The sequence below is a fragment of the Pseudalkalibacillus sp. Hm43 genome (genome assembly GCF_051842935.1).
In the GTDB taxonomy this organism is placed as follows: domain Bacteria; phylum Bacillota; class Bacilli; order Bacillales; family Fictibacillaceae; genus Pseudalkalibacillus.
The window spans coordinates 572923-628699 of record NZ_JBPXRR010000001.1 but is presented as its reverse complement, the minus strand read 5'-3'; the positions used below and the strand labels follow the sequence as shown (position 1 = coordinate 628699).

Annotated in this window: 65 protein-coding genes, 1 tRNA gene and 2 riboswitches (2 of these 68 running past the window's edge); of the genes, 16 read left to right on the top strand and 50 right to left on the bottom strand. The window is 43.6% G+C overall.

Going from position 1 to position 55777, the window contains the following annotated elements; translation table 11 throughout:
- From ACSVDE_RS03435 to ACSVDE_RS03425, 3 genes are all read left to right on the top strand, one after another.
- A protein-coding gene (locus ACSVDE_RS03435) for an SRPBCC family protein (RefSeq protein WP_439299565.1) crosses the window boundary here: on the top strand, positions 1-234 show its 3' portion. 225 nt of this gene lie to the left of the window's left edge; 234 of the gene's 459 nt are visible here — the last part of the coding sequence; its start codon lies beyond the left edge, outside the window; the stop codon is at positions 232-234.
- Positions 235-355: 121 nt separating this feature from the next.
- On the top strand, positions 356-1186 hold the full coding sequence (locus ACSVDE_RS03430) for an arylamine N-acetyltransferase (RefSeq protein WP_439299564.1): 831 nt from the start codon (positions 356-358) through the stop codon (positions 1184-1186).
- A gap of 163 nt (positions 1187-1349) precedes the next feature.
- On the top strand, positions 1350-1925 hold the full coding sequence (locus ACSVDE_RS03425; protein WP_439299563.1) for a hypothetical protein: 576 nt from the start codon (positions 1350-1352) through the stop codon (positions 1923-1925).
- A gap of 36 nt (positions 1926-1961) precedes the next feature.
- On the opposite strand, the gene ACSVDE_RS03420 is transcribed toward ACSVDE_RS03425, so the two are convergent.
- Complete coding sequence (locus ACSVDE_RS03420) at positions 1962-3419, bottom strand: amidase (protein ID WP_439299562.1); 1458 nt, start codon at positions 3417-3419, stop codon at positions 1962-1964.
- Positions 3420-3583: 164 nt separating this feature from the next.
- Positions 3584-5278, bottom strand: a complete 1695-nt coding sequence (locus tag ACSVDE_RS03415; RefSeq protein ID WP_439299561.1) for a DUF2339 domain-containing protein — start codon at positions 5276-5278, stop codon at positions 3584-3586.
- A gap of 214 nt (positions 5279-5492) precedes the next feature.
- Between ACSVDE_RS03415 and ACSVDE_RS03410 the strand changes: the two genes are divergently transcribed.
- Positions 5493-7157: an alpha-glucosidase gene (locus ACSVDE_RS03410; protein ID WP_439299560.1), complete on the top strand. Its 1665-nt coding sequence runs from the start codon at positions 5493-5495 to the stop codon at positions 7155-7157.
- Between the two features lie 47 nt (positions 7158-7204).
- Here ACSVDE_RS03410 and ACSVDE_RS03405 read toward each other — a convergent pair whose 3' ends face one another.
- From ACSVDE_RS03405 to ACSVDE_RS03340, 14 genes are all read right to left on the bottom strand, one after another.
- Positions 7205-7843 (bottom strand): class F sortase, encoded by a 639-nt coding sequence (locus tag ACSVDE_RS03405; RefSeq protein ID WP_439299559.1) that lies wholly within the window; start codon positions 7841-7843, stop codon positions 7205-7207.
- Positions 7844-7853: 10 nt separating this feature from the next.
- Positions 7854-8651, bottom strand: coding sequence for a DUF4397 domain-containing protein (locus ACSVDE_RS03400; protein ID WP_439299558.1), 798 nt, complete (start codon positions 8649-8651; stop codon positions 7854-7856).
- 580 nt (positions 8652-9231) lie between these two features.
- On the bottom strand, positions 9232-10137 hold the full coding sequence (locus ACSVDE_RS03395; RefSeq protein ID WP_439299557.1) for a DUF899 family protein: 906 nt from the start codon (positions 10135-10137) through the stop codon (positions 9232-9234).
- Positions 10138-10205: 68 nt separating this feature from the next.
- Positions 10206-10715 (bottom strand): nucleoside deaminase, encoded by a 510-nt coding sequence (locus ACSVDE_RS03390; protein WP_439299556.1) that lies wholly within the window; start codon positions 10713-10715, stop codon positions 10206-10208.
- Between the two features lie 14 nt (positions 10716-10729).
- Positions 10730-11788: an ABC transporter permease gene (locus tag ACSVDE_RS03385; RefSeq protein ID WP_439299555.1), complete on the bottom strand. Its 1059-nt coding sequence runs from the start codon at positions 11786-11788 to the stop codon at positions 10730-10732.
- A complete protein-coding gene (locus tag ACSVDE_RS03380) occupies positions 11785-12735 on the bottom strand; it encodes an ABC transporter permease subunit (RefSeq protein WP_439299554.1) in 951 nt (316 codons plus the stop codon). Before ACSVDE_RS03380 ends, ACSVDE_RS03385 begins: the two co-directional genes overlap by 4 nt.
- A 123-nt stretch (positions 12736-12858) precedes the next feature.
- Complete coding sequence (locus ACSVDE_RS03375) at positions 12859-13902, bottom strand: hypothetical protein (RefSeq protein ID WP_439299553.1); 1044 nt, start codon at positions 13900-13902, stop codon at positions 12859-12861.
- Entirely contained in the window at positions 13899-14849 is a 951-nt protein-coding gene (locus ACSVDE_RS03370; protein ID WP_439299552.1) for an ABC transporter permease subunit, read from the bottom strand. Before ACSVDE_RS03370 ends, ACSVDE_RS03375 begins: the two co-directional genes overlap by 4 nt.
- A gap of 142 nt (positions 14850-14991) precedes the next feature.
- Entirely contained in the window at positions 14992-15297 is a 306-nt protein-coding gene (locus tag ACSVDE_RS03365) for an iron-sulfur cluster biosynthesis family protein (RefSeq protein ID WP_439299551.1), read from the bottom strand.
- On the bottom strand, positions 15233-16207 hold the full coding sequence (gene sdaAA / locus ACSVDE_RS03360) for an L-serine ammonia-lyase, iron-sulfur-dependent, subunit alpha (RefSeq protein ID WP_439299550.1): 975 nt from the start codon (positions 16205-16207) through the stop codon (positions 15233-15235). The genes ACSVDE_RS03365 and sdaAA overlap by 65 nt, the downstream gene beginning before the upstream one ends.
- Before the next feature lie 17 nt (positions 16208-16224).
- Complete coding sequence (locus ACSVDE_RS03355) at positions 16225-16722, bottom strand: serine dehydratase beta chain (RefSeq protein ID WP_439299549.1); 498 nt, start codon at positions 16720-16722, stop codon at positions 16225-16227.
- A 144-nt stretch (positions 16723-16866) separates the two neighbouring features.
- Positions 16867-16969: riboswitch (glycine riboswitch) on the bottom strand.
- Between the two features lie 80 nt (positions 16970-17049).
- Positions 17050-17646, bottom strand: coding sequence for a hypothetical protein (locus ACSVDE_RS03350; RefSeq protein WP_439299548.1), 597 nt, complete (start codon positions 17644-17646; stop codon positions 17050-17052).
- Positions 17647-17813: 167 nt separating this feature from the next.
- Positions 17814-18923, bottom strand: a complete 1110-nt coding sequence (locus ACSVDE_RS03345; protein WP_439299547.1) for an NADH:flavin oxidoreductase — start codon at positions 18921-18923, stop codon at positions 17814-17816.
- Positions 18924-19086: 163 nt separating this feature from the next.
- Positions 19087-19161 (bottom strand) — tRNA-Gln (locus ACSVDE_RS03340).
- A gap of 128 nt (positions 19162-19289) precedes the next feature.
- Between ACSVDE_RS03340 and ACSVDE_RS03335 the strand changes: the two genes are divergently transcribed.
- The gene (locus ACSVDE_RS03335) at positions 19290-19550 is read left to right on the top strand and encodes a DUF6154 family protein (RefSeq protein ID WP_439299546.1); all 261 of its coding nucleotides are present in this window, start codon (positions 19290-19292) and stop codon (positions 19548-19550) included.
- Here ACSVDE_RS03335 and ACSVDE_RS03330 read toward each other — a convergent pair whose 3' ends face one another.
- Together ACSVDE_RS03330 and ACSVDE_RS03325 are read right to left on the bottom strand one after the other, a co-directional pair.
- Positions 19551-19907 (bottom strand): hypothetical protein, encoded by a 357-nt coding sequence (locus ACSVDE_RS03330; RefSeq protein ID WP_439299545.1) that lies wholly within the window; start codon positions 19905-19907, stop codon positions 19551-19553.
- Positions 19904-20770 carry an STAS domain-containing protein gene (locus ACSVDE_RS03325; RefSeq protein ID WP_439299544.1) on the bottom strand — a complete coding sequence of 289 codons (867 nt, stop codon included), beginning with the start codon at positions 20768-20770 and terminating at the stop codon, positions 19904-19906. The genes ACSVDE_RS03330 and ACSVDE_RS03325 overlap by 4 nt, the downstream gene beginning before the upstream one ends.
- Positions 20771-20928: 158 nt before the next feature.
- Between ACSVDE_RS03325 and ACSVDE_RS03320 the strand changes: the two genes are divergently transcribed.
- Positions 20929-21441, top strand: coding sequence for a DUF1572 family protein (locus ACSVDE_RS03320; RefSeq protein WP_439299543.1), 513 nt, complete (start codon positions 20929-20931; stop codon positions 21439-21441).
- A 14-nt stretch (positions 21442-21455) separates the two neighbouring features.
- Here ACSVDE_RS03320 and ACSVDE_RS03315 read toward each other — a convergent pair whose 3' ends face one another.
- From ACSVDE_RS03315 to ACSVDE_RS03300, 4 genes are all read right to left on the bottom strand, one after another.
- Entirely contained in the window at positions 21456-21770 is a 315-nt protein-coding gene (locus tag ACSVDE_RS03315; RefSeq protein ID WP_439299542.1) for a hypothetical protein, read from the bottom strand.
- 16 nt (positions 21771-21786) lie between these two features.
- A complete protein-coding gene (locus tag ACSVDE_RS03310; protein ID WP_439299541.1) occupies positions 21787-22512 on the bottom strand; it encodes a class I SAM-dependent DNA methyltransferase in 726 nt (241 codons plus the stop codon).
- 96 nt (positions 22513-22608) lie between these two features.
- Positions 22609-23034 (bottom strand): hypothetical protein, encoded by a 426-nt coding sequence (locus ACSVDE_RS03305; RefSeq protein ID WP_439299540.1) that lies wholly within the window; start codon positions 23032-23034, stop codon positions 22609-22611.
- A 9-nt stretch (positions 23035-23043) separates the two neighbouring features.
- Positions 23044-23562: a hypothetical protein gene (locus ACSVDE_RS03300; protein ID WP_439299539.1), complete on the bottom strand. Its 519-nt coding sequence runs from the start codon at positions 23560-23562 to the stop codon at positions 23044-23046.
- A gap of 190 nt (positions 23563-23752) precedes the next feature.
- Between ACSVDE_RS03300 and ACSVDE_RS03295 the strand changes: the two genes are divergently transcribed.
- On the top strand, positions 23753-24988 hold the full coding sequence (locus ACSVDE_RS03295) for an aminopeptidase (RefSeq protein WP_439299538.1): 1236 nt from the start codon (positions 23753-23755) through the stop codon (positions 24986-24988).
- Positions 24989-25028: 40 nt separating this feature from the next.
- On the opposite strand, the gene ACSVDE_RS03290 is transcribed toward ACSVDE_RS03295, so the two are convergent.
- The 8 genes from ACSVDE_RS03290 to ACSVDE_RS03255 form a co-directional block, all read right to left on the bottom strand.
- The gene (locus tag ACSVDE_RS03290) at positions 25029-25289 is read right to left on the bottom strand and encodes a VVA0879 family protein (protein WP_439299537.1); all 261 of its coding nucleotides are present in this window, start codon (positions 25287-25289) and stop codon (positions 25029-25031) included.
- A 312-nt stretch (positions 25290-25601) separates the two neighbouring features.
- Entirely contained in the window at positions 25602-26174 is a 573-nt protein-coding gene (locus ACSVDE_RS03285) for a competence protein ComK (protein ID WP_439299536.1), read from the bottom strand.
- A 190-nt stretch (positions 26175-26364) separates the two neighbouring features.
- Entirely contained in the window at positions 26365-26907 is a 543-nt protein-coding gene (locus ACSVDE_RS03280) for a GNAT family N-acetyltransferase (RefSeq protein WP_439299535.1), read from the bottom strand.
- A gap of 16 nt (positions 26908-26923) precedes the next feature.
- Positions 26924-27349, bottom strand: a complete 426-nt coding sequence (locus ACSVDE_RS03275) for a hypothetical protein (protein WP_439299534.1) — start codon at positions 27347-27349, stop codon at positions 26924-26926.
- Between the two features lie 139 nt (positions 27350-27488).
- The gene (locus ACSVDE_RS03270; RefSeq protein WP_439299533.1) at positions 27489-28346 is read right to left on the bottom strand and encodes a lysostaphin resistance A-like protein; all 858 of its coding nucleotides are present in this window, start codon (positions 28344-28346) and stop codon (positions 27489-27491) included.
- Positions 28346-28792, bottom strand: coding sequence for an NUDIX hydrolase (locus ACSVDE_RS03265; RefSeq protein WP_439299532.1), 447 nt, complete (start codon positions 28790-28792; stop codon positions 28346-28348). Before ACSVDE_RS03265 ends, ACSVDE_RS03270 begins: the two co-directional genes overlap by 1 nt.
- Positions 28793-28808: 16 nt before the next feature.
- Positions 28809-29009, bottom strand: coding sequence for a hypothetical protein (locus ACSVDE_RS03260; RefSeq protein WP_439299531.1), 201 nt, complete (start codon positions 29007-29009; stop codon positions 28809-28811).
- A 14-nt stretch (positions 29010-29023) separates the two neighbouring features.
- Positions 29024-29530: a hypothetical protein gene (locus ACSVDE_RS03255; protein WP_439299530.1), complete on the bottom strand. Its 507-nt coding sequence runs from the start codon at positions 29528-29530 to the stop codon at positions 29024-29026.
- Positions 29531-29658: 128 nt separating this feature from the next.
- Here ACSVDE_RS03255 and ACSVDE_RS03250 point away from each other — a divergent pair, with 128 nt between their 5' ends.
- Complete coding sequence (locus tag ACSVDE_RS03250) at positions 29659-30420, top strand: MerR family transcriptional regulator (RefSeq protein WP_439299529.1); 762 nt, start codon at positions 29659-29661, stop codon at positions 30418-30420.
- A 49-nt stretch (positions 30421-30469) separates the two neighbouring features.
- Here the strand turns inward: ACSVDE_RS03250 and ACSVDE_RS03245 are convergent, their stop codons facing one another.
- From ACSVDE_RS03245 to ACSVDE_RS03235, 3 genes are all read right to left on the bottom strand, one after another.
- Positions 30470-30958, bottom strand: coding sequence for a GNAT family N-acetyltransferase (locus ACSVDE_RS03245; protein WP_439299528.1), 489 nt, complete (start codon positions 30956-30958; stop codon positions 30470-30472).
- Between the two features lie 18 nt (positions 30959-30976).
- Positions 30977-31252, bottom strand: coding sequence for a hypothetical protein (locus tag ACSVDE_RS03240; protein ID WP_439299527.1), 276 nt, complete (start codon positions 31250-31252; stop codon positions 30977-30979).
- 154 nt (positions 31253-31406) lie between these two features.
- Positions 31407-31505 carry a putative holin-like toxin gene (locus ACSVDE_RS03235; protein WP_439299526.1) on the bottom strand — a complete coding sequence of 33 codons (99 nt, stop codon included), beginning with the start codon at positions 31503-31505 and terminating at the stop codon, positions 31407-31409.
- Between the two features lie 238 nt (positions 31506-31743).
- On the opposite strand from ACSVDE_RS03235, the gene ACSVDE_RS03230 reads away from it, so the two are divergent.
- The 3 genes from ACSVDE_RS03230 to ACSVDE_RS03220 all read left to right on the top strand — a co-directional run bounded on the left by ACSVDE_RS03230 (position 31744) and on the right by ACSVDE_RS03220 (position 34010).
- Positions 31744-32211, top strand: coding sequence for a flavodoxin (locus ACSVDE_RS03230; RefSeq protein WP_439299525.1), 468 nt, complete (start codon positions 31744-31746; stop codon positions 32209-32211).
- Between the two features lie 66 nt (positions 32212-32277).
- Positions 32278-33765: a flavin monoamine oxidase family protein gene (locus tag ACSVDE_RS03225; RefSeq protein WP_439299524.1), complete on the top strand. Its 1488-nt coding sequence runs from the start codon at positions 32278-32280 to the stop codon at positions 33763-33765.
- 56 nt (positions 33766-33821) lie between these two features.
- Entirely contained in the window at positions 33822-34010 is a 189-nt protein-coding gene (locus ACSVDE_RS03220) for a hypothetical protein (protein WP_439299523.1), read from the top strand.
- Between the two features lie 178 nt (positions 34011-34188).
- On the opposite strand, the gene ACSVDE_RS03215 is transcribed toward ACSVDE_RS03220, so the two are convergent.
- The 3 genes from ACSVDE_RS03215 to ACSVDE_RS03205 all read right to left on the bottom strand — a co-directional run bounded on the left by ACSVDE_RS03215 (position 34189) and on the right by ACSVDE_RS03205 (position 37162).
- Positions 34189-35031: an STAS domain-containing protein gene (locus ACSVDE_RS03215; RefSeq protein ID WP_439299522.1), complete on the bottom strand. Its 843-nt coding sequence runs from the start codon at positions 35029-35031 to the stop codon at positions 34189-34191.
- Between the two features lie 136 nt (positions 35032-35167).
- Entirely contained in the window at positions 35168-36493 is a 1326-nt protein-coding gene (locus ACSVDE_RS03210) for a TrkH family potassium uptake protein (protein WP_439299521.1), read from the bottom strand.
- Positions 36494-36496: 3 nt separating this feature from the next.
- Positions 36497-37162: a potassium channel family protein gene (locus tag ACSVDE_RS03205; protein WP_439299520.1), complete on the bottom strand. Its 666-nt coding sequence runs from the start codon at positions 37160-37162 to the stop codon at positions 36497-36499.
- 131 nt (positions 37163-37293) lie between these two features.
- Positions 37294-37450, bottom strand: a riboswitch (cyclic di-AMP (ydaO/yuaA leader).
- 244 nt (positions 37451-37694) lie between these two features.
- Between ACSVDE_RS03205 and ACSVDE_RS03200 the strand changes: the two genes are divergently transcribed.
- A complete protein-coding gene (locus ACSVDE_RS03200; RefSeq protein WP_439299519.1) occupies positions 37695-38516 on the top strand; it encodes an MBL fold metallo-hydrolase in 822 nt (273 codons plus the stop codon).
- Positions 38517-38614: 98 nt separating this feature from the next.
- On the opposite strand, the gene ACSVDE_RS03195 is transcribed toward ACSVDE_RS03200, so the two are convergent.
- Complete coding sequence (locus ACSVDE_RS03195) at positions 38615-39181, bottom strand: beta-class carbonic anhydrase (RefSeq protein WP_439299518.1); 567 nt, start codon at positions 39179-39181, stop codon at positions 38615-38617.
- Between the two features lie 198 nt (positions 39182-39379).
- Between ACSVDE_RS03195 and ACSVDE_RS03190 the strand changes: the two genes are divergently transcribed.
- Entirely contained in the window at positions 39380-39952 is a 573-nt protein-coding gene (locus ACSVDE_RS03190) for a TIGR00730 family Rossman fold protein (protein WP_439299517.1), read from the top strand.
- 115 nt (positions 39953-40067) lie between these two features.
- A complete protein-coding gene (locus ACSVDE_RS03185) occupies positions 40068-40775 on the top strand; it encodes a DUF4396 domain-containing protein (RefSeq protein ID WP_439299516.1) in 708 nt (235 codons plus the stop codon).
- A gap of 31 nt (positions 40776-40806) precedes the next feature.
- Here the strand turns inward: ACSVDE_RS03185 and ACSVDE_RS03180 are convergent, their stop codons facing one another.
- From ACSVDE_RS03180 to ACSVDE_RS03145, 8 genes are all read right to left on the bottom strand, one after another.
- A complete protein-coding gene (locus ACSVDE_RS03180; protein ID WP_439299515.1) occupies positions 40807-42333 on the bottom strand; it encodes a diguanylate cyclase in 1527 nt (508 codons plus the stop codon).
- A 342-nt stretch (positions 42334-42675) separates the two neighbouring features.
- A complete protein-coding gene (locus tag ACSVDE_RS03175) occupies positions 42676-43944 on the bottom strand; it encodes a glycosyl hydrolase family 18 protein (RefSeq protein WP_439299514.1) in 1269 nt (422 codons plus the stop codon).
- Positions 43945-44047: 103 nt separating this feature from the next.
- Positions 44048-44836, bottom strand: a complete 789-nt coding sequence (locus ACSVDE_RS03170; protein WP_439299513.1) for a LysM peptidoglycan-binding domain-containing protein — start codon at positions 44834-44836, stop codon at positions 44048-44050.
- Positions 44837-45093: 257 nt separating this feature from the next.
- The gene (locus tag ACSVDE_RS03165; protein ID WP_439299512.1) at positions 45094-45726 is read right to left on the bottom strand and encodes a hypothetical protein; all 633 of its coding nucleotides are present in this window, start codon (positions 45724-45726) and stop codon (positions 45094-45096) included.
- 103 nt (positions 45727-45829) lie between these two features.
- Complete coding sequence (locus ACSVDE_RS03160) at positions 45830-47083, bottom strand: MDR family MFS transporter (protein ID WP_439299511.1); 1254 nt, start codon at positions 47081-47083, stop codon at positions 45830-45832.
- 368 nt (positions 47084-47451) lie between these two features.
- Positions 47452-48267 (bottom strand): aminoglycoside 6-adenylyltransferase, encoded by an 816-nt coding sequence (locus tag ACSVDE_RS03155; RefSeq protein ID WP_439299510.1) that lies wholly within the window; start codon positions 48265-48267, stop codon positions 47452-47454.
- A 17-nt stretch (positions 48268-48284) separates the two neighbouring features.
- A complete protein-coding gene (locus ACSVDE_RS03150; RefSeq protein ID WP_439299509.1) occupies positions 48285-48848 on the bottom strand; it encodes a pyridoxamine 5'-phosphate oxidase family protein in 564 nt (187 codons plus the stop codon).
- Between the two features lie 12 nt (positions 48849-48860).
- Positions 48861-50159: an MFS transporter gene (locus ACSVDE_RS03145; protein ID WP_439299508.1), complete on the bottom strand. Its 1299-nt coding sequence runs from the start codon at positions 50157-50159 to the stop codon at positions 48861-48863.
- 149 nt (positions 50160-50308) lie between these two features.
- Here ACSVDE_RS03145 and ACSVDE_RS03140 point away from each other — a divergent pair, with 149 nt between their 5' ends.
- A complete protein-coding gene (locus ACSVDE_RS03140; protein WP_439299507.1) occupies positions 50309-50998 on the top strand; it encodes an aspartate/glutamate racemase family protein in 690 nt (229 codons plus the stop codon).
- A gap of 41 nt (positions 50999-51039) precedes the next feature.
- On the opposite strand, the gene ACSVDE_RS03135 is transcribed toward ACSVDE_RS03140, so the two are convergent.
- The 4 genes from ACSVDE_RS03135 to ACSVDE_RS03120 all read right to left on the bottom strand — a co-directional run bounded on the left by ACSVDE_RS03135 (position 51040) and on the right by ACSVDE_RS03120 (position 54981).
- Positions 51040-52395, bottom strand: a complete 1356-nt coding sequence (locus ACSVDE_RS03135; RefSeq protein ID WP_439299506.1) for a GntP family permease — start codon at positions 52393-52395, stop codon at positions 51040-51042.
- Between the two features lie 12 nt (positions 52396-52407).
- Complete coding sequence (locus ACSVDE_RS03130; RefSeq protein WP_439299505.1) at positions 52408-53538, bottom strand: glycerate kinase; 1131 nt, start codon at positions 53536-53538, stop codon at positions 52408-52410.
- A gap of 116 nt (positions 53539-53654) precedes the next feature.
- Complete coding sequence (locus ACSVDE_RS03125) at positions 53655-54710, bottom strand: CdaR family transcriptional regulator (protein ID WP_439299504.1); 1056 nt, start codon at positions 54708-54710, stop codon at positions 53655-53657.
- A 13-nt stretch (positions 54711-54723) separates the two neighbouring features.
- Entirely contained in the window at positions 54724-54981 is a 258-nt protein-coding gene (locus tag ACSVDE_RS03120) for a hypothetical protein (protein ID WP_439299503.1), read from the bottom strand.
- Positions 54982-55088: 107 nt separating this feature from the next.
- On the opposite strand from ACSVDE_RS03120, the gene ACSVDE_RS03115 reads away from it, so the two are divergent.
- Positions 55089-55715, top strand: coding sequence for a metal-dependent hydrolase (locus tag ACSVDE_RS03115; protein ID WP_439299502.1), 627 nt, complete (start codon positions 55089-55091; stop codon positions 55713-55715).
- Positions 55716-55756: 41 nt separating this feature from the next.
- On the opposite strand, the gene ACSVDE_RS03110 is transcribed toward ACSVDE_RS03115, so the two are convergent.
- Positions 55757-55777: the 3' portion of a GNAT family N-acetyltransferase gene (locus ACSVDE_RS03110; protein WP_439301921.1), read on the bottom strand. Its footprint extends 381 nt past the window's final position; 21 of the gene's 402 nt are visible here — the last part of the coding sequence; its start codon lies beyond the right edge, outside the window; its stop codon occupies positions 55757-55759.

Genomic DNA, 55777 nt, shown 5'->3' with positions numbered 1-55777 from the left:
CCCAACTTGTGTGCGGTTCAAATTGGGAACAACAGTTTTTCCGTCAAAGCATTCTATGAGTTGACTAAAACGGAAGATGGAACCAGACTGGATTACCGGGCAGAAATGGGTACAGCTAATCTATTGACTAAAGTAATGGGCTTCCTATTCAGTGGAATGACGAAACGAATCCTTCACAAGCAAATGACGAGTCTGAAACGATTGTCGGAGCAAGAAGCGAGCGTGACCGTATGACAAACTGTTGAGCAATTCAACAGTTTTTTTTACACTTAGAGAAGTATCCTTTCTTCAGTATAAGGACAACTTCTTTATGATTTGAAAAATGCATCATGTTGAACGACAAAAGGAGGTCATCGTGAAGACATTTCAGCAGCCACTCAGCACCACGACCACTGAGCGATATTTGAAAATACTGAGGGTACATGAACAGAGCCTGAGTTTGCCTCACTTGAAATCTCTGATCCGTGCTCACCTCCATACGATACCTTATGAAAACTTCAGCAAATTCTATTATGCCCAGACTCTCCAGGAACGAGGTTCATTCATACCTAGTACGGATGAATTCCTATTGCGTCATATGGAGCATGGCTGGGGCGGAACCTGTTATCCATTGAATATTCATTTTTCAAAATTACTGCGGTCGATCGGCTATGATTGCTCTCTTGTAAGAGTCAATGCGGGTCACATTGCCATTCAAGTCCATTTTAATCAGATCAATTACTATGTGGATGTCGGTTACGGATGCCCTCTGTTCAATCCGATTCGTTTACCATCAGAAGGTCTATACAGGTTTCGGAAATTGGGAGAAGAAGTGATTTTCCGTAAACTAGAGAATCAACTTTACTCGATTGACAGACATGCAGACGGGAAATCTTTTGTTAAAAAAGATATCGACTGGCAGCCTCTCACCCTTGTGGATTTCAACCAAGATATCGAAGACTCCCACTGGGATGTAGAAGACAATAAGGTTATGCGCAGATTAAGTGCTACCATCTTTAAACCAAGATATTGCTATTACTTAAACAACGAGACGATCACGCGCAAAAATGAATATACGAAGGAAGTCTCTCACTTCAAGAATCGTTACGACTGGTCGAAGAAAGTGAATCAAGTCTTTGGAATAGAAGCGGACATCGCTTTAGATGCAGCAAACTTTCTAGAGCAGCGTGGGGTTCAGCTATTTTAGAGCATCCAATGACCTATAACCGATTTGAATGCATGATAATAGACTTATTTTTACAAAAGACGAAGGAAAAGTCGTCACCCTCATCGTATATAAGACAAGATTAATCATATTGTGGCATTCATTCGGTTCATATCATTAGGCTTTTTACGAAGGAGAGATTCATATGGATGCAATACCATTCAACATGAATTTCCATATTGACCGGAACTTACGTGAACAGCCAGAAGATCTCGAGGATATGAAGCGCGGAATTCGTTTTTGGCGTGACCAACTCGAGACGACAGAACCGTTATCCTTAAAAGCCCTACTGAACGGTCGTATTGGGGTTTTCTCTAGAATTGTAAAGGACTTGGATGAGAGTGAAAGGCGACTTCATTCTGCGATTGACCAACATGACATCCTGCAAGACCATAAGCAGATTTTCGTGAACCAATTACGTCTTGCTCATACATACCAATGGAAAAAAGAGTTTACGAAAGCGAATCAAATGTTCAATGAACTGATGATGAAATTGCATAAGAACCCTCTGTATCAAGATTACAAGGATTTCCTTTACCAGCACTATGCAAAATGTAAGTTCGATGAAGGAAAGTATGACGCTGCTTATTCCCTTTTCCAAGTTGCGTTGCGAGTTAGGATCGATAAAGGGAATTATCATTTGATTCGCTCCACGGAAGCTTGCATTAAACGATGCAGGGAACTTCGACAAGTTCCCGATGAAGGGAAAATAAAACGCTGACCTGACGGATCATCCATCAGGTCAGCGTTTTTATTTTCAGGCTAAATGTGCTGCCACTTCCTCTTTCTTTCCCGTTTCATCATACTTTCGGCACCGTTCATAGCCTCTATACCGTTTCTCGAGTAATTCTCCGAATTGGAAAAGTGCCTCTTCATTTCCGACACGGCTCATAATCTGCACAGAAATAGGCAAACCTTTTGCACTTTCTCCAACTGGAATCGTCAAAGAAGGCAGTCCCCAAACATTCGCATATGCAATGTACGGCAGAAAACGAAGGAAAGTTTTCTGGATTGAGAACAATTCCTTGTACAAAACACCATGCTCAGGGGCCGGTGAATGATAGACCGGCATGACGATGAGTCTTCGATCCAAATACTTATGAAGACGTTCATCCCCCGATTTCAAAAATTCGCGGATGTAATTCAATCGACGTTTGGAAGGCTGGAATAAACGCATGCCGATCATTGCCCAGGTCAGATAATCATGCACATCTGACTTTGAGATTTTGGAACGAATGAATTCAATATAAGGGCTCAATTGTTTCTCATTGACGAGAAGATGTTTCTTCAGTGCCTTTCCACCATCCAAAGACATGAGCTGCTGCCAAATCAATGTGGATTCGGTGAAAAGTGGCGGTTCATCCACTTGCAAGGAGAAATCATCCTCGAAATCCTCCTTCACAGTCCGAATTAATCGGCCTGTTTCCACACCGAGTGGACAGGAGTAGAATTGCGGAATGACCAGTTCGAAAGAGCTCAGATCTGGTGAGCTGTTGTCACTGGCTTTTCCTAGGATGTTATTCACGAGCCGGGCATCACGGACACTCTTTCCCATTGCTCCGATACCGAGCATCCTCTGTTGTTCTTCATATTCGATATAAGGGTAATTGCCATTTTGGGAGACCTGATCGTTCCCTGATTTGAAACCGATGATCCCATTGAAATGACTTGGGAATCGGATCGATCCACCTATATCTGCACCAAGACCGACTGCAGCTCCTCCTACACTCATCAAGGCCCCTTCACCACCACTCGATCCACCTGAGCTACAGGATGGGTCCCATGGATTATTCGTTGTACCATAGAGCGGATTCACGGTTTCTTGATAGAAACATAGGGATGGTGTGTTGGATTTTCCAAGTATGATGGCACCTTCTGCTTTTAAGCGCTTGACGACTTCCGCATCCTCATGGACGATATGATTCTTCCGGTGTTTCAAGCCTCCTGTCGTCTTCATCCCCTCAACATGAAAACATTCCTTGACGCTGATCGGGACTCCGAACAAACGACCTGTCGCATGGCCTTCTTTCAATTTCCTGTCCGCTTCCTTCGCCTCTTGCCTTGCGATATTGAAACGATCCTCAACTAAACAATTGATGGATGGATTGACGTGTTCAAGGTGTCTGATATATATGTCTGTCGCTTTTTGAGAAGAGATCTTCCCTTCCCTGATCTTTTCTGATAGTTCCGAAGCATCCATATCCAAAATTGACATAGAAACCCCACCTCTTTTCGCCTTATGCGGCGTTTTCTTTTGCAACCCTTTATGGTTATATACGAGAAATTGAGCGAACATTCCTCTAATATCCAAAAAAATCACACATGAAATTTTGAACTTAAAAACGCTGACCTACGATCTGCAGGTCAGCGTATATGCATTCATTCCTTCAATTTTTGTTTATCTTTCGTATAAAAGAAACGGGAGATGACGATTCCGGTTGCTCCGACAATCATAAAGAGTACTGCCCGCACAACGATTGAAACGTTCGGCACATCAATAAAAATCAGCTTACCAAGAGAGAGGAAAATCAACCCGATTCCGATTAAGCGGAGTGCTTGCCGATCCTTCAACACGCCATACGTAATCCCACCAATCGCGTACACGATCCAAGAAAGGGTCATCGCTACATGTTGCGTATTGATAGATTGTTCTTTCGTAAATACATAGCTTAATTGACTGATATACACGAGTATCGCCAACGCTGTTGCTCCAAAAAGCACCTTTCTAACTTCAGTCGGGATAGCCTCTGGTAACCGTTTTCCTTGATAAGTGAGGAACCAAAGCGTCGCAATCAGTAGAACCCAACTCCACATCGGGACGGAATTGAATACTTCGATTTGCAGACCTGCCGTCCGCATCACGCCGATGAGATAGACGAAGGCCCCGCTCCAAACCTGGACTTTGAGCTTACTTTGTAGCCCGAGGTAAATGCCAACGGTACCCTGTATAAGGAAAATGAGTCCGAGCTCGCGGTCGCCGAATACTTCAATGAAATAAAACATGAGTGCAAGCCATGCAATCGGGAATAAGATGATCTTCTTCTCAAGGGTTTTCTCAAAATGAAAATAGACATTCAATACCAAATAAACGATGGCCGCTGATAACAATGTCCAGGCAATCGCATTGTCTTCAAAGCCTTGATACGTAAAGAAGATCACAGCTAAAAAACTGATGAATAGAATGGACTGCTGAACCTTCTCATAAACTGGTCGGGTTACGTACATGCCTAATAACACAAGATGCTGAACGACCATGCCATAAGTCAGTACCGCTAACGAATTCAAATCAGCCGGGAATTTTTCCAGACCCGTAAATAAGCTGTACAACAACAGAACAACCGGAAGTAAAGCCATTGCGACAATATGGAGTTTCCAGTAGTTCTTTTTCAAAGCAAATAAAAGCATGATGATGGAAAAAACCGTCTCATACGAAACGAAAAACAACGTATTACCAGAATCACTGTCCAATAGGAATGGGATGAGGAATCCACCGACCGTTCCGAGGACACCGAGCACTTCGGATTTATGCCTGATTGCAAAATAAATGCCGGCGGCAACCCAGATGAGATTCAACGTGAAAGCAAATGTCGGCCCGATGAATCCATACATCACATGGGCGGCAAATGTCGCGATAACAAGCACGGTCACTGAGCCTCCGAGTAGAACCTGACCAAGAGCCACTCGTTTTTTCCGGATTTGCCATTCCCCTAAAGCAATCAATCCGAACCCTGCGAGATAACCGATGACGGTTTTGACAGATGGATTGAGGACGCCATAATCCGATGCCGCTTTAAATCCCCATATGACTCCTAACAGTAAAACGAAAATAAAAATTCGGGGCAGCCAAACCTGACCGATCAAACGCTCCCAATCCACTGGTTCTTTCGGTTCAGAAGGTTGAACAGGTTGCTTGTGCTCGGGTGTTTCACTAGGTCGGCTGACCACCTCGGGCTTCTTGTCGATTTGAGGTTTGAGGGCGGTCGATGGTTGGGCTGTAAGCTCATCTATCCGCTTTTCTAATTTTTGTACTCGCTCCTCAAGCTCTTCTATTCTCTGATTATCATGATTCTTCATTTCTTACCCCCTTTTCTCCACCATTCTATTTCCACAAATTGTATCTAACCTCCTTTTTCTCATTTTATTTCAATATGGATAGAACTTTCGTTTCGTCATTGCATTCTAAAAAAGAAAACGGTATCATAAGGATTACAAAGTAATGCAAACGCTTGCACTAATTATCGATATAGTACCTATTTTAAAAAGATAGAGAGAATTAAGGAGAGAGACAATGAATAAGCAATGGTGGAAAGAAAGCGTGGTTTATCAAATCTATCCCCGAAGCTTTAAAGATAGTAATGGTGACGGGATTGGAGATATTCAAGGAATCATTTCAGAATTGGATTACTTAAAAGACTTAGGAATTGATGTGATTTGGGTATGCCCGATCTATCAATCTCCAAATGCGGATAATGGTTATGACATCAGTGATTACAAGGATATCATGACCGAGTTCGGATCAATGGAGGATTTCGACCAACTCCTGAAAGAAGTCCATCATCGTGGTATGAAATTGATTATGGACCTAGTCGTGAACCATACGTCGGATGAGCATGCGTGGTTCGTCGAGTCTCGTAAATCAAAGGATAACCCATACCGTGACTACTACATCTGGCGCGAAGGAAAAGATGGTCAGGAGCCGAACAACTGGGAATCGATTTTCGGTGGCTCTGCGTGGGAGTATGACGCAAAAACCGATGAATATTACATGCATCTTTTCGATACGAAGCAACCCGATCTGAACTGGGAAAATGAACAAGTCCGAAATGATGTCTATCATATGATTAATTGGTGGCTTGATAAAGGAATTGATGGGTTCCGTGTCGATGCAATCAGCCACATCAAGAAAGTACCTGGGTTCCCGGACATGCCGAATCCTGAAAATAAAAGGTATGTTCCTTCCTTTGATGGTCACATGAACCGTGAAGGAATCGATGATTTTTTACAAGAATTGAAGCGTGAGACCTTCGACAGATACGATATAATGACCGTAGGTGAAGCGAACGGAGTGAAAATCGAAGACGCAGAACGATGGGTCGGAGAAGAGAACGGCTACTTCGATATGATCTTCCAATTCGAACATATGGGACTGTGGGATAAGGACAACAAGCGGAAATTCGACTTGATCAAGTTCAAGGACATCCTGACCGGATGGCAAAAAGGTCTCGAAAATCGAGGCTGGAATGCGCTTTACCTTGAAAACCACGATCAACCAAGATCGGTTTCCCGCTTCGGGGATGATGATGCGTATCACGCAGTATCTGCAAAAGCCCTGGCAACGTGCTACTTCCTCATGCAAGGAACGCCTTACATTTATCAAGGTCAAGAAATCGGGATGACGAATGTTCAATTCCCTTCTATTGAAGATTATGATGATGTCGGCATGCACAACCTTTACCATGAAGGAATTGCAAACGGGAGCAGTCATGAGGAGATGATGGAGATCCTTTGGGCGACTGGTCGTGATAATTCAAGAACACCGATGCAATGGAATGATTCTCCATATGCTGGTTTTTCCAGTCATGAGCCATGGATTGGTGTGAACCCGAATCACAAGACGTTGAATGTTCAAGCACAATTGAACGATCCAGAATCCATCCTCTCTTATTACAAAGAGCTGATCCGAATCCGTAAGGAAAACGATGTCTTGGTGTATGGAAACTATGATTTGTTGTTCCCTGAACATCCTCAATTATATGTCTATACACGTACTTTCGGTTCGAAAAAAGCATTGGTCATTACGAACTTGACGAATGAACTTGTAGATTTCGACTTTAACGAGATGGAAGGTGCGAATCAACTGAAGCCGCTTCTCTCAAACTATGAATCAAGTGATACTGCTGAAGGTAAAGTGACATTCGAACCCTATGAAGCTAACGTCTATCTCTATCAATAAATGCAAAAGGATGGTCACGCACTTAGATTGCGGACCATCCTTTATTGTTATACTTTGAGTTTTGTATAGACGACTAAACGTTCTTCATGATCTTTGATCGAGCGATCGTAGACTCCCGTACATGTTAATAGGTTGAGATTATTCTCGTTAGACGGACCAAATATTTGTCGCAACGGTGCTTCATTCTTCGGGTAAGCAACGACTTCCTGGACAATGAAAGTCAAGGTTTCTCCCATCTCACCCGTTACAATCACTTCATCACCCGGCTTCAATTCTTTAAGTCGGAAGAAGACAGCTGGGCCAGTGTAGTCATCAACGTGACCTGCCAGTATTGCATTACCTGGATTCCCGGGCATGGATCCTGGCTCGAACCATCCAACCTCTTCCCCGTTATCCGGAACCGTCATCTCTCCACTCTCGTTCAATCCTTGAGCAGCAATCGGTGCATCCACCTCAATCGCAGGAATTTCTATCTTAGTAGGGACAAGCCCTTTTTGGATGAGAGCATCCTGCTTCATTTGAGAGGAAGTCTGCTTTTTGTCTTCCGTAATGGAATGAACTTTTGGCTCAAGAATCGTTTCTTGTTTTGCCGATTGAACGGTTACCGGTTGATCTTCTTGACCGAATGCGAAGTTCGCGACTGCTAGGATGAATACGATGATGCTTGCGACAAACCATTTGTTCATCATCATGACCTTACTGATTCAAAGCTCTGCGACGGAAGAATACGATTCCACCAATTCCAGCTAGAGCAGCAGCAGCGACAAATGGTAGCATGATGTTCATTGCGTCATTAGAAGCTCCACCCATACCTGTTTGAGGCATGCTATCTGGCATCATTGTAGAATCTTTCAGTAGAAGAACATCCAGGTTGTCAGCAGTACCTACAGCGAAGGCACTGTATACTGTATTCTTATCTAATGTTGTACCGGAAAGATCCAATACTTGAGTTCCATCTTTCGTACGGACTTCAAGGTCATATGTGCCAGCGTCTAATTCCATGTAATCTGTTACCATCGGGAATTCAGCACCGCTGAAGATTGCGTCTCCACCGATCATACCAACATCAACTGTCGGTGCATCCGGTGACAGGTGACCAACACGTACCTTTGTCTTACCTTCTGTTACATCCATTGAGTCTTGAACAACTTTGAGTTCAAGGTTTTCCAACATGTTGACTGCAGCGACTGTGTATGCCATTCCCTCTTCAACTGTCAGTGTTTGGGAGATGACTGGGTCTTGATCACCTTTCGTACCAGATGCGTAAATTTCCACTTCGTGATCTCCAGCAGGCAGGTTCATGTAATCTGTAGAAGCTTTGAATTCCGCACCTTCAACGACAGCATTTCCATCGACATAAACATCTACAGCAGGTGCATCAGGTGATGCATGTAATACTCGGACCATCGCATCATGGTTGTCTGCAAAAACGGTGCCCCCCATTACGCCGAAAACAAGTACTGCTGTTAACATCATGCTCCAAAATTTCTTCACTACTAACCACTCCTAATCCTTTTGTATTATTTTTTAAGACATTGGTTATATACCTGAAAAATTTAGAATTCAAACATTTAGAATTCTAATTTCTCGAATTCAAAATATTTTTTTGTAGAATTGAACGTTATGTAGAAGGGATTTGGGATAAGAATTTTTGTAGAAAAAATTTTTTCCTTGTTAGTTTATTGGGTATTTTAGCGAAGGGAGAAGTTTGTGTGGCATTGTGTAGTGTGAAAGCAGTGTTCGCGGTCTCTTGGGGGCTTATTCATTACCTTCAATCCGAATTTCAGCTTTGATAAGGATGATTAGCCTCTATTCATCACCATCATTCCAGATTTCAGCTCTAATAGGGATGATTAGCCTCTATTCATTACCAACTTTCCAGATTTCAGCTCTAATAGGGATGATTAGCCTCTATTCATTACCAACTTTCCAGAATTGAGCTTTGATAGGGATGATTAGCCTCTATTCATCACCATCATTCCAGATTTCAGCTCTGATAGGGATGATTAGCCTCTCCAACAAAAAAAGCAGTCCTGTTTGTTCCCAAACAGAACTGCTCACTAGCTTCAATCCGTCACTGATTACTGCTTTCGAAAAGATGGAACTTCATGCCGTATGGATCGGCCATCATCACGCTCTTCTCACTGTATTCCTTCGTGATTTCACAACCTTTTTCCAGCAACTGTGCCTTCATCTCATCAAATTCATCCGTTGCGAATTCGAAAAAGACCTGGTTGCCATCTGAGCGCTCCATGAAAAAGTTCATCCCATTGAAAGAGAGCCTTGTCTCGTCACCGAGATCTTTCTCAACCTTCATACCGATTGTCTCTTCATAGAACTGCACAGCTTTTTCATAATCATTCACTTGAATGGCAATGTTGTTCGTCAACTGCAATGAGGTCTCACGGTTGATTTTCCGTCTCGGCTTAAAATCAGCAGGGCCCCCTGGCAAAAGATCGAACAAATGCCATACGGAACAAAAATCGTCTCCAGGACCTAGTGGGGTGTGCGCATAGTGATAGATTTTACCGGCAGCGTCTTTCCGGAATGTCGATACCCCGGGATGATTATAGCCGTCCTTCGCATAGCCCATATCTTCCTTGAATGTGGTCCCTTTCGTAGAGACCATCGGGAACTTCCATCCCCTTTCGGCCGCGACATCCTCTTGCACACCAGGCTCGTCCGGTGTGCTCACCACAAAGGCAGCTCTCTCAATGAGATGATGATAAACCCCATTGAAACCATCCGCCCACAACGTACAGTAGTTGCAGCCGACTCCCATATTATGAATGACAATCAATTCATTCTTATCATCAAACAACTCGGACAGCGTCACTTCCTCTTCATCACGGTTGCGAAAACGATAATTTTCAACTTCCTGTTCAGGGACTTCCTTCCGTAATTCTGCGAGTTGTTTTTTCTTTTTCAGAATTTCTTCACCTAATTGGTTGATTTCATCAATAATCGATTGGACATGCATTCGATACAGACCTCCTCAGATTTTTTAAAGATCTGTATTATGCATTCTTGATTGCTCGGAAGAATCCTTTAGGTTTCTTTGTCGATTTCGGGCCAACTGTTGTTTTTCCCGTTCTCCACTCCCCAGCGAATCATCCGTTCTCTTTGCACTTTGGCCAAATCAATGAACGGCATTGACACCGAAACGATGTTGACGAACCTCTCCTTGTATTGAGGACTTTCACTCAGCATGCGGTAACCACCTAAATTCCCATCATCTAAAGCCCATACTACTCTCTTGATATTGGATAAATAGATTGCGCCTGTGCACATGACACATGGTTCCACCGTCGTATAAAGTGTATATTGGCGGTCCTGTCCGTTCTTAATCAATGCATCACCTGCGTTGCGGATTGCATCCACTTCGGCGTGAGCGGTTGAATCGTGCTTCGTATGCACACGATTCCGTCCAGTCACATATGAATTTCCATCTGGACCAACCAGAACTGCCCCGATCGGAATGCTTCCTTCACTTTCGGCTCGTTCTGCTTCGTCCATAGCCATCTCGAGAAAATATCGGTCCTGTTCTTGTATCGTCATACGATCCCTCTTTACTACGAAATTTTTTCATCTCTAATTTGTCTGAAGTCTTCCTCTTTTATCCTATCAGGTGATTCCGTAGAATTCTCTGTCTGACGAGTACGTTCCACTTGGATATTAGCCGCTCTTTTCATCCCTTCCAACATGAGGGTGAAAGCGAGAATCGTCAAAGCGAAAGCGAGGGCTGGGAAATAGATCTGCCAAGGATACATGAGAAATTCCTTACGGGCAATCGCTATCAGTCCACCCCACTCGTTGGACATGGAGGTGATCGTCTGGATGACTTCAGGCTCCTTCCCCTCCATCACCTCATTCATATAGGTCGGCTCTTTAATCGTCGATTTGAATTCAGGACCCCCGATATACAATCCCAACACACCTAGATGGGCAAACAACAACAAGACTTGAATCATCTGCTGATTGAAAATGATGAATAACTTCGGACCCAGATATGGTCCAACGTGCCTATTCATAACATGCAGATGACTTCCGCCAAGAATCTTTGCATTACGGATGAACTCGTATTGGAGAATCTGGTCGGTCTCATTCATGATCAATAGTGATAAGGTCGGAACTGCGAGCAAGGTCAGTACTGCTATTGAAAAAATGATTTCTGTTTCGGCACTGAAGCTCCAACTGAAAATCAACGCCACAGGAGCAACCACGAAGTAGGCAATCAAGGACAACGGAGCAAAATGAAAGGAATTGATCAGTCCTTTTATGATCCGTTCCACCTTCAACAAGACCCTCCGGAAGACGATGCCGAAGAAGGTAGAGAACACCATGCGCAATACGGTAATGAAGAAGGCGATCAAGATGGTATACTTCGCACCTTCCAGAATTTTGTACAGGACCTGGTAGCCGTTTTTGTCCGTCCCTAAGGGATATTCCTTCATCGGCGGAAACGGTGCGGTATACCTCGGCAGACCTTCCTCATCGTATAGGATGGTCGTTCTGTCAGGTAAGTTGTCTTTCATCACCAAATCAAAATAAAAGCTTCCTCCCAGTAATCCGACAATGAACAAGAATCCAATCAGAAACAATGGATTCATGAAGATACGTTTGATCATCATACAAACACCTCATTCTGATTGAGAGAATATTTGGAGACGATCAGGCCGCCAATTACAAATATAAAGAAAAACGGAAAAAAGAGCATGAACATACCGATGATGAAAACTTCAGGCGTGATGATTCCGTGCTCCCATATGAAAGTTGTGAACCCATTCATATTGAAAAGGATCTCGAGCATCAATAAAGCCGACAATGAGAACCAAAAGAGCGTTTTTGCGTTGTAAAACAAATTCGCAACCGTATTCCTGAAGATGTGGAAGATCAGGATCCTGCTCCACTTCACGCCTTTCGACTTCGCAGTTTCGACATATCTTGCTTCCGCCTCTTCCTCAAAGATATGTAATAGGATCTTCGTCAAAAACACTGTCGGAAGTATGGATAGACAGATAATCGGCAATAAGTACGCATTATCTCCATTAAAGGATAGGATGTCGAACAGCAATACATCCGTTTTCCGATAGATGTAGATGATTAGAAATTGAAAGAACAAGATGAGGAAAACATCCGGAATGATCTGGACACCGTTTATAATCGTGCCAAATACCTTCCTCACCTTGACATTCATGAACCACATGATGCTGTAGGTCAACAACGTCGATACAATCAGAGATAGGCCGAAAGAAGCCCCTAGGATTTTCATCGAATCTTTGTACAGGTCCCACATCATCGGGAAAACGGGTAACTCATAACCATTGTCGTAATACGTCAATTGTTTCAATTGTGATAGTTGCTTTCCAGTTTCCAATAAAGCCTGTTTGTACTGCTCCCAATACAGGCCGATATCATAGGACAAATACAATGCATTTCTAATTTTCCCGGTATCGATCGCTTTTTGGATGACAACAAGTGATTCCATGTCGAACAGTAGATACGGTAATTTCCCAAGCAAAAGGATGCCAATTACGGTAAGAAAAAATTCTAGTACAAGTATTCCGAACGTACGCACAATACACCCCCCCCTAATAAACAATAACCTCCTATTAGAAGGACGACATAAAATGGAAATGGTTGTAAGAGAGCTCCTCATTAAAAAGATCAGAGCACAGATGGGCTCTGATTCTTTCACTCTTTATTGGTTGGAAACTTTTTTGAAATCATGCTCCTCAGATAATGTGCTGCTCTGGACAATAGATGGTTTGGGATACTTCTTCCGCTTTCTCTTCGGAAGTAACGACCGTTTAACCCCTTCCAACATGAGCATGTATGCGAGAATCGTCAATCCAAAAGCGATACCTGGATAAAGGAGCTGCCACGTATTCAGAAGCATTCCAGACTTTGTGGCACCTGCAACTAATCCACCCCATTCACTGGATAAAGAAGTAATTTGAGTGACAATCGACTTTTCTGCCATCTCATTACCTGCCATCGGTTCCGTTTCGACATTTTCGAAATCAGTCCCCCCTATGAACATCCCGAGCACACCTAAGTGAGCGAAAATAAGCAAGACCTGTATCATCTGTTGATTGAACATGATGAAGAGCCTAGGGACCAAATATGGTCTAACATGTTTGCTTAACACATGAAAATAGCTACCGCCTAAAATCCTTGAATTATCAATAAATTCTTCCTTCATAATTTGGTCTGTTTCACTGGAAATCAATAATGTGAGCGTCGGAACAGCAAGCAACGTCAATACCGATATTGAGAAGATCAATTGGACCTTTGATTCAAAACTCCAGCTGAACACGACCAAAACAGGTGACAACAAGAAATAAGCAATCAATGATAGAGGAACAAAACTGAACGAATTCGTTAGACCCTTGATGACAATTTGAATTTTCAGGAGAAACCTCCGTAAAGTCAATCCGAAAAATAAAGATAAGATCATTCTCAAACTTGTGATAACAAAAGCTAAACCGATCGTGTATTTCGCTCCTTCTAGTATCTTGTAGTGTAAGGGAAATCCGGTTTTATCCGTCCCCATCGGAAATCGCTCTGAAGGAGGGTATGGAGCAGCTTGTAATCTTCCATCCCCATTTGCATCCATGTAAGCCTGTGGTTCTGGTACCGTCTCTTTAATATGTAAATCGTAATAGACACTCAAACTAAAAAGCGCAACCAACAAGATGAATGGGAAAATGAAAAAAGGACTCTTCCATAACCGGACAATCATCCGAACACCCCCTCCTGATCATTTGCAATTCTAGAAATCAACAATCCGCTAAGAACAAAGATGATAAAGAATGGGATGAAGATCATAAGGATCCCAATCGTAAAGATATGAGGATTGATTGTACCAGCCCTCCATAAGAATTGGATGAACCCATCCATACTGAACAGTATTTCAAGCATCAACAAATTAGATAACATGAACCAGAACAGGACTTTATAATTGTGGAAGAAGCTCACTAGGGTGTTTCTCAATACATGTAATACCAATATTGAGCTCCGCTTCACACCTTTCGCCAGCGCAGTTTCCACATACCTTTTTTCCAGCTCATCTTCATATTTCAAGGACATTGTTTTGATCAAGAATACAGAAGGTAATATTGATAGACAGATGATTGGGAGGGCGTATGCTTCGTCACCAAATGAAGAGTGAACATTGAAAATCAACACTCCGGTCTTTTTAAATAAAAAAATGAAAGCAACTTGTAAACCGATGATCAGCAGAACATCCGGTATCGCTTGAAACAAAGATGCAGTTCCTTGACCAATCTTGCGAACCGTTTGATTTGGAGAAAGCATGATTAGATAGGTTACTAATCCGGCAATGCAAATGGAAAGGACGATTGCTGCACTGAAAATTTGCATAGAGTAAAGGAAATACTCCCACATTGTCGGAAAGACAGGATAAAATTTACCGAGGTAATAATAGTCCAATGAAGTAAGATGAGAAAGCTCATAGCCTGTCCGCATCACTTCTGACATGTAACGAGACCAGTTCCATTCGAACCCATAACCTAGATACGACGCATCATTCAGCGTTCCATTATCCAGCAATTTCTGAACCCCTGTGAATCCCTTCATGTCAAAGAACAAGAAGGGCAACTTACCTAAGAGAACGATTCCGACAATGGTAAGGATAAATTCAACACTTAGAACTCCAAACTTTTTCATTATCCCCAACCCCTAATATGTATGATTAATCGACATATTCTACATGTTACATTAGTTTGAATATTATGTAAATAATGGAATTTTGTATAGTTTATTAAAAAAATCTCCACAAAAAAACAACTGCCATAATCGGCAGTTGTTTTTAAGCAAGGTGACATTCAAGCCCCATCGGGCCCCATTCGGATTCAAAAATGAAGCCTGTCTCCGAATCGTAATCCAATGTCAGTTCCTCATCTAAATTTCGTTTTGTAAACAAGTCGATATGAAAGTCCATTCCATCCGAATGGATGACAATATCTCCTTTTCTGGAGTCATCCTCAATGAGCTTGAATTTCATCATCGTTCCGCATCCACCCTGCATTTCTGCATCGATGCGAAGAATCTTATCCTTTTCCAATGTCAGCTGTTTCAACTGTTGAAGCGCTTCTTCCGTGATCGTCAGATTCATCTTCTTCTCCTCCTCTGAGTCTCTTGACCAGACTGGACTTCGAGAACAAACGCTCTTTCACTTTCTGACCTGTCGGTGTAACAGCCAGCCCTCCGAGTGCTGTTTCTTTGAGAGCACGTGGCATGTTTTTACCTATATCATACATCGTATCAATCACTTCGTCACATGGAATCCGGCTTTCAACACCTGCAAGACCCATATCAGCGGAAGAGAAAGCAATGGATGTACCGATCACATTTCGCTTGATACATGGCACTTCAACAAGACCTGCTACCGGGTCACAAACGAGACCGAGCAGGGATTTCATCGCCATAGCTGTAGAATGGACGGCTTGACGTGGGGATCCACCCTTCAATTCAACGATGGTTCCGGCTGCCATTGCAGTCGCTGAACCGACTTCCGCCTGACAACCTCCTGCTGCACCTGAAATGAAGGAACGGTTCGCAATAATATATCCGAGCATACTTGCAGTGAATAGTCCCATTACGAGATCATCGTTATCAAGGTTTGTATTTTTCTTCAGTGAGAACAATACCCCTGGTAAAATCCCAGCTGCTCCAGCAGTTGGTGTCGCGACAATGACGCCCATCCGTGCGTTGCCTTCTGATGTTGCCATCGAGCATGCCATCGCATCACTGATGATTGAACCGGAAAGGACATCTCCCGCTTCGATATAGGCTTTCATTTTCACCGCATCGCCACCTGAAATGCCGCTTGGTGCTTCTGATGCGTCATGAAGTCCCTGTTCTACGGCATTCTCCATCTTCAGAAGGCGCTCTTTCATCATCTCGAAGATCTGTTCTTTCGATCTTCCCGATTTGATGTGTTCCTGATCAATCATTGCTTCAGCGATCGTTTTATTTTCTCGCTCACAATAATCGAGCAAATCAACAGTAGATTGAATATCCATACGGTTCACCTCCACAATTATCGACCAACTTGTTCAGTCATCGATTGCACAATCCGTTGTAAATCATCATGTGTACTTATAGAAAAGTCCACTTTATCATTGTTGATTCTAAAAATTTGGGACAGTCCTCCACCGACGGAAGCTCCCCCGATTTCAAGTGTACGTGACCCCGTTTTGACACGGAGAATCGCTACGTTCGGATGCTCAAACTCGCTGCAGTTCTCTTCAAAAGTAAATTCGTAAGTGAGATTGGCTTCCTCAGCCAGTTCATAAGCGTGTTTAATCCGTTCATCTTCGGTATCATAGCCAAGCAATCCACCTAGTAAAGCTTTATCCGTACCATGCCCCTGATACGTTTCTGCAAACGAATCGAAGAGCTGGATCTCAACTTCCTCCGGTACGCAGCCTAACAATTCGTATGCCGCTCTACCGATCCAAACTGCACCGGCTGTATGTGAACTGGACGGACCGACCATGATCGGTCCGATTATATCGAAACAACTGTTATAACCCATCGTAACGCCTCCTTTAATTTAGAGAACGAGTATATATAAAAAAACACATAAAAAGGACAAAGAAGGTGATTTCACCCGCTCTGTCCTTTTTACCTGAGAGTTTCATTCGTACCCCTTTGGTGGCTTTCGCTCTCTCCAGAGATGCGTCAGATCGTAGTTCATTTACCTGAGAGATTTGCTTCATGGTTTTTTGAAGCTTGCTCCTTCGGTGTCGGCTTCCTGCGCCCGACTCTCCCACGACCTTCATTCGCGCATATACATTTCTTCTTTCATTATGTCGGATTTCAGGCACATTTGTCAAAAGTTTTCTTCACAAACCGTAACCGCTTACATACCTTTCAACATTTGATTGGCTAAGTCTTTCAAAACTTCGATATGACGGTCTTTCTCGTAAGGTTCGCCTTCATACTTGTAGTTGATTGCAAAATGCACACCTTCTACTGACCAATGAAGCATGCTCGATTCCAGAGACTGATTGGTTTTAAACTCCGCTTTCACACCGTCGACCAGTTCTACAGTTTCAGTAATCCCTAGTTTGTAACGGCCATTTTCATAATCATCCGCCTCAATCATGATCCAGCCTTCATCTTCTTTTGAAACGGTTCTCAATTCAATCCGGATATCTTTCCCGTCTTTATCATTCCAATCTTTGATATCAAGGACCTGGAAAGGCTCTGCTTCAAATGGCAAGCTTTCGGGAAGTGTTACCCGATAAGGCAATGCTTTTAGAGCTGTTTCTGTAGAATTTGCTTCATAGGATGTCGGTATCGACTTTTTCATCTCTTCAGTCAGATCACCTTCAGCCTCCACCTCTTGTAAAAGCGAGGCATCCAGTGTATCAGGAGGAAAATCATTTCCGGGCACAAAGAACAATACAAATCCAATGACGCTCATAAAAACGACTGCGTGAGTCCACTTTCCCATCAAAATCCCCCTTGTTTTGTACAAATCTTCCATATGACCTACTTCTGTCCTGACCCCGAGAATCCTTTGTATCTGTATAGAATGAGTACGTTTTTACTAATGAATCTTCATATGTAGAAAAAACAGACCTGTTGTGAATCACAACAGGTCTGTTCAAATATTCATTACTATTCGCTAATCACTTCTGCTTCTAATTCAACATCCTTGATTTCTGCTTGAGGCATCAAGATCTCTTTCGCATTGAATTCTTTCAGTTCAGCATCTTTTGTTACACGGTTTGGCAAATCCGGGTTTGCGAGAGCACTTGTACCAAGGCTCACAAAGTCGGATTCCCCTTTTTCCAACAGAGATTCAGCTTTCTCTGGTTCACCAAGACCACCGTTTGCGATTGTCGGAAGACCACCGAATTCTTTCGCTGCAGCAGCCAACGTTTTCGTGCCCTCACCAAAACTGGATTCAGTTGCATCTCCGTCGGTCACGTGAATGTAATCAAGGGTCGTTTTTCCAAGTGTACGGAAAATGTATTCTGCATCTTCCTCTCCGTTCGGCCACTTGTAACCTTGATCGGCTACTTTTCCTTGAGAGATCCGGATTCCAACCATGTAATCGTTCCCGACCGCCTTTCTCACTTCTTCAATGACTTCTAGCGTCAGTTGAAGACGTGCCTCAAGAGAACCGCCATATTGGTCATCACGATGGTTCAAATAATCGGTCAAGAACTGATCGAGTAGGTAACCATTGGCACCATGGATTTCTACCCCGTCAAATCCAGCTTCCTTCGCGTACTTAGCAGCATCTACGAAAGCTTTCTTCACATCATTGATTTGTTCTCCTGTTATTTCCTTAGGCGTTTGGAATGGGCCAGAACCTCCATAAAACGGAAGCTGTTCTCCTTTTGGAGCAATAGCCGATGGTGCTATCGTTTCATCTGTATAACGGTTGCCTTGAGCTTGCCCGCCAGCATGCATGAGCTGGGCAATCATTTTCGCACCATGTGCTTGAACCGTTTCTACAATCGGCTTCCAGGCATGCATCTGTTTTTCATTCGCAAGTCCGGGTTGATTGTAGTATCCCTGGCTGTACGACTCATCCAGATAAAGCCCTTCAGAGATCACGGTACCGAATCCGCCTTCAGCATAACGCTCGTAATAGGCCTTCATTCGGTCGTTAGCCTGACCATCTTCATCAGCACTTACCCGTGTCATTGGGGCGACGATGTATCGGTTTTTCACGGAAACATTTCCTAATTTACCTTCTTGAAAAAGTTCGTTTGACATTGTATCCCTCTTTCTTTTTGTTAGTTATTTTACATTTTAAAGTTACCATGATGATATCAAGGATTCATAATAGGTCCAAATGTTACGCTTCAACGAGGTTAGGTTACCCTTATTATGCATATAAAAAAACACTCCAAACTCTGGAGTGTTTTCATGTTATGTATGGCTGGGCTAGCTGGATTCGAACCAACGCATGACGGAGTCAAAGTCCGTTGCCTTACCGCTTGGCTATAGCCCAACGACCACATTTTCTAGTATGAAGTTATCGTTCGATTTTATACTCCCATTATACAAAATTTCTTTGAAAATCTCTACACGTATGAGGGCATTTGTACGTGGGTAAATTAACACGGAGGTGATTGCACAATGAAATTGGTCGACGAAATATATGACACGTTCAAATTCCACTTCTCAGCCGATGAAGAGGACATCTACCCGATTGTGTTCGGCATCCTGGATTCAAAAAGTAAAGAAGAGATCTTCGACCATCTCGATGAGTTGGCACATGAAGATCTCGCTGAAATGGTGACGCTCTATGTATTGGAACAACTGCAGAAAAAGCTGGCGGAAGAAGGAATAGGTAGAGTAACGCTAGGACAAGATTACACCGACGATTATTTGCAATAATCATACTGATTCGTTCATCTCGTTTGTACCTTCGTTTATCTTTTTCTTATGTTCGATAAACCAAGGTAACAATAAACCGAGGAACGCTGAGGAAACTCCATCATGTCCCTCCATATATAAGTTGAGTGCCAACATGAATCCGGTCAATCCGAAAACCCCTGCCATCAACCAATAAATCCTTCTAGTCAAAATGACTTTTTGCCAGGTTATGATCAACTGTATGAAAAAGAATATCCCTAAAAAAATGCGCTCCAATATATATTCGCTTAGATCCACCCCGATCGGTTTGATCAACCACTGAAGCAGGAGCAACAGGACGACGAGCTCCCAATTGATATACTTTTTCATATGGATCAAATAATGGTTTCCTCTTTCACTTTCCCATATCCTAATGCTTCTAGAGCAAGCTGCAGTGTCGTATAGATATTCAAGTCGTTCAACTCGATTCCCAGATTGACGGCTGTAATCGCTACTGCTGATCGGATGCCTGTAATGGCCGTTTTCACACCGAGCAAGCGTAGGGTTTTGACCAGTTGGAAGAGATGCTGTGCAACCATCGTATCTACTACACTCACACCAGAAAGATCGATGATGATTCGATCAAGCTTCAATTCCTCGCAACGCTCAATTGCACGTTCTTGAATATGCTTCGCCCGATTCGTATCAATATCTCCTATGATCGGCAAAACAGCTATTCCATCAAATAGTGGAACGACGGGTACAGAAAGTTCAAGTAGCGTGTCCTGATAACGAAGGGCTACTTCAATGTTGTATTCTACATAACTTTTGCTGTAACCATAGACCGCTTGATCGAGGATTGGATCCAATCGGTTCGCAATCTGAATGATCTGATCATTCGTCAGCGCTTCAGTTTGTGCAAAATCAGCAATGTAAGCCCAGAGGACTTGCCGATAATAGGGTGTATTTCTCAAAGCTTCAGATATCGGAGCATCCAATACCACTGCTTTCTTCCCCTTTTCAGATCCCCATCGGATGATTTCTTCGTATTCATCTTCTCTATCATTAGGCAGGTGTTCAGCGATGAGAGTGATCATTTCGACCGCTCTTTCCTTCAGCGATTCCTCGGAAAAGAACTCATTTTCTGTATCCATGTTGTTCATGCGTAAAGATACAATATCATCAGCGATTTTCAGTTTATGTTCAATTAATTGTTCAGATAGTTTTTCCACTTTGCGTTTGTCTTGAATATGATTCGGCATTTTATTTCCCCTTCTTTTCTACTATATTTCGACTAACTACTTCGTTACTATATTCATAATCCCTTCCTACATTCTAAAATCGTTCACGGCGAATTAAAAGGGTTTTTCCTAAGTAACTTCGAATGACTGAAAGGAGACTACAAAAATGAGGTGTAAATATGTCAGAACTAGAGAAGGTCTATCTTGAAGAGATCAGAGAGAACTACAGAGGGCTGAAAAAGCAAGCAGAAAGGGTTTTCGATCAACTCAGTACCGAGGAGCTTGCTTGGACACCGAATGAAGAATCGAACAGTATTGCAATCTTGATTAAACATATGAGTGGCAATATGAAGTCGAGATGGACCGACTTCCTTACTACAGATGGTGAAAAACCGGACCGTTATCGAGATAACGAATTCATTGATGATATGGAAACGCAGGAACATATGCTAGAGGTTTGGGAAGAAGGCTGGGGTGTCTTATTCAATACGCTCAATTCCTTGACGGAAGCGGACTTGTTGAAGACGGTCTACATACGAAGCGAACCGCATACCGTCATTAAAGCATTGCAGCGCCAAGTCACCCATTACGCAGCACACGTTGGTCAGATCATCTATATCGGTAAACTCGCCAAAAACAAAGAATGGAACACACTAAGCATTCCAAGAGGAAAATCCGAAGAATACAAGTAGGTGCCAGGCACCAATCAGAAACTGTTGCGTTTCAACGGTTCTGTTTCGGTGCCTGGTACGTTAATGGAGGTTTCGATGTCGCGAATGAAGTGCTCCCTTTCGTATTCGTTCTTCAAGAGGAGTCTGACGTTTCTCCGCTTTTTCAAGAATTTTTTCAGCTTCTGGTCCTTTTCCATCAATGCATCAAAATCATTTCCATACAATCGGCTGAACCATTGCTCCTTTTTCAAACGGTCGATGTTCCGTTGAAGTTTGCTCTTTTCTGGCATGAACCAGAAAAGGAATTCTCCAAAAGCTTCTAATAATAGGAAGAACAATTCAAAAGCCACCGCTAATCTCCTCCAATCAAGGTTTCCGGGCAGATAAGATGAGGACTACAGGAATCCTACTTCTACGTTCATATTCTTCTGTTTGGCTGAAGAACCGTTCATCCGGCGTTCCTTCTTTCAAGCCTTCCAATTGAAAGCCTGCTTGCAATATTTCGGTTATGTATTGCTCCGTCGTCCTATGGTATTTTGTCACCATCTGATCCATCCATGGTTCTGTGCGCTCCCCTATTTTGAAATAATCATCTACGATCCAGTTTTCACGTTTCCCACCGCTTGCGCTCTTCATTGAAGCTGTTATGACAGGGTGCTGCACACTGAAAACGAAACGACCTCCATGGGTTAAGCTATGAAACACCTTTTCAAACACAGGCTGTACGTCTTTCAGGTAATGAAAAACGAGCCGGGACACAACCAGGTCATAATGGTTTTGTTGAAGTTTCAATCCTTCTAAAGAGCGGCATTGGAATTCTACTCGTGTATCCTCGAAACCCTTTCTTGCTAGTTCAACCATCCGTTCCGATCCATCAATTCCGTGATAGTGCACTGCGCCTCTTTCAAGTAACTCTTTTCCAAACAAACCGTCTCCGCAGCCGAGATCGAGAATCCGATCTCCTTTTGGACTGCCAATTAAATCATTGATTGCAGGTCCTTCAAGAACATTGTTCGGACTTTCCGAACGATTCCTCCGCTTTTGGAACTGGTTGAAAAATTGTTCATTTTCATAAAAAGTAGATCCGTTCATCCATATTCAGCTCCCTATCTAACCTTATTTACGACTGTTGTAGCCAAAAGTTCCCATAAAAAAGCTTGGCTAAGCCAAGCTACTTAAAAATCAAATCTAAGAATAGTGTCGTTCCAGCAACTGAAAATCCTTTGTCTTTTGGATCTCAATCTGATGTGCAATTGCAAACTGTTCCAGTTTAGCACAGTACGTTTTAGGTTCAAAGTCAATCAATCGGATATTCTTTCCCTGTCGAATATGAATGACCGCACTTTTCCTCGTCCAACTCGTTCTTTTGAATGTAATTTTTCTGATTTGCTCAGGTTTGATCGTTTTTTTATAGATGGCATATTTAAAGATGAGTACCTCGAACTTTAAGTTTTGCTCATATATTTGAATAATAAAATTAAAAGAGCTAACGAGATATGTAAGCAGAAATACTGCCAGGAGATAATACCAGCCGTAAGTCTGTAAAACGAACGTATAGAGAGGAACAAATACGAGCATGAAGTAAGGAGAGATGCTAGATTTATATGTGTCCATCCTATTCACCTACTGAGTCTTTTCGGAAGATCGAATGACATCTACCTCGACTTCCACTTCCTGATCCTGATCATTTTCTAAAAGTTCAAGGACGTGTGGGTTCGCTTCCTTTCCTTCAATATCCTGCTCAAATAAAGCCAACAATTCATTATACAGTTCAATTGAAGGTTCTTTTAATTGATAAAAGTCCCTTCCTAATCCATCTTCTATTTCAGTTAGAACTAGTCGTCCGTCATTCAATACAAGCAATGTTGTACTTGGTACTTCCTCCGTCGTTTCAACCATCAAATCAATCGATTCATATTCAGGTTTATTCCTGAGCATATGGATCTTTTTCATTTCCTCTGTTGAAGCTTTCATTAATTGTTTATCGTTAATGAGTTCAATTACAGACTGGATCTGAGCATCTTCTTTCGTCCTGACAGTCGGCCGATCCAGAACACTAACCTGAATTTCTTCCGTCTTCTTAATCTCGAAAAACGTGCTACTCTCAACCATTTTGTCAGAACAACCAACGCTCAACACCATTAAAATAACACCTAAAAAACCTGACACAAGCCTTTTCTTCAAAACCTCACCACCATAATTTTCCTAATACGCCTACCAAAATCATTCTATCATACCTGTGTCATAATTTGGATAATTCTAAATACAATTGCTCATTCCTAACACCTTTCCAGAAACTATGATAAAATTTGCCTAGAGGAGGGTTATACATATGAAAACATTTGAAGAAAAGTTAGATCAATATGCACAATTGGTAGTCAAGGTCGGACTGAATATTCAAGAAGGACAACGCTTGTTGATCCTTTCTCCGATCGAAGCCAAGGATTTCACTCGTAAGGTAACCAAGTACGCTTATGAGAATGGATGTAAGCGTGTCATGGTGAACTGGGTCGATACAGCTACGACTCGCATCCATTTGGAAAATGCACCTGAAGAGACGGTGAAAGATAACCTGCAACCATGGGATATCGACAAGTTCAACAGCTTGTCTGAACACAACGATGCGATGTTGAACATTACAGGTGATGATCCAAACGCCTATGCTGGTGTTACACCTGAGCGTCTCATGTGGGTGCAAAAGGACAAAGGAGAAAAGCTTCAAGCGTTCTCTAAAGCTCAATTGAACGGTGACATGCATTGGGCGATTGCTGGTGTACCAACAGCTGGTTGGGCGAAAAGTGTATTCCCAGAAAGAAGTGAAGAAGAAGCGATCGAAGCACTATGGGATGCGATTTTCCACACGGTACGGATTGACCAGGAAGATCCGGTCGCTGCATGGGAAGAGCATGGTAAGACGTTGACGGAAAAGGTCGACTACTTGAATGAAAAACGTTTTAAATCGTTGCATTACACATCTGAAGGTACAGACCTTCGCATCGATTTACACCCGGATCACCTCTGGATCGGCGGTGGTCACACGTCTACATTTGGAACATCTTATATTCCGAATCTCCCAACTGAAGAAGTATTCACGACCCCACATAAAAATGGCGTCAACGGAACAGTAGCGAGCAAGAAACCTCTATCTGCAATGGGGAATCTCATTGATAACTTCAGCCTGACGTTTGAAGATGGTAAAGTTGTAGATTTCTCAGCTGAAAAAGGTTATGAGACGCTGGAACAGCTGTTGAACATTGATGAAGGTATGAAATTCCTTGGGGAAGTCGCATTGGTACCATACGATTCTCCAATCTCGAATTCCGGCATCATTTTCAACAACACACTTTATGATGAAAATGCAGCTTGTCACCTTGCAATCGGAACGTCCATTACGATGTCCGTGAAGGATGTCGGTCATTTGAAGAAGGAAGAACTAGAAGAGATCGGTGTCAACCAAAGTCGTGGACACACCGACTTCATGATCGGGTCTGCTGACCTTGATATCGTCGCGGAAACGCAAGACGGTGAGAAAGTGCAACTCTTCAAAGATGGCAACTGGGCTATCTAAATAACTATGAAAGAGGCTAACCCTTGGGCTAGCCTCTTTTTCATGCAAAATCGAAGACTTCGAGATTATGATTTTGATTGACTTGGACGATTTTCCCTTTGCCGAAGGTCCCTTGCTTCGCTTTGTAATGGCAGGTTCTACAATAAGAGTAGGCGAGATCCGGAGGATAACCTTCTTTCAAGAATTCTTGGACGGACTGGATGTGAAAGCAATTCGGACATTGAAAGTACCATTTCCGCTTTTCTTTTCCGAACAGCACAAGGCCATGCATTTCCCATTCATACAACGAATATTTCAGCATCGTAAGGATACACCATCCTCTACTCATTGTGATCTTATTCAAAAACCTTATCGTCACCCTAAATCATAGAAGAACATTATTAAACTTGTTTTAATGAATCATGTGGATTTGATTACAGGGAAGAAGTGTAAAGAAAACTTGATAAGCCTAGACTTTTGGCGAAGGCATATTTGCACATATACTGAAGAAAGTATTTAAACTTTCTTCAGTGAAAATAGACAGCTACTCGAACCGTAGCTGTCTACCTTCTCTCCCCATTTTTCCCTCGACCTCTCGTTTATGTATGCTGTTGTCTTATCATGATCCGTTCCTTTAAACGTGAGGATTGTGTTCATTGAATGAATAAGCACCTGTTGTTTCCATGATGAATGCTTGCTCTAAATTCATCATTTCTGATAATGGACGTTCCATTTCCCTCTGCTGGAGACTCATCAGATGTCTGTATTGTGCTGCCCGGTTGACTTTGGATTCCATTGCGGCTCGGCTGATTTGGACTGGGACTGTCGTCTTGTTGCGCAGTACGACTGAGCTGCTCTCAGCAGTAACAGAAAGGATTTCTTTTATATACTCGTGTGCAAACCATATACAGGCTTCACTCTTAGGAGATTGAGTCGGAAAGAAATAGATGCCTGATCGGTTGCAAACGACAATCGGAACCATCCGATTATATTTCGTCAAATGTGAGGCTCCTTCCACCCTTCCTTGATAACTCGATCCGTAATAGAGACAACTGTTGTTGATGATTTCCATCGGTTTCTGTGCAACGACCAAATCCTGACCAAGCTCCGATACCAGTGAGTATAGATGACCATGCTCATTATAATGCGGTAAGATGACCATCGTTTCTCCATTGATCAAATACTCATGTTTTTCAACCTTCTCCATTCATATCCCCCTCGAATTGAACTTTTTTTGAAGGTCTAAGGTGCTCATCCATCCCTCCTCCCTGTTGATTAGACCTATAGTACCATATAATGGAATTAAAATGTATGATTATTTAAATTTTTTGTTAAAATTTAATATATTTAATATTATTAGAGTGAAAAAGAAAGAAACATGCTGAATACATGTTCCTTCATTGAGCCTTATGTGGTTGATAATCTGCTTGTAAAACACTCATTATGTATGAATCTTGCCACTTCCCGTTGTGGAAACGTGCCTCCCTCAGACGGCCTTCCTGAATGAATCCCAGTTTTTTATACATTTGGATTGCGCGTTCGTTGTCTGCAAACACCCGCAAGGACAATCTATGCATGTTCATTTCCGCGAAAACGTATTCCATCATCAGCTCCATGGCTTCATAACCGATGCCTTTTCCTCTATACTCCGCTTCGCATAGTGCAATATAGCATTCTACATTTTTATGGTAGTGATTGATGTTGAACAATCCAAGATAGCCGACCGGCTTTCGATCCTCTAAATGTTCAATGATGTAATTTCTCCGGTTGTCCGCCCCTAACAAACTTTGGAGATTCTTTTCGACCTCTTCGAGGGATTGTAGTTCGATGAATGGATTCACCAACGGCGCAATTTCCATATCATTCTGCCAGCGATGATAATGCTCTGCATCCCCCAGTGTCATTTTCCTTAAACAAACTTGTTCTCCTCTGAACAGCATGGCTCCGCCTCTTTTCTTAAGATTGGATTGGTTCTTTTGGAACGGATGAAATAGGGACACTTGCTTCAATGTAGCTTCTGATTAATTTCCAATCACCGTTCATTTGTTTGAAAGTATCAGTGAAAAAATGTGCAGATTGGACCTTAATACCATCAAGTTCTAATGTCACCCAGAAAGATATGAGCATTTCACCTCGCCGAAGCGGCATCCTATTCACCTCATGAAAGTCCCATTTAACTTCTTTATCTTGAAAGGCCTCGAATGCTTTTTTCCATCCTTTTATGGACTCCGCATACCCGTAATCCTGAACAAGAAATTCACCATCAATTTCTCGGACTTCTCTTGCCTGAAAATCTTTCCAGGTGCTCAGTTCGATGACCTCCAGAGAGCAATTTCTCCATCCAGTTATGTATTCTTCAAGGAATGTGTCGAATTCCTTCAAGCTTTAACCCCTCCTTTTTACCCACCCCCATTACTTTCGATTCATGACACGAAATTCCTCTAATTAGGTCAGCTATGAGTAGCTGAAATCTACAGAAATCCCAATTTCCAACCACGCTCACATAAAAAAAGCTGTGTTCTCACACAGCTTTTTCATCACTTTTAAGCACATGTTCAGTTTCACGTAATCCTTTGATCATTTTTACAGCGATCCATATAAGTAGCCCCAAACAAATGAAAGCATAGATGCCGACATAAGGACCGACCATTTGGATCTCAGCAACCGCTTGTGAGAAATCCAATTCACTTCCTCCATCTACCGTAGCGGAGGAGAAGGCGATCAAGTTATTCAAGGCATGACAGAGAATCGGAACCCAGATGTTCTGTGTTTTCAAGTAAAAGATACTCAAAAATACACCCATGGTAAAATGACCGATCATACCGCTGTTCATATGGATCAAACTGAAGATCGCAGATGAAATCAGAATTCCGGCAACAGTACCGAACCTCACCCGAAGCTTCTGCAGCAACGTCGCTCTGAAGACCAATTCCTCCACGATAGGAGCAACCAGTACGACGAGCAGGAACGAAGGAATTGTCGTCGATGCCATGAATGAGCTTGTGGACATATTATCCTCTAAAATATCAAAAAGAAAATCCGGTACGATCAAAGAAAAAAGATAAAACAAAAATACCGCGATGGAAAGGGAAAACGTCAAATGAAACAGGGTAAACCCCAATTTCTTCACTAGCCCATCGGACTTCCGGATCGGCTGGAACACAGATTTCAATTGAAGATCATTTTTCCGATAAGCCCGTTTCAGCCATAGAAGCTGAACCGCGTATATCGCAAATTGACTGAACAGGATCACACTCGTAAGTGCTGATGGTCCATTCTTCATGACATAGAAGAAGCCCCCACCGAAAAGAACAACTCCGGTCAAGATCATCCAAAGAATCAGATAGCGGAATTTCACACCACGGTACGCAGGATTCATCAGCGGGCCTCTGCTTTCTCCTGAAGGACTTCTTCTGCCCTCCTCAGGCTTTCTACGAGATACTCTGGTGCTCTCGGGTCAGCGGCTATTTCTTCGTAAGTCATCCACCAGACGCCATCCACTTCATCTTTACTCTTCGCGTAGGCTTCGCCACTTTCATGCTCACATAAGAAGACGATATCGACGACATGGATATCGTCACCTACCGTAAAGGAAGTACTATGTACGTATGTCATTTCACTTTTCACATGAATACCAACTTCTTCAAGGACTTCACTTTGGACCGTCCTTTCCAAGATGTCGGATAGATTGCCTTCCGGTTCGACTTTTCCACCGACCAAGGAGAGCAGCCCCCCAGCATGCTCTTCCTTTTCACTGCGCTTAATGATCAACCAGCGCCCATTTTTGTAAATTGCACCCTCGACATTTACAATGAATCGATCCATACCTTACCCCCACGTGCTAATCGTTTTTCTTGTTCCTCTTCTTTTTCTCTGTAACGATCGCCAAATACAAGACTCCGATAAGGCCCATTAGACCAAAGGCTAATGCAACGATATCGGCAGTGTTGTACGGTTTATAATAGAAGAAATTCGAAATAACAATGACACCAAGTACGATGAACAGAACCCAGTGCCCATATTGACAGAATAGTTTTTTCAAAAGTTAAAACCTCTCTATTTGTACGTGCCTGACCAATGCCCATCGTCCGATTTTTTGAAATCGGTTGTTCTCACATCGGTTATTTTCCACGCATTGAATCCATCCTCGACTAAATGAAAAACAGCTTTTCCAGTGTAATTCCCTTCATGGATGTAGTTGTCTTTTTTAGCGGCAGATGGGTCATATCGTACGATTTCAAACGAGACAAATACCATCTTAACATGAGGATGGATATTTGACATACTTTCTTGATAGATGATCAATTGTTGGATGTGCGGCTCCAAAAAATGTTCAGTTTCAGTCGTGATTTTGAATACAGGGAAACCATAAAATTTCGGCCCCTGAATTAACTCCTTCAATTGATTACGCTGATCGGTCGTGATTTCTTCACTGTTTTCTAAATTCAGCATGATATCTTTCACTTCTTGAACAGGAGTGACCATTATAACATGATGGTACACTAAATAGAGAATGAAAATAATAGAAAGTAGAATCAACATAGATTTCAGAAGCTTCATCATACAACTCTCTTTTTTTGGCGTACGACTTTTATATCGGTCAGCAGGTGCCTATTTTTCACATTATTTCAAAAAAAGCAATTGACCCTTACGTTACGTCATAGCTTACGATTAATCTTGAGGTGATTGAGATGTATAAAGTGAAAGATGTTTCGAACATCGTTGGCGTCAGTGTGCGCACACTCCACTACTATGACCAGATTGAATTGTTGCAGCCAGAATCCATTACCCCGGCCGGGTATCGACTTTATACAGATCGAAACCTCGAGCGACTTCAGCAAATCTTGTTTTTCAAGGAGATCGGTTTCCCACTTACAAAAATCAAGGAAATACTCGACAGGCCTGATTTTGACCGGATGCATGCGTTACATGCTCACAAGGAAATTTTACTGGAGAAAAAGAAACGGATCGAAGAGATGCTCAGCACGGTCGACCAGACGATCCACTCAATTGAAGGAGGAACGAAAATGAACGAAGAGGATATGTTCAAAGGCTTTGATATGAAGGAAATTGAAGAACATCAGAAGAAATATTCCGATGAAGCGAAACAGAAATATGGAAAAGAGATCGTGGAGACGGCAGAAAAAAGAACAGCCAAATACACGAAGGAAGATTGGGTACGGATCCAACAAGAAAATAATGACATTTACAGAAAGATTGCCGATCGGATGCATGCTGGACCTTCTGACCCTGAAGTCCAACAAGCGGTATCCGACTGGAGACAGCATATTACAGACCATTATTATGACTGCACGCTTGAAATCTTCAGAGGACTCGGTGATTTATACGTGAACGATGAGCGCTTCACGAAGAACATCGACAAATTCAAACCTGGATTAGCCGCTTTCATGAGGGAAGCGATGCACATTTATTGTGATCAACAAGAAAGTTAAACCTACAAGAGCTGCCTCTCACCTATTCAGGTGGTAGGCAGCTCTCCTTTTATATTTCTAGCGTTAATAATTGTTGTGGACCGATTTTTCCCATCTTCCGTTTACCATGATCCACAAAGCCACAAGACTGATAGAGCTTTTGCGCGGCAATGTTTTTCTCATTTACGGCTAAAACGACTTCCCTTACTTCAGGAAAGTTCGTTCGGACATAATCCGGCAGAAGTTTCAGTCCTCTCTTTGCATAACCTTTTCCTTGATGATTCGTATCAATAGAAAAAGCAATCAGCAATAATCCGTTCTTTTCATCCGTATACTGCTCCACACGCTCTCCTGCTTGTAATACGAAAAATCCGACAGGGTAATCCTCTGAAAGGATGATGACAGGATGACGGGTAGCGTCCTCCTTTGCCAACCGAATCATTTCCTCAGGATAAGCCGTGAATCGTAGTTGTTCGTCAGGAAGATAAAAGGAAAATAAAGCCTTGTCATATATGGGACTGTACGAAATCAACTGAACATTCTTTACCGATTTCAGCATGTGCGAAAGAACTCCTTTTTATCCGAAAAGTGCTCCGATGAAAACAATGAAGGTGAGCATGATGGACAGTGCTCCAGTCATCAGAACCGTTGAAATCGTCCGAGCTGCAGACTTCCAATTGTCCACTCCGATTGTGCCGACGACTCCTATGATAAAAGTAAACACAACACATCCGAAAATCAAGGGATAGCCGAGAGACTGTGGCAAATACGCTTCAAAGAATACTTGAGTCAAAAACCACACGACACACACCAGCATAAGTAAGAAGGACCCGATATTCAGAAAAGAACCCATTACAATCCCCTCCTTATTCGCGTTACTTTTATATTTAATCTATTCGCTTCTTTTCTTCTAATATCCTTTAACGAATGAAAGTCAAATACCGCTATGGAAAAACAAAAAAGAAGCGGTTCCTCCAAGGAAGAACCACTTTCAACAAAATACCTCTTCAATTCACTGCGTTCATGATCAAAATCGTGACGGTGATGATACCGATCGTGTACATCCCGAACTGGAGCATCAATCCAATCGCTTTTTCAGGTGACATACCCATTTCCCCTTTCAGTATTGACCTTCTCAAGGACCCGCAGTGTCACAACTTTGTCTCTTATGTACTAGGATGTCTGAATCAAGCTTGTCTCAAACACGCAAAAAGCATTTTTCAATGTTTCTTTTTTATGACGGAGAAGGATGTTGACAGTGAGAAGTATTCTCAACTATGATAGGAATATAAGTGATAATGATTCTCAATTTCAAATAAAATAAATACATAAGGAGCGATGATGATGAAACGGGTTTTGATACTATTCGCAAGTATGTCAGGAAATACCGAGGATATGGCGGACCTCATCGAACAAGGGATGAGTGACCAGAACGTGGAGATTGTGAAAAAGCAAATCGAAATTGACGAGATTGCTGTAGAAGAATTAAAGGATTTCCACGGAATCCTCTTCGGATCCTACACGTGGGGTGATGGCGACTTGCCAGATGAATTAGAGGATTTTTATGATGAATTGGATGTATTGAATTTCACGGGTATTCGGGCAGCGACATTCGGCTCTTGTGACTCGATGTATCCGAAGTATGGCGCTGCAGTCGATATTCTTAGTGACAAACTTCATGAACTCGGGGCGGAAATCATCCTAGGCGGGTTGAAAGTGGAACTCACACCAGAAGACGAAGAAGTAGAAAGATGTAAGCAGTTCGGCAAGACATTTGCGGAACTATTATGTAAAGAGAGTGTACAATCTTAAAACGAACTCTCCCTTCATATTTCTATCCCTCCTACAATATATTTCTTATTCAGGGGGTATGGAAACATGTGGAAAGGACTAGATGAGACACTGAATGGCATATTGTCCTATCCGGATGAAATGCTATCCATCATTCAAAACGGGTTACAGAAAAACACCAAACCAAAGCATGTAATGATCCTGGGTGCTGGCATGGCCGGACTCGTTGCAGGTTCGTTATTGAAGCGAGCCGGTCATACAGTTTCCATTTTGGAAGGAAATAGTCGAGTCGGCGGAAGGATTTTTACCATGCGTCAACCGTTCTCAGAAGGGAATTATTTTGAGGCTGGTGCCATGCGAATTCCGGAAACCCATGTACTTGTTTTAGAATTGATCAAACGTTTCAAGCTCCCTTTGAATCCGTTCATCAACTCGACTCCCTATGACATCATTTACGTGAACGGAATCCTTACGAGACGCTACCTATATGATAAGGATCCTGACGTTTTGAAATACCCTGTAGGAGATAAATACAAAAAGCAGACTGCATTGAATATTTTTTTGGAAGCCGTGCAGCCTTTTTTTGATTTGTATACGAATGCATCCCCTGAAGAACGGATCCGACTGAAAAAGAAATACGATTCGTATTCTTTCGGTTCGTTCTTGAAAAACAACCCCTTTGGAAAGTCTCTGGATGCCTCTACGGTCCATCTCATACAAATCTTGTTGGGTATTGAAGGTTTTCCGGAGTTATCATTCGTCGATATCATCACCGACATCGTGTCGAACTTATTCAGCAGTGATTTGAAATACTATGAGATCATTGGCGGGAATGATCGACTCCCCTGGTCATTCATGAAAGAACTCTCCAGCAATCTCTATCTCTACGAAAATGTTACTGATATCAAACAATATGACAAATCTGTTGTTGTTTCTACTGTTGATCCAAGAACCGGAAAAAGAAGCGGAATACAAGCAGATTATGCCATCACGACAATTCCCTTCTCCGTCTTCCAGTTCATCAACATTGAACCTTTTTCATCCATCTCGTTCGAAAAAAGAACCGCCATTCAAACGATGCACTATGTTCCTGCAACGAAAATAGGACTTGAGTTCGGTTATAAGTTCTGGGAAAAAGACCAGTTGTTCGGTGGCAGTATGACAACGGACTTCCCACTCCAATTCGCTTATTATCCGAGTCATAACATCGGTAAACCAGGTCCAGGAGTGATGTTGGGCAGTTACAGTTGGGAAGATAATGCGGCGTTGTGGGATGCACTACCAGAAGACCGCAGGATTCAGGAAGCGCTTCAAATGCTTGCCAGAGTCCACGGTCCAGTTGTGTTTCAGACCTTCCGGAAAGGCGCGTCTTTCAGTTGGGCTCAAAACCCATTCTCTGGTGGCTGCTTCACTTTGTTCAAGCCTTATCAATATTCAGAGTTTGGTCAGGTGATCAAACAGCCTGAAGGTCGACTTCACTTTGCCGGTGAACATACCTCCTCTTTTCACGGGTGGATTGAAGGGGCAATCGAATCCGGCGTTCGAACTGCTTTTGAAGTGAACGCACGTGATTGACCCTTTTCCGTCTTTTCTATTTTTTGGTATAGTGGAATTCATAGGGGGGATGGAAAATGAAGATTTCTAGACTAGTATTACTTGCTATGGTGATCGGTTCCATCAATTTGGGGCTATACGCACACCGTATGTATACGACAGGGGAACTCGGCTACAGCATCACGCTTGTTGTATTGTCACTCTTCTTTATAGGATTGACGATTTTCGGAATTTTACGGAACATCAAGCTTTCTCAAAGTGAATGACTGTGTGATTGAAGAAAATGAGCCACCTGTGCTCGATGGTGTTGATCGTGCTCAACCATTCCTGATACATAATCGGGAAGACTGATGACAGTCTTCCCAATTTTCAAAGTCCAATCACTGTTATCTCTAGCCAATGATCCATAGATTCTTCCATTCAATCAGCCTCCAACTCTACTTGTCAGCAAGATTGTAAATCACCTAGTAAGACTTCTGTAATCGCTTGTTGGAGATTACCTTTCACTATTGCTTTACCCTTAAACGAAAGCCCCTCTCTCACCATCTTACTCGCAATATCGGCACGAGTTCCTGTAATGATCGCTTCACATCCCATTAAAGAAATACCATCAATGACTTTAAGCAAGTGATGGGTGACGGAACCCTCCATGTCGACCACACCTGACAAGTCAATAATCAGGGTTTGGATTCTGCCTCTACCTACTTCAGCCAAAACCTTATCTTCTATCGTCTCGGAACGATATCCATCCATTGTTCCAATTAACGGGAATATTGCTGTGTTTGAACTGATTGGTATGATTTGGACAGATAGGTTTTCCACCAGCTCCCGTTCAGCTTCAAGAAGCTTATCTTTATAAGTAGAATAACTGATAAAAAATACATTCAGGAATTTGTCGATCTGTTCATTGATTGTTTTTTCAAGTGCATAAAATTCTTCTATACGATCTGATTTATCTTGCGCAACATCATATCTATATAGAAAACTCCATAACGTTCTACGTATTGCGTGAATCCAATCGAGTTTAAACATCAATGTCATGGAATATTTCGCCCACACGATTCCTTCTTGTTCAGCAAATTTCTCAAGATCTTCGGTTTGCTGTTCCACCACATAACCGATAAGTTTATGGGCGTTTTCAATCAAATTGATGTTACCGATCATCTGGATTTCTTCGATTTTACCTCTTACATTTTCAGCTTCTGAGAGCAAGTTTTCTTCGATTTCTTTTTGATGTTGATTAAAGAATTCCTTGATTTGTTGTCCTTCTTGCAAAACTAAACTCATATCAATCACATCCCAATATCTAGATTTAGGCTAGTCATGTAAATGGTTTACTTTATTTTAGCAAAGTCTGATAATTCCGCAAATTTTTTATGGTCGTGTGGAATCCAGAATCTCAAGACAGCTCATAGTGATGTCATTACCCTGCCAAGATATCTTCTTTCGGATAGCGAATATTTTCAAGACTGTGTCTGGACAATGTAAAAGCAAGCGTCAACGGCCCAAGTTTTCCAAGGAACATGATGAAGATGATCATAAATTTGCCGAACATCGTAAGATCCCCGGTCAAACCCATCGATAGTCCCACGGTACCAAACGCCGAAAAGACTTCAAATATGATGTGCAAAATCGGTGCATTCTCAGTCATGCTCAACAATAAGATTGCAGTGAACACGAACGTCAATCCGATCGTTGAGATCGCTAATGCTTTTACGAGTAGATAAAAATCGATCGTTCTCCGCAAGATAACGATTTCATACTTGCCTTTCAAGAAAGTGAAAACGGCGAACGTGATAATCAGGAATGTCGTCAGCTTGATTCCCCCAGCTGTTGATGCACTACCTCCACCAACAAACATGAGCAACAGCATGAAAAAGATGGACGGATCCTCCATACTGCCGATATCCAACGTATTGAATCCGGCCGTTCGTGGCGTTACCGCCTGGAAGTAGGATGCTAGGATCTTCTCTCCTGATGATAGCTGACCGATTGTAGCTGGATTATTGGATTCGAATATGAAAATGATTAGAAAAGCAACGATGTTGATGATGAAAGAACCGATGATCATCAACTTCGAATGAAGGCTCAGATTCCGGAAGTTCTTACTGTGCCAAAAATCTGTGAGAACCGTGAATCCGATTCCACCTGTTATGAACACGGCCGTGATGACGATGTTGACCACCGGATCGCCGACAAATCCCATCAAGCTGTCTGACCAAATTGAAAATCCTGCATTATTAAAAGCGGAAATGGAGTGGAACACAGCAGCATAAAAGCCTTTCCCCCATCCCATCACTGGACCCCAATGAAGGGTCAAGAAAAGTACCGCAACAGACTCGATGGCAATGGAAAAGATGAATAGTCTTTTCACGAGCAAGATGACGCCGCCTATGGACGTCTGGTTGAGTGCCTGTTGCACGAGCAATCGATGTTTCATGCCGATTTTTTTCCCGATCATGATGAAGATCAATACGGCAAAGGACATGATTCCAAGACCGCCGATTTGGATCAGTGCCAGGATGACAATCTCACCGAACAGAGTAAAAACCGTTCCTGGATCGATTGTGACGAGACCTGTCACGGTCATGGCGGACGTCGAAAGGAACAGTGCATCCGTCCAGCTGACTGTCTCTTCGGTTGCAAACGGAAGCTTCAATAACAATGTTCCTAGTAAGATAAAAGCTAGGAACATGAGCACCAAAAATTGTGGCGGTGTGATATTCAGTTTTCTCGGTAACCATTTCATAGGCTACAATCCCCGATCCTCAAATCGTTTTAAATCATCATTCGTTCCGATGATGATGAGCGTATCCCCTTCATGGAGTTCCACTTCCGCAGACGGGGAAACCATGATTTCAACGCCTTTTTTGATCCCAACAACATTGCACCCGTACTTCGCCCGAATATCCAAATGTCCGAGCGTCTTTTTATGGACTTTATGGGTTGCGATCAGTTCAACGATACTATGATCAGGTGATAGCTCGATGTAATCGATGATCTTTTCAGAAACGACATGGTGCGCAAGTCGCTTCGCAATATCCCGTTCTGGGTGGATGATCCGGTCTGCACCGATCTTCTCGAGTACCATGCGGTGATATTTCGATTGCGCTTTTGCCCAGACCGTCTTGACACCAATCTCTTTCAGGACGAGTGTCGTCAATATGCTCGATTGGATGTCATCTCCTAAGGAAACGATGACCAGATCGAAGTTCCGGACACCAAGCGATTTCAACACGCCTTCATCCGTCGAATCTGCTACAACGGCATGCGTCGCAAATGAAGAATACGCGTCCACTCTGTCTTCGTTGCGATCGATTGCTAGTATCTCTGTATTCAACTCAGCGAACTCCTTACACAAACTTCCTCCGAAATTCCCGAGTCCGATTAGTCCGATTTGTTTCAGTCGAGTGGCCATAATCCATTTCCCTTCCTACCGGTTATTCCTATTTTGCCTGTATTTAACAATAACTATGATGATTTTTTACGCATACAAAAAACCACAGAGGTAAGACACCCGTGGTCAATAAAGTGGTTCGATCACTGTTATCATCCTCTCCTTATACGCTTACGAGGTTAGCTGTCGGATTCGGGCGTAAAGAGTCGCCCTACCTCTTTCTAACAAGAGGATTCACCCCAAGTGATGACTTCCCATCACATCAAGAATTGGTTCCCCCGCTTTTTTCAAATTCAGCGTTATGGATCAAAAACTATTTGATTGAGATGAACATAATAATACGCCTCTCAAACTCCCGATGTAAAGTGGATTTTCCCACCAAATTTATCCGAATTCATTCATTTGTCGTCATTTAATATGAATTAGATTCTCTTTTCTAATCCTTAGAAGATATTAATCGATGTTGCACTGTTTTTCAATACATTCTGTTGTTTTTTTGGATGCTTTACAGGATTTTTAAAAATCTTATGGAAAGGGTTAGGATAGATTTTTTATGGAAGAAGGCATGATGATGACCACACAACAGATTGGTAACGTCGAAAGCCTGCATGTGAAGTGTTATGCAGGAGACATGTATTTGAATTACTTCCTCTACTATGTGGATGGAATGCTGGTGGACACAGGCCCGAAGAGCTGCGCAAGTGAAATCCACCCATTTCTAGAAACGAAAAAGATCAATACAGTCGCGTTGACACATTTTCATGAAGACCATACCGGGAATGCTCGATGGGTTCAGGAGCAGATGAATCCGGAGATTTACATCCATCCCATGGCGATGGAAATCTGTGCGAGAGACGGGGAATATCCTGATTACCGGAATGAGTTCTGGGGTCCGAGGGAAGGGTTTGAGGCTAAGCCGATTCGAACGAGCGTTCAGTCAGATAAGTTGGAATGGGAAGCGATTCATACGCCCGGCCATTCTCGAGATCACCTTGTATTCTTTAATGCTAAAACCGGTATGCTGTTCTCCGGTGATTTGTTTGTCACACCGAAGCCGAAAATTTCAATGTGGCAAGAATCCATTCCAACCGTCATGGATTCGATCCGAACCGTGTTGACGTATGATATCGGGGAGATGTTCTGCGCACATGCAGGGTACATTGCGGATGGGCGTAAAATTTTAGAGAAGAAGCTGGATTATCTGGTGAGGACACATGAAGAAATTCAGCATTTGTATGGGAGAGGGCTATCTGTGGAAGAGATTGATGCTCAGTTGTATCCTGAATCCTCACCGCTCAAGTACATATCAAAGAGAGAATGGGATTCCAAGCACTTCGTCCGATCGATGGTGATGGATGAGCCGAGTTTGAGGTAAAACGCTCTTTCTGTCCTTCATTTTTGGTTTTCCGCTTTTTCAGGGACAGAATCAATAAAGAAAAGACTGGCGATTGCGCCAGTCTTCCCATTTTCCAATTACTTTTCTTCATATCCGTTTACTACGAGGTCCAATTTACCTGTATCAGGCGCGATGACGAGACCATGCACTGGAGTTCCCTCTGGAAGTAGCGGATGGTTTTTCACGATTTCCACGCTATCCTGAACACTCTCTTCAACACTGTCGAATCCTTCGAGCCAACCTTCAAGATCAAGCCCTGCATTTTCGAGGGTTCTTAGCGTATCCGCAGAAACGCCTCGCTCCTGGAACTTCTTGATCATTTTCTCAGGATCGACACTCGACATGCCGCATTGGTGATGACCAATGACGAACACCTCGTCCGCATTTAGTTCATAAACGGCTACTAGAATGCTGCGCATGACACTGTCGAACTGATCCGTTACGATCGCACCGGCATTTTTGACGGATTTGAAGTCACCGTTTTGCAAGTTCATCGCTTTTGGAAGAAGCTCAACTAGACGTGTATCCATACAAGAAAGGATGACCATCTTTTTGTTGGGCAGATTTGATGTTTCGTAGGGTTCATAGCCCTTCTCTTTTACAAAGGACTCATTAAACTCCAAGATTTCATTCAATAATTGCATATTCTTCTCCCTCTCTTCTACTAAATTCACTCTACTTCAACTATACCAATTTTACGTGCGAGTGTCATTTGAAGCTCTTGCGGGGTGGCGATCATGGATTTTCAACGAGATTGGGGTGCGCAAGACCACTTCCAAAACTTTCATACGAACTTAATATTCTTCATATATAATATAAATAGATGAAAGGTGGAATGCGGAATGTATCGTTTTTCTTCCATTTGTGTGTTTTGTGGTTCAAGTTTCGGGACAAGCAATCTCTACAAGGAAGAGGTCAAAAAGCTAGGCAAACTATTGGCGAAAAACAACATCAAGCTAATCTACGGCGGTGGGAATTCCGGTCTGATGGGTGTTCTGGCACATGAGGTCATGGAAAACAATGGTGAAGCGACAGGCATCATTCCGAGGAGGATTTTTGAGAATGTCGATCATCTGGAACTGACTGAGCTGAAAGTCGTTGACAGCATGCATGAGCGAAAAGCAATGATGTATGAGCTGGCAGATGCTTTCATCGCCCTACCAGGAGGCATCGGAACGATGGAAGAGATGTTCGAAGTGATGACCTGGAATCAGATCGGCTATCATTTAAAGCCGCTCGGCATATTTAACATCGACCACTACTATGATCCACTCAAGGAAATGATCCAGCATATGTCCGAAGAAGGATTCGTTCAGAAGCAGCATTTGGATCAGACCATTTTTGAAGACGACGCTGAAAAACTATTAAACCGACTCAACTCACAAGAAATCACAGAAATGAATAAGTGGAATTGACTGAGAAACTTGCCGATTAGGTGAGTTTCTTTTTTACATATAAATGGGATCATCCGTTTAATGAATGCCCCCATAGGGTATCCAAAATAGACAGTTTTTCTATGGAGGAGGTAGCATGATTACACTAACAACCATCGCTTACATTGCGGTTATGATGGGAGTTGGATCTGCACTGTTCATCCTCATCGACGTCATCAGACACCCTCAACCGATGTTCATCATGAATATCGTCTGGCCAATCAATGGCTTATATTTGGGACCAATCGGGGTTCTGGCTTATTGGCAAATGGGACGGTCCGATGCTCAAATACAGCATGATCACGAAAACCATCACACAAATCACGAGGACATGCATTCCGAAAAACCCTTCTGGCAGAGTGTATTCGTCTCAACCAGCCACTGTTCGAGCGGTTGTGCATTCGGTGATGCTGTGGGTGTTCCGCTTGTCGCTATGACCGGACTCACCATCGCTGGTTCAACCCTGTTGACCCACTACGTCGTCGAGTTTACGCTCGCCTACCTATTCGGCATCTTTTTCCAAGTATTCTCGATTGTACCGATGAGCAAGATGATGGGAGACCATATGGGCTGGGGTCGAGGCTTCATTCAGGCAATTAAAGCAGACACGCTTTCTTTAGTTGCGTTTGAAGTCGGCATGTTCGGTTGGATGGCAATCGTCCATTTCTTCCTGTTCACCGAACCACCTAAACCGGACACGATGACCTTCTGGTTCATGATGCAGATTGCGATGATTCTTGGCACGGCAACCAGCTTTCCAGCAAATTGGCTCCTTGTAAAGAAAGGTATTAAACACGCAATGTAAAGTCCATCGTACAAAAAAGCGCCAGGTGCAATCACCTGACGCTTGTTTCTTCTCCTTGCACTCTCTCTGACTGATCCGTGTCATTATAGAGATGAACTTGATTCCGTCCATTTTTCTTAGCGGTATAAAGAGCTTCATCCGCATCCACGACTAGCTGAAGATGATTCATATCCTCAGTAGGCTCTACGACTGCCACCCCTACACTGACAGTGACAATCGGTTTTACTTTTGAATTGACGTGCGGAATCGCCAATACTTGTACACTCTTTCGGATCGCTTCCGCTACTTTTAGAGCACCGTTCTCTTTTGTATCCGGTAAAATGACGGCAAACTCTTCTCCGCCATAGCGTGCTATCAAGTCATGTGGTCTGTTCAACACCGTTTTCCCAACGTTAGCAATCTCCTTGATACATTCGTCTCCCTGTTGATGACCGTACGTATCATTGTAAAACTTGAAGTAATCGATATCGAACATGATCAATGTTAGTGGCGTTTTGTGATGGATCGCCTTCGCCCATTCTTCCTCCAGCATCGAGTCAAAATAACGTCGGTTGAAGATTTCCGTAAGACCGTCCATATTGGATAACCGCTTCAATCGGTTGTTTTTCTCGATCAGGTCACTCTCTAAATCTTTACGGAGATCGACATCTCGGGAGGAACAGATCAGTTCATTCTTTTCAATCCCAAGGTCTGTCATCCGTTTAGAGGTGGTTTCTAACCAAACATAGCTTCCGTCTTTCTTCCTGAACCTGTATTCCACAACCGATTCCTCGCTGGATTCTTTTACTGTATTATGAGAGTCCGTAATTCTTTCAAGGTCCTCCCAATGATAAAAGTCGTACGGATTTTTTCCTATCAACTCGTCCGGTTCATAGCCTAAAATAGCTTTACTAGAAGGTGATACATATTTGAATCTACCATCCAGGAAATGCGTTGAGATCAGGTCAGATGAATTCTCAGCAAGCAATTTGTAATACTTGATATCCCGGTGATTCTGGTTCGCTTTTTTCAAGGTTTCCGCTAAAAAGTATGTAAAAATGTTGCCCCCGATTGCAAAGGGGATGAAATAGGAAAGAACGAGAGTCGTTAACCCCGTATCCTTCAGTAGATAGAACAATGTAGCTGCAAAAGCGAGCATCCCAAAAGCATTCAATAAAAGGTAACGATAAAGGGTTTTCGGTAGTCGGATCAAGGAGAGAAGTCCCATGATCACACCTGACAAAATCGTCACTGCACACGCTACAAGCGAGGCAGTGCTTATCCCATATAACCCAATCCGCATGACACCAATGACTACCGCAGACAGAATCGCTGATAGTGGTCCCCCGAACACTCCTGCCAAAACCATCGCCAAATGACGAAGATCGACGATGACCGTTTCATTCGGATGAATGGAATTCAACATGAGTAACGTTCCGAGAATCCCCCCACCTACACCAAGCATCAGCTTGGTTTTATAGGTATTATCCTCATTTAACGGGCGGTTCTGGAATGCCTTCCCCGCCACGAACAGAAATGCAGTCGTTATCGCAATATTATTCAATAGATCAAGAAACATCAGCCTCAGCTCCATTAGCTTGCAAAATCATAGTAAGAAAATCCCAGTTTTTATGTATATCGGTTTAAATAGCACGTTCCTATAGAGCAGAACGTTAATAATTATACCTTTCTTTCATTATTTTGGAAAACTACTTTTTTGTTGCCGTCATTCGTACCATAGAATCACACTCAGCCCACTTTTGACAGTGCGAATATGGCTGTTTCGTACCGTGAGATAACACCCACCCCTCTTTTCACGGTACGAATAACGCTCTTTCTATCTGCGAATCCACTTCACTACCACTCTTCACGGTACGAAAAAAGCTTATCGGACCACCTTCCGATAAGCTTCCTCAACCTATCACTTCAACACGAGTAAGTTCTTTTTCACATATGCCCAGTTCTGCGGGAATTTAAATCGGAGTCTCCAGTAGGTGGCCCCGAGCAAATTGTACACTTCCAGCTGTTTGTATTTCGCAGTGACGCTTTGAATGTCTTCGAACCAGACTTCATGATCAGCATTCATTTTCCGATATCGGTAAAAAGGCGCCTCAGCTGTCCAGTCATATTGAACTGGGATCCAACCATCAATCGCACGGTTTTGTGCATTTTGGACGGAGAGCATTTCAGCCGCTTTCCCTTGAACTTGAGGAACCGTCCAATCATAGCCGTATAAACTCATCGCCATCATCACTTTACGCCGGTTGATTTGACCGGTGGCATACATCAATACCTGTTCCACCCACCAGGTCGGTGAAATCGGATCAGGTGGACCGATTGCATAGCCATAATCGATCGTCATCACCGAAACGATATCGACTATCTGGCCAATTGCTTTATAATCGAGAAAACCGACCAACCTGTTCGTCGGCAGATCACTGCTTTTCGCATGCGCATTCACTTGCAATATCCGATTTCCGAGTGCTTCTTTCAACTCTTCTAAGAACAGGGTGAAATCATCCCGCCGTCCTGGAGGCACGAATTCAAAGTCTATGCTTACGCCTGCGTAGCCATTATCATTCACTGTGTTCACAAGGTTTTGGATCAACGTGTCCCGCACGTCAGACTTTTGAAGCACTTCCTCTGCGAGTTCTGGACTGAATTGGTTTTTTTCATAGTTGCTGATGACAAGCAGAGGCTTGATGTTCAATTCCTTGCACTTCTGTAAAATCGCCGCATCCTCAACCGGCACCAGTTTCCCGTCTCGCAAAAACGAATACGTGAAAATGGCAAGATACGAGATGCTTGGAGCTAGATCTTCCAGGAGCTCCAAATACTTGGAAGTCTCCAAAGCATCAAAGAACACGAGCGATTGCATCGGATACTTTTGCCAAGTCGGAATCCGGACCCGCTGGCCGATGGTAAGCGCATTGGGATTGAGATCTGGGTTGGCGGTCATAATGGCTTGAACGGACGTCTTGTAAAGCTGGGACAGTTTCCAGTAAGTATCACCTGACCGGATCTGATAGTAACGTTCGGGCGGTTGTTGGTCCGGAATATACAGATGCAATCCTGGAATCAAGGCATCTGAGACGAGACCGTTCACAAGCTTCAGCGTCGAAATCGGTACACCGTACGCGATGGAAATCTTCCACAAGTAATCGCCGGGTGCCACAGTATGAATCGCCATCCCCATCCCCCATTACGTAAAAAAGTCTTTACTGAGATACTTATTTCAGGAAAGGGCTCGACATGATAAAAAACCCTTCCATTTGGAAGGGGTCAATTCATAACTAGTTTGGAATTTTGAAAGTTTTACCTGGATAGATCGTGTTCGAGGATAGATGGTTCGCACTCTTTAATGCACCGACCGTTACGCCGTGCTTTCGGCTGATGCTCCAGAGTGAATCCCCTGATTTTACCGTATACGTTGTCGCGTTGGAACTTGATGTAGTACCTGCGACTTTCAGCTTTTGTCCAATATAGATGGTGTTTGATGAAAGATGATTCAGTTGCTTCAGTTTGGAAACAGTTGTGTGATGCTTTCTACTGATTCCCCATAATGTATCTCCGCTGCGAACCGTGTATATGGAGCTGTTAGAAGTCGTTTCACTCGCGACTTTCGTATCAGAATTCAACACACGTCTTGCTTGTACAAATCGATCCCCCCAGTAGTACCGTGAGAACGCATCTGTAAAAGCAACACCTGTCGAAGACTGTGCCCCTAGCATCTTCCCATTTCCTGCATAGATCGCAACATGGTTGACGGTGCCATTATAGTTCGTATCATAGAAAAGCAGGTCGCCTTTTTGTAAGTTCGATTTGGATACAGCATGACCGACCTTTGCTTGTTCCCTACTTGAACGAGGCAAGTTGATACCATGTTCCTTGAAAACGGTTACAGTAAAAGACGAACAATCGAATGAACTTGTATTTCCGACGGGTGCTCCATAATGATATGGTGTACCTAAATAATCATCCCCTGTGTCAATGATGTCACTCCCAGTTGCGCCAAACGCTTGTCCAGCTCCTGAGAAAATGATCCCTGCTGCAAGAGCAATCGGTAATAACTTTTTCTTCATTTTTTCTCCTCCAATTGGAATTTTGTATTTTCTGGTTGGTAAACCAATTGGGAAGAGCGTCTATAAAGTAGAAAAACAACTTTTATCTTCTATATATATCAGCATATCTTTATCTATCGCCTCTTTTTCTAAAACCTTCTACTTTCAACAACCTCCCCCATAACCCATTATTATCGTAACATAACATGGAGTTTTCTAACTTTACAGAATTATTACAAATATTAACGTTGGTTGGAGAACATAAAAAAGAGCCGACTTCAATTGTCAGCTCTTTCATATGCGAGACCGGTATATTCGAAAAATTCAAGTTCAGGTTTCATAGCTTTGGTCCCCTTCTCCGATTTGAAATAGACCATCTCATCTTCTTTATAAAGTACTTCAATTCCCAGATTTCCAATTTGGAGTTTACTATTCTTGCTGTGAGGTTCAGTTGTTTGATTCCAATCTAAACTCGAATTAATGAGGTCGACGACTTTCTGTATCGTTTCACGATCTTCAATCGTACGACATGTGTCATCGCTCGCTTTTTCATACACACACATCGTTTCAGGAGCTTCATCAATCCAAACGGTGGCCGTGTGAATGTCGTGCTTATCAAAAACAACCTCTGTTTTCTTATCGCTTTGATCGTACATGGAACGAACATCAAGCTCCCAATTATACCCCTCTTTTACCCAGGTAGAATAGAAGCCCCCCCAGTCATTTTCCGGGTCGTCATCGTCCAATGATGAACCTTTATGTTGAAGTTTCCATCCATTGGCAGGAAGCTCCTTCATGTAAAAATCATAAACCTCTTGCCATTGATCACCTTTTACCGTATAGCGCTGTTCATCGACACGCAAACCTTCATATAGTGGGATGTCGTCATGTTCTTCAGGTATGATCGACATTCCATAATACGGATCATGCGTGTAATAGTCGTAGAAGAAATATCCCCCAGCAATAACAGCGACTGTGATGATTGCTGCAATCCACGTTTTGATAAAATCCCCCCTAACCCGCTTGCTTTAATTCTACTTCTGATTTCCGTTCATCTAATCCTGGTGTAATCATGAAATAAATCATTGTTCCAACAAGTCCGATGCTTGTAATGAGAACCGTCATGACAACCGAAGGAAGGAATGCTCCAAGAGTAACTGTTACAGAAGAAATCAACATGGAAAGATTGAATTTCAGACCGTTGAACGCCATGTATGAGCTTCTCGCATCATCTGGAGGGATTGAGGCCATGTAGGCATTTTCCACCGGAACCCGGATGACCTCAGCTACTGTTAAGACGGCCATCATCACGAACAAGATAACCAGGTTGTTGGAATAGGATAAGACCCCGTATCCGATTGTGAAAAAGAAACAGCTCCACACGAGCGTTGATTTATCTTTAAACGTCTGTGTCCATCTCGTGATGAACAACATCAAAATCGCCACCAGGATCGTGTTCTCACTTCGCAAGAAGCCCATCGTCTGGACCCCGTCAATTTCCCAGAACAAGAATTGTTGCGTCTCCATCTCGGCACTTAGACGGATCCCGATGTAGTTCGTCAATTGGAATTCCATCGACAGAATCAATACACCTGCGACCGTGAACATGACGAACAACTTGTCATGCAGCACTTTTTTATAATTGGAAAAGAGCTGTAAGACGTGACCGCCTGGTGTAAGGTCTGAATCGACCGGCGCGTAGCTTTCTTCGATGAAAAAAGCGACAAGGAGTGCTGCGATGGCTGCTGCCACACTCAATGCCAGGAAGAGCTGGAACAAGTAATCTTTGAACAAGAAAGCCCCGATGATCCCACCGATGGCGATGGACAAATTGTTCGCCCAGTATGTAATAGAATACATGAGCTTCCGTTGCGGTGGTGTACTGACATCAATGAGCATTGCCTGGTTGGCAGGTCCCGCAAGCCCCCAACAGATGCTGTTCACGGTCATCATCGCGAATGTGATGCCTGGTGATTCGAACCAAGGTGAATTGCAGATCATCATCGTGACGAAAGCGAGAAAACGGAGCGTCTCCGCGAATAACATGATTCTTTTCCGACCAAATTGATCCGCGAAATAACCACCGATGAAATTGATTCCGATTCCAACTCCTACATTAATTAATAGTAAGAGTCCTGCAATCTTAGCACCGAAATGGACGGCGAGGTAAATCGACATGAATGGGAAGATCATACTTCCGATGAACCGACTGATAAATGACTCTATGATCCGGATTTTGATATTTTTGTGAAAATCTCTGAATCTCATAGTATCCCTTCTCTCTCTATTGATACGTCAATTGTAAGCTGTTCCCGACAAATCCGAATCATGTCGTGGTATCAACTTTCCTACAACTTTGGATGTACGTCTCTCTCCCGGAGCTCTATCCGTTGTGCTTTTGACTTAGTATGGTTTTGGCTATATTGTAATCCTCTTTACGAACCCGAATGGTGTGAACCACCGGACCCGCAAATTGGATATCCGATATATTTGATTGTACTTGGTAGTCTAAAATGCCGCCTGCTTCCAGTTGCAGTTTTGCATTTAAAAAAGCTCCCGCATCTCTTGTATGATAGACAGTCATGTACGGAGTGAAAAGCCTTCTGATGAGGTTCCTTATCAAGGTATCGCTCCCTTTAACGAAAAAGATTGACGACTTCATCAAATTGACTCTGTTGTTCTTCTACATTCAATTTGTTACATAGATTCTTATATGTTTGATTCGCAGCTGGAATCATTTCATTCAAGACTGGTAAAAACTGCTGTTGCTCTTGAGGCAAGTTCCAAGCTTGCAGCATCTCTTGTTGTGCTTGATTCAACGGACTTCTAGAGCCCTCCATCTTCGACCAATCCCCGAAGGCATTCGGTTGGATTCCCTTTTCCATATACCAACCAGCTGCAATGAGCCATTTCAGACCGAGGATCATGGTTTGGGCGTAAGACAATTCTTCTCTCATAATTCGGCGGTACACTTCATGAAAATATGCGAACAGTTTCCCTTTCCATGCATCAAACTCCTGAATCGTAGGTTGATAGGATAGCCCTTGGGACAGTAGCTGGATTTTTTCCAGAGTTCCTGTTGCATCTTTCACAATACGAATCTTTTTCAGCCATATGGAAGGCTTCAAATCTTCCATCCTATAGTAAAAGCAATCTACTTTTACAAACGAGCGATAATGGACCACTGTGTAGGAAAGTTCGGGGTACGCTTGTTCATAAAACAGAACATCTCCCCATGCTTTCGCTCGTTCCATTTTGTCCTCTATATATGGTGAAAAAGCACTTTCTGAAACGACGATGCGGAGGTCGATATCAGAGTAAGGATCTGCATTCCCAGCTCCAATCGATCCACCATAGAAGACGCCTGTCACGTTGGTGTCTGCTAAGAGATCCGCTTCAATCCTCTCTATCAATTGATGTCGTTTTACTGTTAAGTTAAATTCCAATCCCACACATGTTGCTTCATCTCCTACTCTATGTTCTTCAGCTTTCTTCCTATTGGCGTCTCTATCCCATCCAGTGTGTAGCTGTTTTTCTGAGCTTGATAGTCTTGAAGTTTGTCGCCTTTTTTAATGCCCCATTCTTTCAATTTTTCTCGATCCCCTTCATATGAGAAAAACGGGACGCCATATCCGCAAGAAGTCTGGACTTTGTGTATGTCGGCTATGATGATCTGACGGGCGGCAGGAAGTTCGTCAAAGTGTTGGATGTATTGATTCCATTCAGCTGAGCCTTTTACGGCGACTTTTCCTTTTCCATAAAGCCTCAGAATTAAAGGTGCCCCTTCAAATGCACAGAACATGAACGTGATCCGGCCGTTCTCTTCCAGATGACCGCTTGTTTCGTTTCCGCTTCCGGTCAAGTCGAGGTAAGCGACTTGTGTCGGACTCAAAACTCGGAGTGTGTCGTAGCCTTTCGGAGACAGATTCACATGTCCATCTTCATTCAACGGTGCCGTTCCGACAAAAAAGAGCTGTTGGTTTTGGATGAACTCGATATGCTTTGGCATCATTTCAGTAAATTGTTGCCCCATCTTTTTTCCTCCTTACATCGCTTCTGCGGTTTGTTTTTCCTCATAATATGCGTGACCTGTCGGTAGCCATGTCATGAACAATAATGCTAAGGATACGAGCAGCATGAGTACGGATCCTGAAATGACAGCGATTTTGACATTGATGAGTTCTACTGTCATTCCGATCAATAGGATAAATGCCATTGTGAGAACGGATTCGAAAACATTAACAACACTTACGACCCGCCCCATGATATCGACTGGTAGGTTGTTTTGGTAAAAGGTGATGAAACCCGTGTGTGCACAAGCAAGGGCAAAGGAAAGAACAAATACACCAATTGCTCCTCCTATAAATGTACTCGACATGGCGTACATGAGGTATCCGACTGCGGTCATGGTCGTCCCGATCCCGATCATGTGCTTCAGCTTCAAGTAATTCGTCAGGACTGTCACGAAAACGGATCCGAGGATGAACCCGACTCCCGCAATACTGACGAGGACGCCGTAGCTTCCCTCCGAAAGTCCGAGAACTCTTCGTGTAAACACGACTTCCGTTGAATCGAGCGCAGCCGTGAACAGCATCGCTGCTTCGAATAAGGCATACACGCCCATGACATAGGCTGCGTTTTTACTAAAAGCAAGAACGACCGCCCAGTCTTCCTTCAACATTTTGAAGGAGAGGTTTTCCTCTGTGCTTGCCCGTTCCCCTTCCATACTCGGTAAAAAGAACAGCACCAAAGCGGATAGCAGGAACGACAGGGCATTCATGTAGATGGCAAAAGCTACCGAGCCCACAAAAACGAGTGCACCAGCGATGGCTGGCCCGATGACGAATGAACCGGAAGAAATCAAGTTTTGTAACGAGTTGAAGCGTTTCCTCCGTTCCTTGGGTACCAGCTTGGTAATGTAGGTGGTGGAAGTCGGAAAGAAGAACGAACTTCCCATATTGATGAGGAACACACATACATAAATGATTGGTAACGAACCGATGAATGGAATGATCGCGACAAGCAGAGCGCGCACGATATCGAGTGTAATCATGATCCGGCGTTTGTTGAAGCGGTCGATTATGCTCCCGGACCAAAAACTCGTGCACATGGAGGCGAGAGGTTTCAACATGTACAAGCCCGCGACTGCCGCTGCTGAGCCCGTCATGTTCAAAATCATGAGGTTTAATGCGATAAGGTAAATCCAATCCCCTAGATTTGAAATGCCAATGCCAGCTAACAGTATTGATGGATTCTTCCAATCCCTCTTCCAACCTGATAATGATTCTGTCCCAAATGAACCAACACCTTTCTGAACCCTGGATTTAAAGATTTCTATATACATTATCTCAACTGGGAAAAATACACAATAGGAAATTTTGTTTTTTGTAAAAATAAATTAAATTCTGTTAAAAGGCTTCCCGAACGAGTGGAAGTAGACTATAATGAGCGATAACTTTGTGAAAAATCAGGACGGACGAGGGGTGTTCATGAATGAAAACGATCGGCATGATCGGCGGGATGAGTTGGGAGTCTTCAGCAGAATATTATCGAATCATCAATCAGGAAGTGAAGAGGAGGCTTGGTAGTCTTCACTCTGCGAAGTGCTTGATGTACAGTGTCGACTTTGCGGAAAATCAGCGCTATCAGGCGGAAGGCGAATGGGATAAGGCTGGCGAAAACCTTGCGCATGTCGCGCAGTCTCTCGAGAAAGGCGGTGCGGATTTCATCGTCATCTGCACGAATACGATGCATAAGGTCATCGATGACATCGAACGCGCCATCACCATTCCTGTGTTACATATCGCGGATGCGACAACGGCTCGGATTCATGAGGATGGCATCCAGAAAGTCGGATTGCTCGGTACGAAATATACGATGGAGCAGGATTTTTACAGATCAAGACTTGAAGCGAACGGGCTCAGTGTGCTCGTTCCTGATGCCGCCGATCGGGCCATCGTCAATCAGACGATTTACGAAGAGCTCTGCCTTGGAAAAATCGAGCCTACATCGAAGGAAGCGTTCAAGCGGATCATCCAACAGCTTGTCGACAATGGTGCAGAAGGCATCATCCTCGGCTGCACTGAAATCGGGCTTCTCATCAAAGCGGAAGACGTGGACGTTCCGATTTACGACACCGCCCACATTCATGCCATTGAGGCGGTCAATCTTTCACTCGAATAGCAGAAAAAAAGGTTTCAGCATTACGCTGAAACCTTTCTTATTTAGACGAATATCAACCAGAGCAGCAAGGTCACAATGAGTGCGACGATTCCCTGGATGAGGGTAGCTGCTGTTTGACCTTTGTAAGCATCCGTAACGGTCATGCCGCTGAACTCCTTCACGACCCAGAAGTAGCTGTCGTTCACGTGGGAGACGACCATCGCACCGGCTCCGACAGCCATGACGACGAGGGCTAACGGTAACGCGCCTTCGATCCCGACCTGTGTCAAAAGTGGCGCAATCAACGTCGACGTGATGACGATGGCTGCGGTAGACGAACCTTGGGCTGTTTTCAACGCTGCCGCAATAAAGAATGGGATGAGCAGGAAGAATGCTCCGCCGATCAGACTGCTGTCACCGAATCCCTGGATGAATTCGGCAACGGGTGTCGCTTTGATGACCGAGCCGAATGCGCCACCCGCACCTGTAATCAACAGAATCGGTGCAGATTCCTTGATGCCGTGGCCGATCCACTGGGTCAATGTTTCTTCATCCAGCTTCGGAAGCAGTGTAAACGCAAACATTATTCCGATTAACAAGGCGACGACGGGCGAGCCTAAGAATAAGAGAATTTCGAAGAACTTCCCTTCCCAGCCGGCGAACGTGACAACAGAACCTAACCCAATCAACAGGATGGGAACGACGATCGGTGCGAACGATTTGAATGTGGACGGCATTTCACCGAAACTCGCCGCAATTTCATCGACATCGTACTCCAACTTGTCTTCATCTTTGACTTTGATTTTCGTTCCGACTTTGATCGCCCAAATGTACCCGGCGATGATGGCAGGAATCGCGACCACGATCCCGACGAGAATGATGACACCAAGATAGTTCTGTGCGCCGATGTTACCTGCTGCCGCAATCGGTCCTGGCGTCGGCGGTACGAGTGTATGGGTTGCGAATAATCCTGTGGAAAGCGCAATCGCCATAGAAGCGACCGCAACCTTCGCGCGACGTGCGAGTGACTTTTTCAATGAAGATAAGATGACGTAACCGGAATCACAGAATACCGGTACACTGACAATCGCACCGATCAAGCTCATCGCGAGCTGAGGCCGTTTCTCTCCGACGATCCGGAGCACGACTTCAGCCATTCTGAGTGCAGCCCCTGATCGTTCCAAAATGACACCGATGATCGTCCCGAACACGATGACGAGTCCGATCCCGCCCATCAATCCTCCGAATCCTGAATTGACTGCCGTAACGACATCTGCAAGTGGAAGTCCAGCCAGGATTCCCATCGCAAATGCGGCAATCAACAACGAAAGAAACGGATGGACTTTCAGCTTGGCTGTTGCAAAAATAACGAATAATACTCCTAGTGTAATGACAATTATGAGTCCAATACCTTCCATGATTGCATCCCCCTATTTTTGAAATGATTGAATGAAATGAAGTACATTCTTCGTTTGCTCGTAAAGCAATTCTTCACCTGACTCCATGCACGCTTTCAGCGGCATCGCACCGTTCGCTATTGAAAAACATCCTGCAAACTTTTCGTGTAAAGCGTCCAACTCTCCTCGTAGGCTGCCGGATAAAAGCACCGTCTTGACCTGGTGTTTCGCTGCGATCTCCGCGACATAACCTGGCGCTTTTCCAAAGAGCGTTTGTTCATCGCTCTGCCCTTCACCAGTCAGAACAAGATCCGCGCTTACTATCGAGCTTTCCAAATCAATCGCCTTTGCGATGAGCTCTGCGCCAGAGACGAGTTCTGCCCCGATGGTCATCAAGGCGAATCCGAGTCCACCCGCTGCACCGGCACCTGGTTTCTCTTTCCACGAACGTCCGGTTTCTTTTTCGATGAGGGCACTGTAATGATCAAGCGCAGTATCGAGGAGCAGGATCTGTTCGTGCGTTGCACCTTTCTGTGGACCGTAAATGTGACTTGCGCCTTTTTCCCCACATAACGGGTTCTCCACATCGCTCGCCACTCGGATCGTTACCTCATTCAACCGAGTGTCCATGCCCGAAAGATCGACGCGAGCGACTTCCGGCACGTTTTTACCGAAGCCATCGACCTCTATTCCCGACCGGTCGAGGAACCGGGCTCCCAACGCCTGAAGCATGCCGAGACCTCCGTCATTCGTCGCACTCCCGCCGAGCCCGATCAGGATCGAGTCAAAGCCATCATCGATGACCCGAAGGATCAGTTCACCTAAACCGCGAGAAGTCGTGAAGTACGGATCCCTGCGATCTACTGGAACTTGCGTGAGACCTGCAACCTGAGCCGTTTCAATGACTGCTGTCTTTCCATCACCGAGCACACCGTAAGCGGCTTTGATTTCATCGCCCAGAGGTCCTGTGCACTTTTCGTGTAAGCGCTTACCTTTTGTTGAAAAAATAAGCGTATCCAAAGTCCCCTCTCCTCCATCGGCCATCGGTTTCAGAATCGGTTTTTCATCTGGGAAGACCTCTCGACAGGCTCTTGCCATGGCTCGTCCCGCTTGCTCGGATGTCATACTGCCTTTGAATGAATCGGGAGAAATAACGATTTTCATAGCGCACTCCTTTATCTGTATTTATCTCTATTAAATAGAAAAACCAATTGCTAAACAATTGGTCGAATCCATGAAATATTCTAATTTTCTGTCTATTGATTTGTGCATGTGCACAACTACTGTTTGAAACAAAGGATATAAAGTAGCATCGCATCCGTGAACATCCGTGGGTTAAGACCTACTTTTTCATGAATCTGATCGAGTCGGTACATGAGCGTGTTCCGGTGGATGTGCAGTCGTTCAGCCGTCTCCTTCAATTCAAGATTGGACCGGAAATAAATGCGCAAGGTCTCCTCATAACTATCTTCCATGTTTCTGAGACATTCTGCATAGGTCGCAAATACATCCTCATATGTATGGTGCGGGATCTGATCGATCAGTTGCTCGAGCTTCCACTCTTCGATTCGGGTGAACCGTTTTTCCCTAGTGAACTTCATCGCTTGTTTAGCCTGGTCATACGATTCCCGAATACCCTTGACCCCTTTACCAGAATTTCCGACGCCTATAAGAAGATCCGGATTGGACTCTAGTAAAGGAAGCAGCACTGGCTCAAGTAGTTCAGTCTCTTTTACCGCGAGGACCAGTTCATCTTCCTCATGTCTGGAGACGAACACAGCATCCAGCTTCTGTCGGATTTCCTCTGTAAAAACAGCCGGATTCCTCGCTTGCAGTACGACCACTATGAGCGGTTCCGTTAGTTTGATCTTCAGAATGTGCTTCGCTTCCTGCTCGAGTTTTTCCTCATCAAAACCGTACGGATGCAGAAGCTGTAACAGCCAGTTGTACAGCGTGTTCTCCTGGAAGGCCGTTTGCTTCTGAAGATGGATCTGTTCGAGCGCAATTTCAACAGCGGCCTTCGTAATGTTCGCCGCTTGAATCACTTGATCCGGATGACCTGTAATGCCGACCACACCGACGAGCTCGCCGAAAAAATACATCGGCAGGTTGACGCCCGGTTTCGTTCCTGGGTAATCCACAACATCCTCCGGGTATAAGAGCAGCTCTTGTTGAATTTCGATCGCACGGATCGCACCACTGTGTAACTGGTCGACGCGCTCCGGGTCGGAACTCGCTACAATTTTACCGCTCGTATCCATTAAATTGATCGGCACGTCCAGATGCGGCCGCAACCGTTGGATGACCTCATCCCCTAGTTCATATGTCAATTCCATCTTGTCCACCAACTCACCTTAAATAAAAATAAAGCCCCATGACGATGATTGTAAAAAGGAAAGTGAACGCATAGATGAGCGTCAACACCTTGATGTTCAATCTCACGGATTTCGTTTCATATTCGTTGGAGCGTTTCAGCTGTGCTTCAGTCCGATTCGATTCTCGCTTATACTGTTCAGCTTCCTTGTCCACCTTTCTGCCTATGACCAATGTGCCGACCAGTGAAAGAATACCTACGGCAACGACGATGATGGTTAAGTATAAATACATAAATGCACCCCCAAGCATTTCGTTCTTTCCTTCTATTATATACAATATCTACTACTGCCCCTAACTTCACGCATAGAAAACCATACATAGAGAGATAGGTGAACGACATGAAAGGAACATCACATTTATTAGTCGGGGGCGTCGCAGGACTGGTCACATCCAATGTCTTCGAGACCGATCCCGTCACCACGGGGATTCTGATTGCAAGTGGCGGGATAGCAGGACTGATACCGGATATGGATGTGGACGGGACGTTGAGCAACAAAATTACCAATTCGCATAAATTCATCCAAACCCTCGCTCAAATCATCGGTGTGCTCATTATCGTATACAGCTTTTTGACAGGTGTCGGACAAGAAAAGTGGAACGGTGTCGGAGCGGGTGTTGGCATCATTGTGATTGCTTCCTTCCTTACAAGGAGACACATGCTGCTCGTTTCGGGACTTGGTGTTGTCGCCGCCGGATTGTTTCTGGAAGAAAACTGGTTGTTTTTATTCGGCGTATATATAGTTGTTGCTTCTATCGTTCCCCACCGCAGTTACACGCACTCCATTCTTGGGGTCATCTTCTTTGGCGTGATTGCCCGGCAAGTGGAAGCTGCTTTTGGTATAGAAGGCTTGTTTTGGGCACTCCTTGCCGGCTATGCGAGTCATCTGGTCGGCGATATGAAAGTGCTACCTGTTAACAAGCGCGGCATTAAGCTTCTCCTGCCGTTTTCGAATCAAGATTTTTAAAGTGTAAAAAAAAGCGTACACATTCGGTACGCTTTTTTCTGTTAGAGCTGCAATTTTAGTCC

Excerpts from the sequence above, each read along its gene's own strand:
- ACSVDE_RS03425 (WP_439299563.1), top strand. The coding sequence starts at position 1,350 with ATGGATGCAATACCATTCAACATGAATTTCCATATTGACCGGAACTTA.
- ACSVDE_RS03420 (WP_439299562.1), bottom strand. The coding sequence starts at position 3,419 with ATGTCAATTTTGGATATGGATGCTTCGGAACTATCAGAAAAGATCAGG.
- ACSVDE_RS03415 (WP_439299561.1), bottom strand. The coding sequence starts at position 5,278 with ATGAAGAATCATGATAATCAGAGAATAGAAGAGCTTGAGGAGCGAGTA.
- ACSVDE_RS03410 (WP_439299560.1), top strand. The coding sequence starts at position 5,493 with ATGAATAAGCAATGGTGGAAAGAAAGCGTGGTTTATCAAATCTATCCC.
- ACSVDE_RS03405 (WP_439299559.1), bottom strand. The coding sequence starts at position 7,843 with ATGAACAAATGGTTTGTCGCAAGCATCATCGTATTCATCCTAGCAGTC.
- ACSVDE_RS03395 (WP_439299557.1), bottom strand. The coding sequence starts at position 10,137 with ATGCATGTCCAATCGATTATTGATGAAATCAACCAATTAGGTGAAGAA.
- ACSVDE_RS03390 (WP_439299556.1), bottom strand. The coding sequence starts at position 10,715 with ATGACGATACAAGAACAGGACCGATATTTTCTCGAGATGGCTATGGAC.
- ACSVDE_RS03385 (WP_439299555.1), bottom strand. The coding sequence starts at position 11,788 with ATGATGATCAAACGTATCTTCATGAATCCATTGTTTCTGATTGGATTC.
- ACSVDE_RS03375 (WP_439299553.1), bottom strand. The coding sequence starts at position 13,902 with ATGATTGTCCGGTTATGGAAGAGTCCTTTTTTCATTTTCCCATTCATC.
- ACSVDE_RS03370 (WP_439299552.1), bottom strand. The coding sequence starts at position 14,849 with ATGAAAAAGTTTGGAGTTCTAAGTGTTGAATTTATCCTTACCATTGTC.
- ACSVDE_RS03365 (WP_439299551.1), bottom strand. The coding sequence starts at position 15,297 with ATGAATCTGACGATCACGGAAGAAGCGCTTCAACAGTTGAAACAGCTG.
- sdaAA (WP_439299550.1), bottom strand. The coding sequence starts at position 16,207 with ATGGATATTCAATCTACTGTTGATTTGCTCGATTATTGTGAGCGAGAA.
- ACSVDE_RS03355 (WP_439299549.1), bottom strand. The coding sequence starts at position 16,722 with ATGGGTTATAACAGTTGTTTCGATATAATCGGACCGATCATGGTCGGT.
- ACSVDE_RS03350 (WP_439299548.1), bottom strand. The coding sequence starts at position 17,646 with ATGGGAAAGTGGACTCACGCAGTCGTTTTTATGAGCGTCATTGGATTT.
- ACSVDE_RS03345 (WP_439299547.1), bottom strand. The coding sequence starts at position 18,923 with ATGTCAAACGAACTTTTTCAAGAAGGTAAATTAGGAAATGTTTCCGTG.
- ACSVDE_RS03335 (WP_439299546.1), top strand. The coding sequence starts at position 19,290 with ATGAAATTGGTCGACGAAATATATGACACGTTCAAATTCCACTTCTCA.
- ACSVDE_RS03325 (WP_439299544.1), bottom strand. The coding sequence starts at position 20,770 with ATGCCGAATCATATTCAAGACAAACGCAAAGTGGAAAAACTATCTGAA.
- ACSVDE_RS03320 (WP_439299543.1), top strand. The coding sequence starts at position 20,929 with ATGTCAGAACTAGAGAAGGTCTATCTTGAAGAGATCAGAGAGAACTAC.
- ACSVDE_RS03310 (WP_439299541.1), bottom strand. The coding sequence starts at position 22,512 with ATGAACGGATCTACTTTTTATGAAAATGAACAATTTTTCAACCAGTTC.
- ACSVDE_RS03305 (WP_439299540.1), bottom strand. The coding sequence starts at position 23,034 with ATGGACACATATAAATCTAGCATCTCTCCTTACTTCATGCTCGTATTT.
- ACSVDE_RS03300 (WP_439299539.1), bottom strand. The coding sequence starts at position 23,562 with ATGGTGTTGAGCGTTGGTTGTTCTGACAAAATGGTTGAGAGTAGCACG.
- ACSVDE_RS03295 (WP_439299538.1), top strand. The coding sequence starts at position 23,753 with ATGAAAACATTTGAAGAAAAGTTAGATCAATATGCACAATTGGTAGTC.
- ACSVDE_RS03290 (WP_439299537.1), bottom strand. The coding sequence starts at position 25,289 with ATGCTGAAATATTCGTTGTATGAATGGGAAATGCATGGCCTTGTGCTG.
- ACSVDE_RS03285 (WP_439299536.1), bottom strand. The coding sequence starts at position 26,174 with ATGGAGAAGGTTGAAAAACATGAGTATTTGATCAATGGAGAAACGATG.
- ACSVDE_RS03280 (WP_439299535.1), bottom strand. The coding sequence starts at position 26,907 with ATGCTGTTCAGAGGAGAACAAGTTTGTTTAAGGAAAATGACACTGGGG.
- ACSVDE_RS03270 (WP_439299533.1), bottom strand. The coding sequence starts at position 28,346 with ATGAATCCTGCGTACCGTGGTGTGAAATTCCGCTATCTGATTCTTTGG.
- ACSVDE_RS03265 (WP_439299532.1), bottom strand. The coding sequence starts at position 28,792 with ATGGATCGATTCATTGTAAATGTCGAGGGTGCAATTTACAAAAATGGG.
- ACSVDE_RS03255 (WP_439299530.1), bottom strand. The coding sequence starts at position 29,530 with ATGATGAAGCTTCTGAAATCTATGTTGATTCTACTTTCTATTATTTTC.
- ACSVDE_RS03250 (WP_439299529.1), top strand. The coding sequence starts at position 29,659 with ATGTATAAAGTGAAAGATGTTTCGAACATCGTTGGCGTCAGTGTGCGC.
- ACSVDE_RS03245 (WP_439299528.1), bottom strand. The coding sequence starts at position 30,958 with ATGCTGAAATCGGTAAAGAATGTTCAGTTGATTTCGTACAGTCCCATA.
- ACSVDE_RS03240 (WP_439299527.1), bottom strand. The coding sequence starts at position 31,252 with ATGGGTTCTTTTCTGAATATCGGGTCCTTCTTACTTATGCTGGTGTGT.
- ACSVDE_RS03235 (WP_439299526.1), bottom strand. The coding sequence starts at position 31,505 with ATGTCACCTGAAAAAGCGATTGGATTGATGCTCCAGTTCGGGATGTAC.
- ACSVDE_RS03230 (WP_439299525.1), top strand. The coding sequence starts at position 31,744 with ATGAAACGGGTTTTGATACTATTCGCAAGTATGTCAGGAAATACCGAG.
- ACSVDE_RS03225 (WP_439299524.1), top strand. The coding sequence starts at position 32,278 with ATGTGGAAAGGACTAGATGAGACACTGAATGGCATATTGTCCTATCCG.
- ACSVDE_RS03220 (WP_439299523.1), top strand. The coding sequence starts at position 33,822 with ATGAAGATTTCTAGACTAGTATTACTTGCTATGGTGATCGGTTCCATC.
- ACSVDE_RS03215 (WP_439299522.1), bottom strand. The coding sequence starts at position 35,031 with ATGAGTTTAGTTTTGCAAGAAGGACAACAAATCAAGGAATTCTTTAAT.
- ACSVDE_RS03210 (WP_439299521.1), bottom strand. The coding sequence starts at position 36,493 with ATGAAATGGTTACCGAGAAAACTGAATATCACACCGCCACAATTTTTG.
- ACSVDE_RS03205 (WP_439299520.1), bottom strand. The coding sequence starts at position 37,162 with ATGGCCACTCGACTGAAACAAATCGGACTAATCGGACTCGGGAATTTC.
- ACSVDE_RS03200 (WP_439299519.1), top strand. The coding sequence starts at position 37,695 with ATGGAAGAAGGCATGATGATGACCACACAACAGATTGGTAACGTCGAA.
- ACSVDE_RS03195 (WP_439299518.1), bottom strand. The coding sequence starts at position 39,181 with ATGCAATTATTGAATGAAATCTTGGAGTTTAATGAGTCCTTTGTAAAA.
- ACSVDE_RS03190 (WP_439299517.1), top strand. The coding sequence starts at position 39,380 with ATGTATCGTTTTTCTTCCATTTGTGTGTTTTGTGGTTCAAGTTTCGGG.
- ACSVDE_RS03185 (WP_439299516.1), top strand. The coding sequence starts at position 40,068 with ATGATTACACTAACAACCATCGCTTACATTGCGGTTATGATGGGAGTT.
- ACSVDE_RS03180 (WP_439299515.1), bottom strand. The coding sequence starts at position 42,333 with ATGTTTCTTGATCTATTGAATAATATTGCGATAACGACTGCATTTCTG.
- ACSVDE_RS03175 (WP_439299514.1), bottom strand. The coding sequence starts at position 43,944 with ATGGCGATTCATACTGTGGCACCCGGCGATTACTTGTGGAAGATTTCC.
- ACSVDE_RS03170 (WP_439299513.1), bottom strand. The coding sequence starts at position 44,836 with ATGAAGAAAAAGTTATTACCGATTGCTCTTGCAGCAGGGATCATTTTC.
- ACSVDE_RS03165 (WP_439299512.1), bottom strand. The coding sequence starts at position 45,726 with ATGTCGATCATACCTGAAGAACATGACGACATCCCACTATATGAAGGT.
- ACSVDE_RS03160 (WP_439299511.1), bottom strand. The coding sequence starts at position 47,083 with ATGAGATTCAGAGATTTTCACAAAAATATCAAAATCCGGATCATAGAG.
- ACSVDE_RS03150 (WP_439299509.1), bottom strand. The coding sequence starts at position 48,848 with ATGGGGCAACAATTTACTGAAATGATGCCAAAGCATATCGAGTTCATC.
- ACSVDE_RS03145 (WP_439299508.1), bottom strand. The coding sequence starts at position 50,159 with ATGTATATAGAAATCTTTAAATCCAGGGTTCAGAAAGGTGTTGGTTCA.
- ACSVDE_RS03140 (WP_439299507.1), top strand. The coding sequence starts at position 50,309 with ATGAAAACGATCGGCATGATCGGCGGGATGAGTTGGGAGTCTTCAGCA.
- ACSVDE_RS03135 (WP_439299506.1), bottom strand. The coding sequence starts at position 52,395 with ATGGAAGGTATTGGACTCATAATTGTCATTACACTAGGAGTATTATTC.
- ACSVDE_RS03130 (WP_439299505.1), bottom strand. The coding sequence starts at position 53,538 with ATGAAAATCGTTATTTCTCCCGATTCATTCAAAGGCAGTATGACATCC.
- ACSVDE_RS03125 (WP_439299504.1), bottom strand. The coding sequence starts at position 54,710 with ATGGAATTGACATATGAACTAGGGGATGAGGTCATCCAACGGTTGCGG.
- ACSVDE_RS03120 (WP_439299503.1), bottom strand. The coding sequence starts at position 54,981 with ATGTATTTATACTTAACCATCATCGTCGTTGCCGTAGGTATTCTTTCA.
- ACSVDE_RS03115 (WP_439299502.1), top strand. The coding sequence starts at position 55,089 with ATGAAAGGAACATCACATTTATTAGTCGGGGGCGTCGCAGGACTGGTC.